We start from the raw sequence: 57,671 nt of genomic DNA on the forward strand, positions 1-57,671 counted from the left end.
GAACGCCCTTTACACGTTCACAGGAGCCGGCGTTTCAGAGAAGCGATGAACATGAGGTGAACGGAACCCTCCGCCGGGAGCCGGGATTGTAAAGGGCGTGGCGGAGAACGCCCTTTACACGTTCACAGGAGCCGGCGTTTCAGAGAAGCGATGAACATGAGGTGAACGGAACCCTTTCTCTGAGAGTGCATATTCATAACTTCTACCCTCACAGGCGATACTTTCTGAAACTGAGGCGTTAACTGAACAGCATTACCCTGAACGGGGCCGTTTCTCTGTATCGCTAAGTCAGAACTGATACTCAACCCCGGCCCAGTAATTGCGACCTTCTTCGATAAACCCTTCGCTGTAGACGTACTGTGTATCAAACAGGTTGTTGACCGACGCGTTAACGCTAAAGCCATGTCCGATGGTGTAATCTGCCCGGAGGTGGGTAATGGCGAACCCGGACGCTTTTTGTGAGCCATCAGAATTGCTATAGCTTGAAGAGCGGGCCTCTTCGGACAGCGTAATGCTGAGTGGGTCCCACGGCTTCAGCGTCATCCAGGCGGTCAGGGTTTGCGTTGGCAGATCGGTAATTTTACCGATGTCGCTGCGTTTAACGTCAGCATGGATCAGACCGTAGCTTAGCCCCACATCCAGCATGTCAAAGACCTTACCTTTGACGCCTGCATCCAGGCCGGTGTAATCCACCCGACCACTGTTTTGGTTCTGAATCGTGTCGGCATCAATATTGTGGGACAGAATCGCATCGGTAATGCGGTTGTAATACACGCTGGCTTCGAATCCCCAGTTCTGGGTGAACGAACCGTTCCACGTAAGATCGACGCTGCGGGCGCGTTCCGGTTTTAGCTGCGGGTTGACCAGCGCTATCTGGTTATAAGCCGGTTTTGACGTGGTGTAGCGCTCTTTCAGCGTGGGGAAGCGCGTTCTGTCAGAGTAGGACAGCGCTAACGTGTCAGAATTTTCAAAGTGGTATTTGGTCATTACCTGCCAGTTAAAGGCGGACTGGTCGTTGTCATCATAATGGGTAACGCTGCCGTTTTTCTCGTGCTTCATCCCCTCTACGCTGTCACGCCAGTCGTAGCTGATACCTGCCACCACATCGACATTATCCGCAGCCGCCCATTGATATTCACTGGCGACAGACCAGGTACGATCTTCGTAGCGGTCATAAGCGGCATTCGGAGCCCCTTTTTCGCGATGAACATCGTCTTTCCAGTTCACGGCGAAAGAGAGCAGGTCGTTTTCCCGCATATCAGCGGAAAGCTGCAGACCTGCGCCGTCGCTGTAGTCAGAATAATGGCTGTAGCTGCCTTTCTTATTTTTCAGATCGGCAAGGGAATTGTACATCATCAGCGTATTTTCAAAGGTGTCGCGATACAGGCGGCTTTTCAATGTAAAGCGATCGCCCAAATGCGTGGTACCCTGATAGTAGTAACTTTCTTTATCATATTGCGGCCATTGCCAATAACGCGATTTCTGGCTGCTGGTTCCGGCATACGGCGGGTTATCTTTTTCGCCGTCCTGATTAATGTAGGTCAGAACATACTCATCATCGCCGCGTGGCGTGAACCCCAGTTTCACGATGCCGCGTTTATCATCGGCTGATGAGTTAATCATCTTGCCATTGCTGCCCGCTACCGGGTTATCAACACCATGAGGTAATCCGAGGAAATCCTGTTTTAGCTGGCTACCACTGAGCTGGATATAGCCGAGATCGTTGCTGGCACCGAACGACGCGTGCATATCATGGGCATTGTCTTTACTACGGCTCCAGCCCTGACGATACCCCAGAGAGCCCTCAATTGGCTTGGTGGGCTTTTTGGTCGTGATGTTGATAGCGCCACCCATCTGGTTCGGCCCCTGTAGCAAAGATGAGTAGCCTTTAGAGACTTCGACAGAAGCGATATCGGATGTCAGAAAACGGCCTAAATCAAGGTTGCCATCGTAGGGGATGTACACCGGAACACCGTCGAAAAAGACCGGGACCTGACGGCTGTCAAAACCGCGGACCTTCACTTGTTGCTCATTACGGTTACCGGATTTTTGCAGCACGACGCCGGGAACGACGCTTAGCGCCTGCGCCACGTTTTGTTTATCCAGTTGCTGCATCGTTTCCTGGCCGAGAACCGTCGTGGTTGCGGCGGAGGCCGGACTCGACCAGACGGTCATGGTTTCGCTTTCCTGCCCAGCAAAAGCACCTTGCGCGAAAGCAAACGACAGGGCTGTGTAAAGACAACTTTTGTTGAAATTCATTATTTATAGTCCATTTATAAATGTTATATGCCACGTGCGTCCGGGCTCAGGCTAACTTTGATATCCGCCGGTGGGGCGTAGTAAGGCGCGGAGGTGATAAAGAGCCTGATGCCACAGTCGAGATAACTCGCCAGTGAGGCGAGGGTAATGCCGCCAGTCAGCGCTAGCGTGCAATGGGGGGCCAGAGAAGGAGCCTGGCGAGCGATGTCTGCTGCCTGCTCAGGGGTAAACTTATCGAGTTGCAGCACATCAGGGGCTGCATGTAGCGCGGCCAGTGCCTCATCGGGGGTATCGGCTTCGACGACAATCTTTTTTTCTGGCGCATGGGCGCGGAGTTGCGCGATTGCTGCAGCCCAGTCGTGCGGATCGGCAAGAAAACGGCGATGATTCGCAAACAGCAGCACGGTTTCGGCGCATCCTCCGCGATGGATAATGCCTCCGGCGGCAAGGATCGCCTGGGTCGCCAGCATACGCGTGCCGGGGATGGCTTTGCGGGTACAGGCAATCTGCCCATCGGGATAGCGTTGGCGTAGCACGTTCAGCATCTCGTCGAGATAGCGCGATACGCCGCAGCTCCATTCCAGTACGTTCTGTACCGCTTTCCAGCCCTGGTGCAGCGCCGCCGCGTTACCGTGCGCGCGCAGAAGTAACTGTCCGGTGTTCGCCCGTTCGCCATCGGGCACAAGGTCGGTAACGGTCAAACCCAGTGATGTCAGCATTTGTCTGGCCACAGCGGTTCCGCTCACGCACCCGCCCTGGCGGTGATAAAAATCCATATTCCCCGGCTGTTCGCCGATACCTAACGCCCGGGTTGTTAAATCGCCGCCCTGAATATCTTCCAGCAGCAGCGCATCGACTTGCGCCTGTGAGCAGTAGATCATTGCAGCGCCTCCCGCGGTACGCTGTCCCACCAGATAAGCGCCCAGTCGCGACTGGCGGGCGCGATGGTGCGAGGGTCCTGCTGATGGTACCAGTGCTCCAGACGCTCAATTTCGTCTGTGCTCAGTTCCCCCATGCTCCAGCGCACGTTTTCCAGAAAACGTGTCCAGGTGCTGTTGTCCTGCTGACAGTTGGGTCCACGGATAAAATCAACATGTGCGTGAATGCCCATCTGATACAAAACATTCAGTGCATAGATATAGTTGGGAAGCTCAATCACCTCGCGCCCCAACGCACGCTGAATCGTGGGTGATACAAATGAGGAACTGACGAGATGGGTGGTGTAAACCCGTAGCCGGGCCTGATTATTCAGTTTGGTCATGGCCTGGCGCATATCGGCAACCAGCGTCGAACGTGAGGCGACGGCAATATCACATTGGGGCAGGTCGTCCCAGTGCGCTTCCCATGCGCGCTGCACCCACTGTACGTGGCGCGCGCCCATCTGCCCGGCACGGCGAGCGGCAACGCTCAGCATTCCCTGGCTGTAGTCAACGCCGTAAACGATCGGCATTTTTTTGGCCAGCGCCAGCGCAACCGTTCCGGGTCCGCAACCCATATCAAACAGTGATTCAGCACCTTTCAGGTCAATCTTGCTCAATAACTGGAGCAGGTAGCTGTCGGTTAATGAGGCGCAATTCTCTGCCATTTTTTCCGCACGTTTGTCCCAGTGCTCTGGTTTTTTCTCGGTTCGCTTCGCCAGAAGTAACTGTTTGCGGTACAGGTCAGCAAAATCAATGTCGTCAATGAGCATCGTGATTCCTTAATCGTGTGAGCCAAAGAGGTGATGGGCTATTTGTGAGGGGGTGACCCGATACAGGGTGGCCAGACGTTCAGCTGCCAGTTGGTGTTCAGGCTCCCCCTGTGACACCAGACCGTCTGGCTCGACGCGCACCACGCTGTCGGCAATGGCGCGCGCATGCAACGGATGGTGGGTCGACATCAGCAGCGCCATGCCAGAATCTTTTAGCGTGACCAGTGTGTCGAGCAGTCGGATCTGGTGACCAAAATCGAGGCTGGAAGCGGGTTCATCCAGCAGTAAAAGACGTGGACGTTGTGCCAGCGCACGGGCAATCAACACCAGTTGGCGTTCACCTCCGCTGAGTGTGTTCCAGCGCCGGGGCGCGAGATGCGGGATCGCCAGCACGTCCAGTTGTTCAAGGGCGATATCGCGCTCTTTGACGCCGGGAACGGCAAATGCCGCCATTTGCGGGGCCAGTCCCATCATCACCATATCCAGAGCCGTGAAGGCAAACGCACCGTCATGTGCCTGAGGAACCCAGGCGATGAAGGCGGCGCGTTCACGGTCGCTGAGATGATTCACCGCGATACCATCAAGCATAATCTGGCCAGCAATCGGTTGAAGAACGCCAAGAATGGTACGCATCAGGGTGGTTTTCCCGCTGCCATTGGCGCCAATCAGGCAACAGATTGACCCTGGCGCGACGCTAAACGAGACATCGCGCAAGACAGGGTGCCGGGAATGGTAGCCGAGAGACGCATGTTGTACGGTCAGCAACGTCATGGTCGGCCTCCCCGGAGCAGAAGTAACAGGAAGAAGGGGGCACCAATAAATGCGGTCAGGATCCCCAGCGGGATTTCCGTGCTGCTCAGGGTGCGGGCAAGGGTGTCTGTCAGCAGCAGTAAAATAGCGCCGATCCCCATTGAAACGGGCAGTAGCCGTTGGTGGTTGTTCCCACAAAGCAGTCTGCCAATGTGTGGCACCACCAGCCCAATCCAGCCAATAATTCCGGCAATCGCCACAGTACAGGCGGTGATAAGCGTGGCGCAGATAATCAGCCAGAGCCGTAGCCGGGATACGTTGATGCCCAGAGAACGGGCTTCATCATCCGAGAGGGTGAGCAAATTCATGCGCCAGCGTAGCAGCAACAGCGGCACCAAACCGGCCACGATCAGCGGTGCGGACAACCACAGGTCGTGGGCGGTGATGGTCGACAGACCACCGAGTAGCCAGAAGGTAATCGACGGTAGCTGGGTATACGGGTCAGCCAGCGTTTTGATGAGCGAAATCCCTGCGCCGCACACCGTACCCAGCGCAATGCCGACCAGTACAAGGGTGAGTACCGGATCGTGGCGTTTTACCCGCTGGGTGATGAGCCACACGCCCGCCACCACGAACAGGCCGCCGACAAATGCATACAGTTGAATACACAGGATCGGTAAACCCAGCAGGATGGCGGTACAGGCCCCTAAACCCGCCCCGGCCGCCACGCCGAGAATATCCGGCGACACCAGTGGGTTACGGAACATACCCTGATAAGTGGTCCCTGCGCCCGCCAGTGCCGCGCCCAGCAGCAATGCAGCCAGAATGCGCGGCAATCGAATCTGCCAGAAGACGATTTTGTCCTGTGTCGGCACGCCTGGATGGCCAGCAATGAGGTTCATCACCTGCTGGGCATCCAGGCGGTATGCACCTGAAACCGTTGCGACGATGACACACGCGGCAATGGCTGCGATCATCAGGATACTCAGCGTTGTCATTCTCATCACAGTGTCACCAGCTTCTGAAACTGTGCATCGCTTAATGAGGTGTGCCAGAACAACTCTGCGTAGCGCTGCATATCGGTCTTAAAGTGGGTTTCAATTTGGGGGGCAAGCCAGGCGTGCAGGCGACGCAATCCCAGCAACCGGTTGATGCCCGGCGGAGCGTCCAGCCAGCCAAACGGCAGTCCGCTGAGAAACAGAATACGTTGCTCAGCAACGGCTTTGACCCCTTGCCAGACGGGATCTTCTCGCAGGTACTTTGCGGTGACTGCATCCTGAACCAGAATAATATCGGGCTGCCAGCCCAACAGATTTTCCATGGATACCTGGGTCAATCCATGTCGTCCCGGGATTTGCGCGACATTGTGTAATCCCAGTAACTCTGGTGCTTCGGTATGCAGTGAACCCTGCAAACCGGTTTCCAGCCCTCTGGCACCGCGTGCGGCATAAAAGCGCAGTTTTGCTGCGGGGGAGTGCGAAAACGCATCTGCGTCATCAATAAATCGACGGGCCAGTGCGGCCTGTGCAGAGGCCCGTGCTGCCATACCCAGCGCGGCCCCTGCGGCTTGCAGTTGCGCCGGGGTTTGTCGGAGCTCGCCGTTAATTAGCAGCCACGGAACGTGCGTTTGCGCGTTGACCTGCCGGGCTTGAGAAAGCCAGGTTTCATCAGCATTGCCGCAGTCCACCACCAGGTCGGGTTTCAGCGCTAACAAGGCCTCCAGTGACAGGGTGCTGGCGCGTCCTGCCAGTCTTCCCAGCTTCGGTAACGCCAAAATGTCATGATGGAATGGCACTGCGGCCTGGTGAGAAAAATCAAAGGATGAAAATCCCACCAGTTTTTCCGGTGCGACAGCCAGCAATAGCATATCGGCAGGTGCTCCGGCACTGACGACGCGCTGGATTGTGTCGGGTGATGGCGGCGAACCGACAGCGACGGTAAGCGGTGTTTGGGCAAGGGCCGGAAAATGGCGTAACAGCAGCGCAGATGCCACGAGCTGGGCAAACATCCTTCTTGTCAGTGGCATTATGTTGATCCTGAACAGTGATAAAATCGCTATATATTTACATATACAGCGAATAAAAACATGTTCAGAATCAATTTCACACGGATGAAAACAGGGGATACCCCATAAGGGCTAGATGCAATGGATACACCTGAAATGGAGATTTATGGCACCAAAAAATCCGCGACCAGGCGCGGATTTAGAGGACGCTTAAGACACCAGAGAAGATTAGGACGTCGGTTGAGTCTGCTTTTTGGCCTCGGAAGGCGTGTGACTGGCGGGGGCGGGGCGCGTTGCCGGTACGTTGTCGCAGGGTTTATCTTTAGCACATATCAGATCGAGCATTTTTAGCGTTACGCCGTTAGTCCAGCCGAAACCATCCTGTAGCGGGTATTCGCCACCACCGCCACCGGTTCCTGTGCTGCTCACGTCATACTTCTCAACCAGTTTTTTCTCACGATCGTAGGTGTGCTGCACATTGGTGAGGAATCGCCAGGTGACATCCATAGCGACATCATTTTGGCCATAGTTCTGTAATCCCGATGCAGCGACCCACTGTAACGGCGCCCAGCCGTTGGGGGCATCCCACTGCTGGCCGCTTTTCACCGACGTGGTGGCAAGGCCGCCTGGTTGCAACAGATGCGCCTGAGTTGCTGCTGCCACCTTGCTGGCACGATCTTTCGCTGCCGCATTTACAAATAAGGGGAACAGCGCGGCGGCAGTTAACTGATTACGGACTTTGTGGCTCTTCAGATCATAGTCGGCATACCAGCCTTCTTTGTCATTTCACAACCAGGTTTCAATCCCTTTTTGGCGGGCATTGGCAAAGCCCTCGTACTGCGCTGCTTTGGCATCGTCACCTGCGGCTTTGCTGGCGAGAGCGATCATTTTCTCCATCTTGTATAACAACGCATTGAGATCGACAGGCACGATGCTGGTGGTGCGCAGGGTACTTAGCTGGTTGGGGTTATCCATCCAGCGCGAACTAAAGTCCCAGCCGGATGCGGCGGCTGAGCGCAGGTCGCGATAAATTTCAGTGGCAGGGCGGTTCGGGTTGCTTTTCGCGGTGGCAATATCTTCAACCCAGGATTCAGGTCTTGGCGTATCGCGGTCATCCCAGTAGCGGTTTAAAAGGGTGCCATCAGCCAGTTTGACCACCCGTTTATGCTGTTGACCGGGCTGAAGCGCTTCGCCTCCTTCCATCCAGTAGCTGTACTCTTTTTGCATCTGCGGGAGATATTTTTTCAGCGCGTCGTTACCGTCATGCTGCGCCAGCAGTTCAACCATAAAGGCAAAGAACGGCGGCTGCGAACGGCTCAGGTAGTAGCTTCGGTTGCCGTTAGGAATGTGCCCCCACGAATCAATCTCATAAGCGAAGTTGGCCACCATATCAGAGACCTTGTCCCAGCGATTGCTCTCGGCCAGCCCCAGCATGGTAAAATAGCTATCCCAGTAATAAATCTCACGAAAACGCCCGCCCGGCACTACATAGGGTTCTGGTAGCGGCAGCAGAGAGTCCCATTTTTCGACATCGGTGGTTGAGCGAGTGAGTACCGGCCACAGTCCGTCAATGTGCTCGCGGAGTGATTGCCCGGCCGGGGGGACGTATTTCTCACCCTCTTTTGGCAACGTGAAATTCACTTCCACAAAATGGCGTAAATCAAAGCCGGACTGATTTTTCTGCATCCGATAATCGGCAAGGATCATCAGCGGATCGCTGTTGGGCACTGCGTCGGCAAAGGTTTTCTGATCGGGAAATAGCTTTGCTGTCTGTACATCATTGAACAACGGACCAAGCAGAATATCAGGAGGAGAGGGCGTAGCGGCAGGTGAATCCTCGGCGTGCGCAGTAAAAGAAGCCAGAGCAAAAAAGGTGCTTGCGAGCGTCAGTTTTATCGCCACTGACAGCAGGCCTGGATGGCGAATGGCGGGCGTTATCATTGGTTAATCTCCTTAGCGGCGTGCCGAAGCTGCGGCATTTACCATGAGAAAACCTTAGTTCAGGATCGACCGTTGCGCGTGATCCGCCCCCCATTTTGCGATTAAACAGACATTTCCTGACGGAGGAAGTGAAATAGCCCACCTTTTACAGATAACGGGTGGGCTGTGGGTATCAGACTGCGAGGATCACCCGATTTGCTGCACCGTCCAGAGTCAGAGCGTCACCCATCTTGATAGCATCGAGGGTTTCGCCTTGTTGGCATACCCAGCACAAGCCCATCTCGCGGGCGATAATCGCCGAGTGGGAGGCTTCACTACCGGCTCGCAGGCAGATCCCTTTAATCGTGAGCGGGTCGAGTTGCAGCACGGTAGACGGATAGATGACATCGGCGACCAGAATGGTCGGTCGAATAAACGCGGGGATATGTGCACTTTCGCCGGTTAAATGTTGCAGCGTACGGGACAGCAAATCCTCAATATCAATGTATCGTGCCTGTAAATAAGGATCGTCGAGTTGCAGATACTGCTGACTCAGATCGCTCAGTACGTTATGCCAGGCGTAGGCTGCGCTACACTGCTTTTCGCGCATCAAATCACAGGCCATATCGAAAAGCTCAGGATCGTCGAGCAGCGTGTGATGACCAGAGAAAATGGCGGCGATATCAGCGGAATATTTCTCCTCTGCCAGCGCGGTTAAATCACTCAGGTCGTCGAGTGTGCGTAGAATGGCCGCTTTTAGCCGCTGCTGCTCGTCCTGCGCATCCGCGGCGGGGCGATGGGTGACTTCCGGTGAGAACGGCGTATAGCAAAAGGCCGTACCCGTTGCCAGCGCAGGCACCGGTACTGCGACACTTGCAGCGCGTGCTTCTTCGACGGACTCGCCAAAATTCTCAGCCGCCAGCTGTTTAAACGCAGCCAGCGCCGCGTCTGCCTGTTCACCTTTGGCAATCAGGCGCAGCGTGTCATTACAGCGCACCTGCAGCAGTGCTATCTGATTCAGGCTGTCAGGAACGACGCACTTGCCGTTTTTTTCCAGCCACATGTCGGCATTAAAGCCAGACAATGTGGAGACCAGCCGTGATGCCGGGCGAACATGTATACCGTTGGGGTTTTTTACGGTCACGGCAACCGAACGGGCATCCGCGTCGGGTGACAATTCAGCTGGTCTGGTCTTCGCGACAGACGACGAAGGTAAACCCAGTTGCTCACGCTTGGCGTCGAGGGCATTCATGGCATCATTGATGACCCGATCGATATCCGCGCCCGCCGCAGCACTGACGGTTGCCGCCAGCGTACCTTCAACCAGCGGGGCGGCGCACAGACGCACCTTGGCGGCGATCGCCGGGTCGAGCAGATCCAACGCGGTTTCCGCACTCAGTAGTGCGCTGCCAATATCCATCATCACCAGCACGTGATCCGTGTCTGCCACTGACTCAATGGCCTCCATCACTTTGATGGGGTCGGTGCCAATGGGGTTCTCAGGATCGTCAATGCCTGCGGCAATAGCGAGTTTACAACCATCACCCATTAACATCTGTCGGGCTAACGCACCGACGCCTTCGCCCAGTTGGGCGCTGTGAGACACAATAACCAGGTTTACCATCGTTTTATCCTTACTCTCTGGAAGCCTGCGCCAGCATTTGCATCATAAACATAACGGACGTTGCGCCGGGGTCCTGATGCCCAATGCTGCGCTCACCGAGGTAGCTGGTACGGCCTTTGCGCGCCTGCATGGTGATGGTACTTTGCGCCGCGGTTTCTGCCTGGGCGCTTGCCGCCTCCAGTGCGGCCTGTACGCTCAGCTTTTGCTCGCTGGACTGGCGCAAAGATTCGACGACGGGTACCCAAACGTCGCACATGGTTTTGTCACCCGGTTCGGCTTTACCACGACTAATGACACCTTCCGCGCCATCACGCATCATCTGATACAACTCGTCAACCGTCAGGCTTTGATGGGCCTGAGTGACCTGCGCGGCGCGGATGAAAAAGGTGCCGAACAGCGGGCCACTGGCGCCACCGACGCTTGAGAGCAGTACCATCCCGGTATTTTTCAAAATAAAACCGATGTCTTTATCCGCAATGGACGGGAGCTTTTCGACCACTTTACTGAAGCCGCGGTGCATATTCAGACCGTGGTCGGCATCGCCGATTTCCCGGTCAAGGCCGGTAAGAAAATCGCTTTCGGTGGTGAATATTTCGCCGCAGCGATAGAGCCAGTTAACAATTTGTGTTCTGGTGAGGGACATCATGAATCTCCTTATTTACCCCAGTTGAGTGCAGGGGTGTGAACCGGTGCATCCCATAAGCTCAGCGTTTCGTCATCCACTTGTAGCAGGGTGATTGAGAAACCGGTCATATCCAGAGAGGTGCAGTAAGAGCCAATCAGGTTACGCTCGATGACAATACCGGCATCCTGACAACGGCTTTCAAGGCGGTTATACACGCCGAAGAGTTCAGACAGCGGTGTCGCACCGAGATTATTGACCAGCGCAATCACGCGATCGCCGCTCTGTAGCGCGCGTTTGCTTTCTTTCCCTTCCTGCCAGGCGCCCTGAAGGTGATCCCAGTGACGCAGCGTACGACTGTAGTGGCCGTTTTCCAGCAGGGTGTCAAACATTTCATCCACCGTTTGATCAAGCGAAGAGAATGGACGGCGGTCAATGCCGGGTTCGCCGTGGATACCGACGCCAAACTCCATTTCGTTGTCCTGTAGGGTGAATGACGGTTGACCGGCCGCCGGCACGGTACAGGCGCCAATGGCAATCCCGATGGAATGACCCTGGTTGTTCAACTGGCGTCCCAGCGCTGCGCAGGCATCCAGTGAGTCTCCACGTTCTGCGGCCGCACCGACCAGTTTTTCAATCAATACCGTATTTGCCACACCGCGACGACCGGCGGTGTACAGACTGTCTTTCACCGCCACGTCATCATCCACGACCATCGTGGTGACTTTGACGCCGCTTTCATGCAACAACTCGGTTGCCGTTTCGAAGTTAAGAATGTCGCCGGTGTAATTTTTGATTATCAGCAGTACGCCTTCGCCGCCGTCAATTTGCATGGCACATTCAAACATTTTATCCGGCGTTGGCGAGGTGAAAATTTCACCCGGACAGGCACCAGAAAGCATACCCTGGCCAATGTAGCCGCAGTGCATTGGCTCATGGCCGCTACCCCCACCGGAAAGCAGCGCCACTTTGCCCATCACTGGCGCATCCGCGCGAGTAACGTACACCGGGTCCTGATGCAGTGCCAGAGAGGGGTAGGCTTTTGCCAGCCCGGCGAGTTGTTCGTTCAGTACGTCTTCAACACGGTTGATCAATTTTTTCATTGTTTATGCTCCGCAGACAGTCCTGAGATGGCTGCACATATCAGGCAGACATCTGATGTAGGGTATCGGTTTGTACAACGCCACGGCGACCTCTCGCTGCCGATAAGGTAATTTTGCACACGGGTAGTCAAAAGAAAATTGATGTGATTGGCGTTTCAATACGGAACATTAGCATCTGGTAATGTTCCGTATTGAAACGTATTGGTGCATAAAACAGCGGAAGTGAGAGATGCGGCAAGGTTTATGCTGACGGCATCGTGAATAAAACGTTATTTCTTACTCCTCCTTGCCATTAAAATCGAAAAACCAGAACAAGATAAAACCAATGAAACCAAAAATGAGCAGAATAGCCAGGGTATAGACTTCATATCGTGCGGCATCTGCAGCAATCGCCTGTAACGTATCGATTGCCGGGGCTGGCTGCTCTTTGAATAGCATGAGTTGCCATTCATAAAGGTTTGTCGTTTTTATCTCTTTAATCGGTTCCCAAATATGGTTAGCCGCCGCGCCGAGTGCTAAAGCGGAAAACAGTGCGCCGTATATGCGTTGACGTTTTTCCTGACGCTGACTAATCGCTTGGCGCATGAGCTGATCCAATTGCTCTATCTGCGCCATGAGCTCCTGGCGTTGTTCAGACAATCCCCACTGCCGAGAGAGATCGTCACTCAGTTGGTTATGTAGGGCATCGTTGCCGACCAAAGCACCTTTATTCATGGCTTTTAGCGCCCGGGCCTTGGTTTCCAGCATCATTTCGGACCAGTCAGATAGACGACGAATTTTGCCCTTTCGGTTGTGAATTTGCTGCGATTCGAGCAGATCCTTGAGCCACTGTTCAATCTGTTGGCCAGAGTTTGCCAGAAAATTTTCATACTCATGGCTGACATCCGCGACGGAACTGGCCGCTTTAATCAGTATCGCCAGATGTTTATCCTCTTCTTCGCGACAGAAGAATGTGACGCCATGACGGTGAGCGACGACCAGAATATTGCTGTACCACTGGCTACTGTACTCGCTGGCGGGGGGCAGATCCGCAGGACTCCGGACGACGCGCGTGCTATCGCTCTGTGCTGCCAGCCAGGCATGGAAGGTGGGGGTGTCGATCATACGCATCAGCGGCACTATCGTAATATCACCGCCCTCCGGGATGCGATGCTGATAGACACGAATGCATTTACCCTTTGTGCGGCAATCCAGTTCGGGTAAAACTATTGGCACAATGGCGTTATCAAGGTAACGGGTAAAATAATTCTCCCAGATTGCGGGCAAAACGTCTTGTTGCCAGGTCAGTTTCGAGCCGGGCTCTCCGGGCGCAAGCTGCTTCGGTGCCGCAATGAGCGTCATTCTGCCTTGATCATCGTACCAGGGTTGGTTCGGTGCTCCTGGGATTAATTTATCGCTTCCGGCCAGGCGATAGCTTTCAAGAAAACGCGGCGTATCGTGCGGGCGTACCCCTTGCCAGGCCGCATCTTCACGTTGTTCCAGAGCGGACCACAGGGCATCAAGGCGCGTCCCCTGAATGGGGTTGAGTGAAATAACGATATCATTGCCCGTGCCCACTTCTCGCGGGCGATAAATGGCCAGCAACCCAAATCCATTGTGCGTCCAACTGCGTTCTTTGTCGCAGCGGGCGAGAATTTTCAGCATCCCGGAAGGGAGCGTTTCGGTGATAAACAGTGCATCAACCACCGTTTGCCGCCGGCCTGTGCCGAGGTCCAGCAGGAGTTGGCAGGTCACCGAGCGCTTGATAACGTGTTGGTAAATCTGTTGCTCATACGCCAGACTTGCGACCGCACTTGCATAACATTGCGTGTGCATGGGCATAATGCCTGCGGTAGGGTCGGGGTTGGCTATTATCATATCGCTCAACAGGCGCAGGCAGGCCAACATGTTGTGGCGAACAACGGCAGTATCATCCAGGGATTGCTCGCACAGGCTGCTATGCGCGAGTGCGGATAACAAGCACGCGGCAGAACGCGCCGTATCATCACCGTCCAGATAAATACCGCTTTCCCATGCGGTGACGTATTCCAGCCACGGATGTGTTGATAGCGACAGCGAACCAACGGCATTGAGATGGTTCAAAAACAGCAACAGCGTGAAACAGGTATCCAGAGAGAAATCTTCAATAACGATTCGCTGTATTCCCTGGACACTTGAGAGTTTGCTGCGCCATATAGTCCATTGACGATCGTCGGCATTTGCCACCAGTTCACTCACCGAATGGTAGTGACCTGCACGGTATCCTTTGTTATTGAGCGCGACACCCTTTTGGCTTTCCGTATCATTGCCGTCGCCCAATCCGATCAGCAGGCTGCCAGCCGGTGCATCACGCTGCGACGGATTGAACTCGAAAGTAAACTGCGGCCATGCATTGTTGAATGCGAACATATAATTCTCTGTCGATGAATGTGTTGGTGTATCGCTCATTATTTGACTACGTTATAAATGACCCGTTGTGAGCGACTCCAGTTATCGTCAATCGCAATATTGGGTTCATGGTTTTCTTGTTTTACGCAGTAGTTCTTAACCAGGCTTTTTAACTCAGCCCCGTTGAGCGTGCCGAACATCAGACGCGTATTCAGTTCTTTCAATAACACATCGTGGAGTGAATAGGTGGTAGGTCTTTGCAGTGAAAACTGCGCCGCGTCAGCCAGTAAGTCACGCGCATTATCGGCCATCAAACGGCGTTCACAGCGACCCGCAGGTTCATTTTTGGCCATTTCTTCATCGTAAGCTTTCTTCTGGGCTTTCTCAAAATTAAGCGCTCTGTCGAGTTCCGCTTTAATACCCTGAACATCCCTGGCAGAAGAACAGAATGTTTTTAAATAACGAATCTGTATGGGGGTCAGCGTGCCATTACGGTTCGCTTGCTGACGTAATTTACCGGCCATTCTGAGACAACCGTTTTTTTCATCCATCAACGATGCTGATTGTAATAGGGCATTCAACGTTTCCTGGCGATCTTCCTGTAATGCGGCTTCGGCATAATACAGTTTCCAGCGCATGCCTCCGGCAAGAAACAAATTGACAACCTGGGTATCACCGCGGTCGATAGCGGCGCGAAGATTTTTTTCATCCCAGGCAATGCCAATATTCGCCAGTTCTTTACGCGGATCGTTACTGGTTTCTTTTTTCGCACCGGCAACCGTTTTACCCACTTCCCCGAGATCGCTACGGATGGACTCCGTATTCACCAGCGTCTTGGTTGAAGTTCCAAAAGTCAGTACCGAGCCAACAATAAGGACGGCGATACCGCCCAACACCCAGACTACATACTTGCGAATGATGTCCGTACGCGTTTTGATTACCTCAAGATCTTGAGCCTGAGCCACCAGATTATCTTTTATTTCCTGAACGTCGCCGCCGAGATCTTCAATCTTTTGGCTGGTCCGTTCGAAATAGCGAGCAACCTCAGCATTGCTGTCATCAAAAAAGCGATCAGGGTTAACTTTTACGCGGCCTTCATCGAAGGCCTCCTGTACCGGCTCAGTAATTTCTCGGTAATAGTAATTCACCAATGTTGTTTGGACGGAGGTTACCCGCTTGTGATGCGCCAGACGGTTGCGAATTACGCGAATATCGTCAAGAAAGGTGTTCAGTGTTGTACGTTTATCGTTAACAAAGCTGAGCAACGGGGTATATTGATAAAGCGGAGAATAGTGGATGGGATATTCGTTTTTATCAATAAACAGTGAGGCGAGTTCACTGAAAAGGGTCCCACTCAATACGTCATCACGATCGGCAACGTTCAGCCATTTTTTCACACGTTCCTGACCAAATAATTTGTTTAGGTGCTCAAGTAGGGCTTGTTGGTTATTGTACGCTTCATTAATTAAACTACGAATGGTCAACTCTAATGCCCGTACCTGCTGCAAACTACGTAACTGCTTTTCTTCGCCTTCGTTATGCAGCGTCGTTGAATAAGTTAATTGAGGTTGTTTTTCTCGCAAATATTCGAGCTGCCACAAAAGACGCAACGCGGCAATGGTCAGATTTCTGTCCGCAGGCTGGCCATCTGTATTTCTGACGAGCCATTTTTTCAAGGTTCTAAGTGCCGCAAGAAAGCTCGCCATTTCCTGCTCGTTATAGTTAAATCGAGCCGCTACACTGTTCCAGTTGCCCAATTTCTCTCGGGCTTTATCAAGTGAATAATAAAACGTATCAGGCGAGAGCTGCGTGGGGACTGGCATACCCAGCAGGGATAAGATTTGTGGAAATGCGCTGTCGAAAAGAGACAGGCAACGAGTAAAATCGTTGTGCTCAGAAGCAGATGAATGATCGACCATTATATTCTCACGTGGTTATTCGCTGAGTTTTCCCGGCCCGATCTAATCGCACTGTGTCAGGCAACTTTCCCTGCAGCCAGAATGCCATAATTCGACGATTATTCGGGATTTTTAATCAGTTCGTCAATATATATGCGGGGCGTAATATTGGTAGTAGACATTGCGGCCAATAATGCATCGCTATGCGTTCTTAACGCAAATTATGGTTGCTGCGACGGAATTTAATGTTTATTGGCTAACAAAATACGCAGATATTGGGTAAGTAAAACGCAGAAAGCGGGGCGGGTGAATCAGGCGACTACACGCCAATAATGCCACAAATAATGCCGCATTATTGGCGTAACTCACGACTGGCGTTTATCGTCGGTCAAAAACGTTGGCGTATTGGCCTTCGTATTATCCCGGATAAATACCACGGTCTTTACGTGCCAGCAGGATACGCTCGCAGGCCACAATATAGGCGGCAGTGCGCAATGAGCAGGATTTCTCCGCCGCTTTCTCCCACACATGAACCATCGCATCGGTCATGATTTTATCCATGCGATTGTTGATCTCTTCTTCGCTCCAGAAGAAGCTGGCCATGTCCTGAACCCATTCGAAGTAGCTGACGGTGACGCCGCCTGCGTTACATACGACGTCAGGTACCACGATGATACCGCGGCTTGCCAGCATATCATCGGCATCCGGGTAAGTTGGGCCGTTAGCGCCCTCAAGCACCAGTTTGCAGGTCAGTATTTCTGCACGCTGACGGGTAATCTGTCCTTCCAGCGCGGCAGGGATCAGGATATCCATCTCCACGCTCCAGAAGGCTTCGCTGGCGATCGTTTCCGCCCCCGGGAAACCGGCAATCTGTTTGTGCTCCAACTGCCAGGCGGTCAACGCGGTCATGTCGATCCCGGTGGTGTTAAACAGGGTGGCAGTGTGATCCTGAATGGCAACGACGCGTGCGCCAGCACTGGCGAACAGGCGAGCCGCTTCACTGCCGACATTACCAAAGCCTTGTACCGCTACGCGTGCGCCTTCGACGTCGATGTTGGCACGACGAGCCACTTCCAGACCGCTGACGAACACGCCACGACCCGTTGCTTTATCACGACCCAACGAACCGCCAAGGTGGATAGGTTTACCGGTGACCACGCTGGTTACGGTGGTGCCGTGGTTCATGGAGTAGGTATCCATCATCCATGCCATCACTTTGCCGTTGGTGCCGACATCCGGCGCAGGAATATCTTTTTGCGGCCCAATGATAATGCCGATTTCGCTGGTATAGCGGCGGGTTAAACGCTCCAGTTCACCTTCGGACAGCGAGAATGGGTCGACGCGAACGCCACCTTTGGCACCGCCGTACGGCAGGTTCAGTGCGGCACATTTGATGGTCATCCAGGCGGAAAGGGCCATCACTTCATTAAGATCAACATCAGGATGATAACGCACGCCGCCTTTCCCCGGGCCGCGGGAGAGGTTGTGCTGTACACGATATCCTTCGAAATGGCGAATAGTGCCGTCATCCATCTGCACCGGAATATCGACAATTAGCGCGCGTTTCGGGTGGCGCAGGGTATCCACCCAATGGGAAAGTTCGCCCAGGTAAGGGGCCACACGCTCGATTTGTTGCAGGTAGGTATTCCAGGCAGATGTGCTGCTATCTGAAGCGTAAGATAACTTATCCATGATAAACCTTAGTTATAAAAGTAATATGTTCTTAATTTGGCCGTGGTATACAGTGGATCTCACCATATAAACTTAAATTTAACATTTTTTTCAAGAAACGGCCTGCCCTCCAGCCCCTCAATAGCCATAATAAAAACGCGTGAATTAAGCGTTAAGTGAATAATTATCTATTGATTTTGCGAATGTTTGCGATCAAGTCGCGATTCAGACATTTAATATGCATGGTGCATGAGAATGACTATTTGTCAGATTTATGATGTACCTCTAAAAGTAAACAATATGATAATTATTTGTGTTTTCTTGATTGCATTTTAGCGGCGCGTCAGTAAGTCACTGAGATGGTGACGGTGTCCGCATAGTTGTCGGGCGTATAGTTTGCGCTGGGAACGGTGGCATACACTGAATACGGCGTAGCTGAACCGGTGCCAGTGCCTGTAACGGTATTGAGCGAGGTGTTGCCCCACACGGTACCGGAAGGCCCCGGTGTTGAGCTGAGCTGATAAGGGACTTTATCGCTGTTTGCCCCTGTTCCGCTCATCACACCGCTGCCTGCAGTATTGCCGTTGGAGGGTTGTAGTCCAATGGTGTAAGGGGTGTTATTGGTGCATGCCACCCCGATGGTATTTGATGCTGTCGCATTGCGCTGAGTTGCCTTCACCGGGGTGAAACTAATGTTAGTGGCCGAGGTGATATTGCACTGTTTGCTGACAGTGGCTGATACGGTGAAGGGGAGTCTGGCGGCAACGGTATCACCACACGTGGTGGGCGGAATAACTAATCCAGGGTTGAGGGTGATAAGCGCCGTGGCTGCCGTATAGCTGTCCTGATAGCTTCCGGGGACTGCAGAGGTTTGCGGAGTGACGAGCTGAGCGGATACGGTCAGTGAACCGGTCACCGGGAGCAAATTGAGCAAGTTAAGTTGTACCATGGGAACTGAGGTTCCGCTCTGATACTGACTCCCCCAGATTTTACTGTGCCCGGCGTCCTGATATAGCTGGTAGCTCAACGTTCTGGCAGGTGTTCCGCTTAACGACATATTCCGTGTTGCCACCTGACCGCTGACGGCCGATGCGCCAATATTAAAACAGAGGTTAATCCCCGCCAGTACGTCGGTCACTTCTTTTGCACAAGTCCAGGTAAAGGTCATTGAGGTCGTTGCACCTGATGATGACAACGGGTCCACTGTACCAAAACTGATGGGTTGGACGTTACTTACGGAGCAGGTTACCGCATGGCTTATCCCTGGACAGGCGAGGAGTGCAGCGATAAACAGCAACTGTCTTAATCTCATGAATGAACTCCTGCTATTGTGACCGACATTCCAGCGGGCCTATTTGTACGATCCCCTTTGCATTGGCGGGATAATCGAATTGTGCGTTACAGCTACCGGTATCGGTGTCAACGCGTAATCTGTTGTGCTGTTCCAGGGTGTCGAACCAGGCCATACCATCGAATCCAACCACGGATGACTGGCCCGTGCCGTTAGTGATAGATGCCATGCTGCCCTCGGAAATGGCCTTACCCTGTTCATTAACGAGAGTAACCTGCGCGGCGCGTACGGGAGTGATGCCAAAACTGACCAGGGTTCCGGAGCGATCCGCCGGCGTTGCATTGGCTTCAACGCGGGCGATCCTCGTATTGGCGGGGAGATCCATGGGGTCAATACTGATTTGATTGTTTTGATAGCTGTTGAGTGACGTGACCAGCAGCAGACCCTGATCGTCGCTGTGACCGACAAGGTTATTTTGCAGCTTGACGGGTACGTCCGGAATGCCGTCTGTAGATACGACGGCAAAACCATTGTTGATTTCCCGAGCCGCGAACAAACCTCCCCCCATCGCAACCAGGGAGCCGGTCGCGCCCGCATAACCGTAGTGGTTGTCGGGCAGGCGGCTAAATCCGGTGTAGGCTTTTCCGAAACGGCCCAAATACCCGACTTCCCCCTGGCCGCTTTGCCGGGAGGCTTGCTGGCTGGCAGCGACGTTCCATCCCCAGCCGCCGTCACCCGGTGGCGTTTGGCTGGCATTGATCTGGTAGCCGGTTTCATTATTGGTACGTTGTACGGTACTGCTGGCGCTCAGATTACCGCTGGTGGTGACCGTCACCATCAGGTAAACGCTGCGATCGCGGGTGTCGTCAATATTCTGGTTAAAGCCGGCATTGAGTGAAACGTTATCGGTGACGGATTTGAACCAACTGGCGTTGGCGTAGCGCACCGCGCTATCGTGCGGATAGCGAAACTGCAGGTAGCTCAGGCTGACATTGCCGGCAGACGGCATTGCATAACCTATCACCGTATTGCTGCTCAGCGAGGGCGGCGGCTCACCATAATGGGTCGCGACATCACGGTAGTCACCCGACGTCGCCGTTGTGCTGGTGCTGAAATTAAACTGTTCACCTGACCAACGGTAACCCACACTGTACAAAAATCCGCTTTTCCCTGCGTCCGTACTGGCTGCCAATGCGGTGGATACTGTGCCGCTGCGTGGGCCGGGAACCCAGTCATTGCTGAAACCTGCGTTGATCAGCCCATCGCTGGTTTCCGCGTGCGTACCCGCAGTAAAGGTATTACTGAATCCCCGACGCCAGGTCCCGCTAAATACAGGGGCGCTGGCATAATCAAATGAGGCGTAACCGTAATTCTCTCTTACTGCGCCTAATTCCGCTGACCAGGCTGTTAGCCCCTCTCGCAGGAGTTGCTGATCGTTGTAAAACGAGAAGTTTTGTACTGTCGTTCTGCCCAGCGCGTCGGTCATCATCACCTGGCCGGTCCCTGCGCCACTGATATTCGGCATGGTGTTGATTTGAAAACTTCCGGCCGGCACCTCCCCGTTGTAGTACTTAACCCCATTGACGTACAACTCAACGTTTGAAGGAAGCGTGGCAGAACCAAGATAGGAGGGAAGCGGGGTGGTTGGCATATACGGCTGTAAACCAAAATCGGTTCCTATCTGGATGCCGCCAATGCGGGTCGGTCGGGACCAGGTGAGCGAGCTTGTCAGGGTATCGCCAACGTTTACCGCCAACATATTTTCCGGAAATGACGTGCGCCATTGGGTGTCCATGCGGTAGAAGGCATTATCTGCGTTGGGCGCGGTGGAAAATTGAGTCAGTTGGGTTGTGCTTAACACCCCTAAGCCATTAAACGCGCGCAACTCGCTAAATGTGTTGGCGCTGGTTTCATCTCCCTGCTGAGCATAGACATCGTAATTGAGTAACGCCCCACGTGAATTTGATGCTATTGGTGTCGCTTCGCCGGTCGGGTTCACCTGCGTGGTGACAAGATCAAGGGAACTGAGCGGCACAGTGAGCGCCAGGGTTTGTTGTTCGACGTTGTAGTCAATGCTCAGTTGGGCAATATCGTTCAGACTGACGGTGGCTGCCGTATTTTGCGGTAAGCGAAAGCCCAACTGGCGTAGGGTATTTGCGCCAACATAGAGTTTTTCCTTCTGATAGCCAAAATGAACCAATCCGACAGGGTTTCCATTCAGGGTCACGTCGAGATATAAATCGATGCCCGCAAGAGGTGTTGCGTCACCAATAATTCCACTGTTTGTCTGGTTATTATTGTCCGCGTGAGCTGAAACCATTCCAGATAATAATGCTCCATTGAGTAAGCAACATTTCACCAGAAACCAGGATCTCTTAGAGATCTTGTACTGTTTTTTTGCCATTAATTGTTACTTCAACTTTACCGCCATAATGGGTATCACTGGCGGACGGGGATAATATCCACCGCATTGTTGAGCCCGGAAGAACGTAGCCTAATAGCCCCGGTGTAATGACCTTTTTCGCGCCATTATGGTTTATAAAGGTTGCCGCTGATAATTGTGCATGACCATTTCCCTGATTACTGACTTCAAGAAATTTTTTGCCGTCAAGTTGCTGTAATTTCCATTGCAATTTGGCCTGAGTTTCAGCCTGCGCCGTGGGTTGAATAAACACAGGTACGGAATAATGCAGCACAAACTGAAGTTTATTTTTTTGTAACTTTGCTGGCGGTAATTCGTCAATTGATAACCGATATGCATCTTCGGTATGTGTCGAGGGCGGGCCGGTGCGAATAACACGAATCAGCTGGCGTTCACCAGGGGCTAGCGCCAGCATCGGCGGGCTGATAACCAGTCCCTGAGAGGGAGACAGCTTGTCGCCGTAAGCGCTTTGGCTCCAGCGAAAGACCCGAACCTGGGCATTCAGCACGTTCTCTCCGGCATTGCTTAACCAGATCCCATCGGCATTTTGCGATGCTTGCAGCGTTAATGTGACTGGGGCAACCTGCAATCCGCTGGCTGTCGCCGGATTTACGCTCACAGCCGCTCCTAACAGGCATGCGCAGGCATACTGCGGTACAGGCAGTTTTACTGTCATCTGTGTTCCTGAATTTAGTAGTTAACGTTTACCGTTACAGTGTCGGCATAGTCGTCAGGTGTGAAGTTCGCGCTTGGCGCGGTGGCATAAACGGTAAAACTCTGCAGAAGTCCAGTTCCCTGGGATGCAACGCCATTTCCTACCGTGGTGGCGGTGGCCGTATTCCCCCAGACCGGTCCTGTTGCTGATGTTTGGTTCAGTTGGTAAGGCACTTTATCGGTATTGTTTGCTGCATTTGCGACAGAGGACATGGCGCCGGACCCCGTGGGTGTCCCGCCGTTGGCCGCTGAGGGTGCCAGACCAATAAAGTAGGGGGTGGTTTTTGAACAATTAATTGAAATTGTGTTGCTTGCGCTGGTATTTGTCGCAGTGGTATTCACGGGACCGAGAGTAATATTTGAAGCCGACCCCGCAGTGACGGTACACGCTTTTTGTATCGTCATCAGGACCTGAAATGTCCCGCTGGTGGACGCTGCATTTGCCGCCGGAATTATGGAAAAGGCGTAGCAAAAAAGAATTAAGCGTTTGTCGAAGACTAGAGCCATATCCTTCACCTTTTTCAAATAACCACATTTTTTGCTTTAAAAAAACAATAATGTGACACAAGAAGACATGATTTAACCCTAGAATAAGTATTAGACGTACGCCAGTTGATCTCATGAATTTTACTTAGAGAAAAGGTGATGCCGTCGACAAAAAAATAATACCAACGGGTGAGTATGTCGTTTCTTTTTTGTGCTACTCAAAAGTATGCCCAGGGGCTTCAGGACGGAATTAAAAACGACGTGGGCTATACAGTGTGCATAACTCTCTCTAAGATTGAGGGTAAGTCGCTCTCTTTTTGCCAGATAAAGGAAATTCAGGTAATGACGTTGATGTCGCATAAACTTGCAGTTGAGCACTCCGTTCCGCTGCCACTGTATGCCAAAGTCAAGGCGATGGTCGCGGATAGAATCAACAGCGGTGAGTGGCGGCCCAATGATCGTGTTCCTTCGGAATCTGAACTGGTTCAATTGCTCGGCTTTAGCCGAATGACGATTAATCGCGCCCTGCGGGAACTGACAGCAGAAGGGTTATTGGTCAGACTGCAGGGGGTCGGAACATTTGTGGCTGAACCGAAAAGGCAGTCAGCGCTGTTCGAGATCCAGAATATTGCTGATGAGATACAGGCGAGAAATCATCAGCATCGTAGCTCTGTGATGCTGTTGCAGACGGTGAGTGCCACGAGAGAGCAGGCGATGGCACTGAATATGCAGCCCGGAAGTGAAATCTTTCACTCTTCGATCATTCACTATGAAAATGATGTCCCTATTCAGATTGAAGATCGTTTTGTTAATCCCGACGTAGCGCCGGAGTACCTTCAGCAGGATTTCACGCAGTTAACACCGAATATTTACCTGAACAGGCTGGCACCGCTTACTGAAGGGGAGCATGTTGTTGAAGCTGTTTCGGCCACTGCGCTGCAAAGCAAGTGGCTTCAGCTGGCGCCTCATGAGCCGTGCCTGCTTATTTGCCGCCGGACCTGGTCACAACAGGTTAATGTCAGCTATGCCCGACTGCTGTATCCGGGAACTCGCCATCGTTTAAAAGGACATTTCACGTCATGAATGGATGGCACGTGCTGCGTTACGACGATTACAGGCTGATGCCGTGGAAAAACGGGGCCGGAATGACCCGGGAAATTCAGCGTTTTCCGCCAGAAGATGACAATTTTCAGTGGCGACTTTCAATGGCTGAGGTGGCACAGGCCGGTGAGTTTTCACGCTATCAGGGATACCAGCGGCTGCTGTCGGTACTGCGTGGCAGTGGGATGACATTGCGCATTGATGCGGCTTCCGGCGTGACGCTTTATGCTTTCGACACCGGGGCATTCTCCGGTAATAGCCGCGTGGACAGCGAACTGGTGGATGGACCGATTCTGGATTTTAATCTTATTTATCAGCCAGAACGTTTTGATGCAACGCTAAGTTGGCAGATGGTCGACACGCAAGCGCAATACCGGCTCCGTCCCGGCGTTACGACTCTCATTTTCTGTGCCGCGCCGAATTTGATCCTCTCTTCAAGCGCAATGCAGCCATTACAACTGCATTGTTATGATTGCGCAGTGCTTCCACCTCAATCTCAACACTCTGACGTTCTGGACCTTGGCATTCATGGTTCCGGTTACTGGGCATTCATCGAGTTGCGCAGTATCGAAGAGTGAGCCTCATCCTGCTTCCCCCCCCCTGAAAATGTTAATTAATTGTGTTTTTTGTTTGTGACTGATACCGCAAATTTAATCAGTAGTTTGTGGCTATTTTGTGAACAAGATCAATGTCATTCATCTCCCCATTCTTTTTGTCTTTAACTTAACATATTGTATCTGTTGATTTAAAACTCACTTTTGTTGTTTTTCGTTTTGCAAATCCATCTTGTTTTTGTGAATAAATATTTTATTGAGTGTACATGTATATACAAGTATATATTGATTACATGTTACTCATGTTGCGGAAATGTTGAGCGATATGGGTTGGGCCAACCAGATGTTGATGACCTTATTCATCCGAACACTTAAGGATATCGCTATGACCGCTGAAAACCGTATTCGTCATGTTGATGTACGCGCCCCCCGGGGGACTAAACTCACGGCAAAGAGCTGGCTAACCGAGGCTCCGCTACGGATGCTGATGAATAACCTCGACCCGGAGGTGGCTGAAAATCCTCATGAACTTGTGGTTTATGGCGGAATTGGGCGTGCGGCACGTAACTGGGCGTGCTATGACAAAATCGTAGAAACCCTGACTCAGCTAAACGATGATGAGACGCTGCTGATCCAGTCCGGCAAGCCTGTGGGCGTGTTTAAAACCCACAGCCATGCGCCACGGGTCCTGATCGCCAACTCCAACATTGTTCCGCATTGGGCGAACTGGGAATACTTTAACGAACTTGATGCGAAGGGCCTGGCGATGTACGGCCAGATGACTGCGGGTAGTTGGATCTACATCGGTAGTCAGGGCATCGTTCAGGGCACCTATGAAACCTTCGTTGAAGCCGCTCGCCAGCATTACAACGGTAGCCTTAAGGGGCGCTGGGTCCTCACCGCGGGCCTGGGGGGGATGGGGGGAGCGCAACCGCTGGCGGCAACGCTTGCGGGTGCTTGTTCTCTGAACATTGAGTGCCAGCAAAGCCGCATCGATTTCCGCCTTAAGACACGCTATGTCGATGAACAGGCGACCTCACTTGACGATGCGTTGGCACGCATCAAACGTTACACCGAACAGGGCAAAGCAATTTCTATCGCGCTGTGTGCTAACGCCGCCGACATTCTTCCTGAACTGGTTCGTCGTAACGTGCGTCCGGATTTAGTCACCGACCAGACCAGCGCACATGACCCTTTGAATGGCTATTTACCACAGGGTTGGCAGTGGTCCGATTATGTCGCACGTGCGAAAACTGAACCTTCCGTTGTTGTTCAGGCAGCCAAACGCTCAATGGCCGAACATGTCAATGCGATGCTGGCGTTCCAGAAACAAGGGATTCCTGTTTTTGACTATGGCAACAACATCCGCCAGATGGCGCTGGAGATGGGGGTGAGTAACGCGTTTGATTTCCCTGGATTTGTCCCTGCCTATATTCGTCCGCTGTTCTGCCGCGGAATTGGTCCCTTCCGCTGGGTGGCGCTCTCCGGCGACCCGGAAGACATTTACAAAACCGACGCCATGGTCAAAGAACTCATCCCGGATGACGAGCATCTGCACCGGTGGCTGGATATGGCTCGCGAACGTATCAGCTTCCAGGGCTTACCGTCACGTATCTGCTGGGTTGGCCTCGGACAGCGCGCCAAATTAGGTCTGGCATTCAATGAAATGGTCCGCAGCGGTGCGCTTTCTGCGCCTATCGTCATCGGCCGCGATCACCTGGACTCAGGTTCCGTTGCCAGCCCAAACCGTGAAACGGAAGCCATGAAGGATGGTTCTGATGCGGTATCTGACTGGCCGCTACTCAACGCGCTGTTGAATACAGCCAGTGGCGCGACCTGGGTTTCTTTGCATCACGGCGGCGGCGTCGGCATGGGCTTCTCGCAACATTCAGGCATGGTGATTGTGTGTGACGGCACTGATGAAGCTGCTGAGCGTATTGCGCGGGTTCTGCACAACGATCCGGCTACGGGCGTGATGCGCCATGCTGATGCCGGCTACGAAATAGCGCAACGCTGCGCCCGTGAGCAGGGGCTGAACCTGCCAATGGAAAAATAGTGACGTATTTCCCGGTCAGGGCGGAAGTATAGAACGTCCGTTGGAAGCCTCTAACCCACAGGATGCACAGTGATATGAGCAAACAAACACATTATCAGCCGTTATGCGGTGTTCGTGTTCTCGACCTGAGTCGGGTACTGGCTGGCCCTTATTGTACGGCGATGCTGGCCGATCTCGGCGCTGAGGTGATTAAAATTGAAGCGCCTGGACACGGTGACGATAGCCGCCACCTTGGCCCCTTTGTGAAGGGTGAAAGCGTCTACTACGGCTTGATTAACCGCGGCAAGCGCAGTATTGAGCTGGATTTTAAATGTCCGGAGCACCGGCAGCATTTCTATCAACTGGTCGAAGAAGCGGACGTGGTGGTGGAGAACTTTCGCCCAAGCGTGACGCAGCGCCTTGGGATCGATTTTGACACGCTCAAAAAGTATAACGACCGGCTGATCTACGCCAGTATTTCAGGTTTTGGCCAGCACAGCCCGTTGGCCAAACATCCTGCTTACGACATTGTTGCTCAGGCGATGTCCGGCTTAATGAGCGTGACGGGGTTTGCGCAAAGCGGCCCCACACGCAGTGGTGAATCTCTCGGTGATGTCTGTGCCGGGATCTACGCCGCATGGGCTGTCAGCAGCGCGTTATTTGCCCGCGAGCGGCATCATCCCGAGGCGCAATACATCGATGTTGCCATGCTGGACGTGTTGGTCAGCATGCAGGTAACAGGGCTATCGAATTTGTTTGCCCACGGGAAAGCGCCGGGATTGATTGGCAATCGCCATCCTGTTTCCACGCCGTTTGATACCTATCGGGCAGCAGATGGGCTGGTGGTGATCGCGGTAGCCAGTCAGCGTCTTTATGCGCGGTTGTGCGAATGCATGGGGCAACCCGCGTTGGCAACGGATAGCCGCTTCATTGATGACATGAGCCGTACGCGAAATGAGCAGCAATTAAAAGCAGCCATTGAGCGCTGGAGCATGACGTTTAGCGTAGACGAACTTTGCGATCTCCTGCTGGAGGCCGGTGTTCCGGCTTCGCCGATTCATAACCTGGAGCAGGCGACACAAAGCGAACATGCACAGGTTCGCCAGTTACTGATACAGCCATCTGATGAGAGCAACCCTTTAGTTGTGCAACCGGTGTTCTTCAATGGCCATAAACCCCATGCGATCGATAGGGCTCCGGCATTAGGAGAAGCCAACGCGCTCTATGGCGTAGATACCCACTCATTACCAACAGGAGCAGTGCATGAGCTTTGAAATTAATGAAACTGAGCGCGCGATTGTCGACGCGGTGACAAGCGTCGCCCGGGATGTCCTGCAACCACGCGCCCAGCACTATGATGAAACGGAGACTTTCTGCCAGGAGAGTCTTACTGCGCTGGGCGAACTCGGCTGCATGGGCATTAACTTACCCGAAGCCTATGGCGGCTTCGGGGTGGGTAGCGTCGCCATGAGTCAGGCGGTAGAAGCGATTGCTGGCGCCTGTGCTTCCACCGCTTCTGCGCTGACCGCCCATTTCCTGGCCACCGACTCTATTCTGATTGGCGGAACCGAAGAACAAAAGCTGCACTGGCTCCCGCGGGCAGCCAGTGGGGAATTGTTGGGGGCGTTTGCGCTAACGGAACCTGCCGCTGGCTCAAACCCCGCGGATATGCGAACGGTTGCAAAGCGTGAGGCTGATGGATGGCGAATCCAGGGCAATAAACACTACATCACGAATGCCCGGGAAGCAGACTTCATTGTGCTGTATGCGAAAACGGCTCCGGCAGAGGGGCATAACGGTATCAGCGCGTTCATTATCCCGAAAGACACCGGCGGCGTCGTGTTCTCCAGCCCGGAAAAAACCATGGGGCTACGTGGCAGTACTATTTATGAACTGTCTTTAGATTGCTGGCTTCCTCAGTCCGCGCTGCTGGGTAAAGAAGGTCAGGGATTCGCAACGGCGATGGAAGTGCTTGATCGTGGTCGTGTTGAAGTCGCTGCAATGTCACTGGGTATTGCCAGCGCGGCAATGGAGAGTTGTTTGCAGTGGGTGCATGACCGACAGATTGGTCCAAAACCATTGATGGCCTATCAGGGAACGCAATGGCGACTGGCGGATATGCATACTCAGTTACAGGCCGCACGGCTGCTGACCTGGCAAGCGGCGGAAAAGCGCGATAGCGGGCAACGTTTTAGCCTTGATTCAGCGACCGCCAAATTGTTTGCCGCTGAATGCGCCGGTTTTGTCACGGATGCCGCACTGCAGTTACACGGTGGCTATGGCTACATCCGCGATCTTCCCCTGGAACGTTATGTCCGGGATGCCCGCATCCTGCGCATCTTCGAAGGCACGTCGGAAATACAAAAAATCATTATCTCAAGAAGCTTGCTGAACAACCGTTAGGCATGACCAAACGGTAGAGCAAAGTGCGTGCGGGATTGCATGCTCCAGGCTGTTCCCGGCCTGGAAATTCGATGGGTAAAAGCACCATTTCCAGGTTCGTTCTATAACGTGAGGAAGCATGCATCATGAACATTGACGACAGTACACAACAACATGTAAAGCCTGCAGCCGTGGCTCCGTTAATTGAGTCACGCTCTATTGACTACATTCCTGAGGCTGAACGACACGGCAGTTTGTTCAGTCAGTTTACGCTGTGGTTTGGCGCCAACCTGCAAATTACAGCAATTGTTACTGGCGCATTGGCCGTGGTGTTGGGCGGTGATGTGTTCTGGTCGCTGATTGGATTATTCGTCGGACAGGTACTCGGTGGCGCAGTGATGGCGCTCCATGCTGCGCAGGGACCGAAACTGGGTCTTCCACAGATGATATCGAGCCGGGTGCAGTTTGGCGTATACGGTGCAGTACTGCCGATAATCCTGGTCTGCATGATGTACGTGGGTTTTTCCGCGGGGGGGACGGTACTCGCCGGCCAGGCCATTGCGCAGCTCGTCAACGTGAGTGACTGGTTTGGTATTCTGATTTTTGGTGTCGTGATTATCACCATTACGGTTTGTGGTTACCGCGTGATCCACGGGCTGGGTAAACTGGCGAGTGTGGTGGGTATCGTCATCTTCTTTTACCTCTTTTTTAAAATTCTCTATGGCTATGATGTTCAGACATTGCTGGAAAATCGCCACTTTACGCTGACCAATTTCTTGCTGGCTATGTCCCTTTCAGCATCATGGCAGATAGCATTTGGCCCCTATGTTGCCGACTATTCGCGCTATTTACCGAGCAACACGTCTACCGCAAAAGCATTTTTCGCTGTCGGACTGGGTAGCGTCGTGGGGACTCAGGCATCCATGGTGCTGGGGGTTTTTGCTGCCGCGATCGCAGGGAAACAGTTTGCGGGTCATGAAGTTGCCTACATCGTCGGCCTTGGCAGTACAGGGGTTATTGCCGGTCTGTTATTCCTCGGCATCTTCTTTGGTAAGGTCACCATTACTGCACTGAATGCCTATGGCAGCTTTATGTCACTCGCCACTATTGTCAGCGGCTTCCGTGGAAAACATAGCGTATCACCCGGTATGCGTCTGTTTTTCATCATTCTCATGGTGGGGTTCTCTACGCTGATCGGTTTATTAGGACAGCATGAATTCCTGAAGTTATTTACCGCATTCTTGTTATTTTTGTTGGCCTTCTTCACCCCGTGGAGTGCGATTAACCTGGTGGATTACTACCTCGTCACCAAAGGGCGTTATGACTTGCCCGCACTCTCTGATCCTAACGGACGCTATGGTCGCTGGAACATGACCGGCATCCTCACTTATCTGTTCGGTATTGTCGTCCAGTTACCGTTTATCGCGACCAGCTTTTATACCGGCTCACTCGTTGAAAGCCTGGGCGGGACTGATATCTCCTGGATTGTTGGCCTGCTGGCAACCGGGGTGGTCTATTTTGTGGCTACGCGGTTCTGGCCGCCCTCTATCGCACCGGCGCTGATTTTGCCTGAAGAGCGTTAGTTTTCTCGTTCATACAAAACAGAAGGAATACGAAATGAAAATCTTAGTGGGCGTGAAACGTGTTATCGACCATAACGTCAAAATACGTATCAAAGCTGATGGAACCGGTGCTGAGCTGGAAAACGTCAAAATGTCGATGAACCCTTTTGACGAAATTGCGCTGGAGGAGGCGGTGCGTCTGAAAGAAGCCGGCGTGGCAAGTGAAGTTGTTGTTGTTTCAGTCGGGGATAATTCCTCTCAGGAAACGCTACGCAATGCGCTGGCCCGCGGCGCTGACAAGGCGCTGTTGGTGGAAACCGAACAGGGGGCAACATTCGGTTCATTGGACATCGCGAAAATACTCCAGCGACTTGTCGCCCAGCTAGAACCTCAGCTCATCCTGCTGGGCAAGCAAGCGATTGATAATGACGCCAACCAGACCGGGCAAATGCTGGCCGGATTGCTGGCGTGCAGTCAGGCAACCTTTGCATCGGCGCTGGATGTGACCGATGACGGTCGTATTACGGTTACCCGGGAAATTGACGGCGGTTTAGAGGTGCTCTCCCTGGCATTACCTGCGGTGGTAACTGCCGATCTACGCCTGAATCAACCTCGTTACCCGAGCCTGCCGAATATTATGAAAGCGAAGAATAAACCTCTGGAGATTATCTCATTGGCATCTATGGGTTTTCTACCCTCGAAGCAGTTAACCACCCTCAATATCACCGAGCCGAAAAAACGCAATACCCGCTGTCAGTGGCTGGAAAATGCGGCCCAACTGGTTGCGGTGCTGAAAGAACACAAAGCCATTTAATTCTCAGAGGATGCCGAAATGAGTCAGACATCAATTCTTGTTATTGCCGAACACGATAATCAGACGCTGAAAAGCAGTACCCTGACTACCCTCACTGCGGCACTGCACATTGCTGCCGGCGGCGAGGGGAGGGTTCACTTGCTGATTGTGGGCCATCAGTGCCAAAACGTTGTGGATGCCGCGCGAGATCTCAGTGGAATCGCGGAAATTCTGGTTTGTGACGCTCCTCATTACGCCAGCCTTCTGGCGGAAGAGGTGTGCGCAGCGGTTGTTCCCCTGGTGACTGATTTCACCCATATACTTTTACCGGCGACCGGATACGGCAAAAATATCGCACCGCGGTTGGCGGCAATGCTGGATGTCGCACAAATTTCTGATATCACCGAAGTCTGTGATGCAAATACGTTTGTGCGTCCAATTTATGCAGGTAATGCCCTGGAAACGGTGCGCAATAATGGCGGACAACTGGTGATTACTGTGCGCGGTTCAGCCTTCACGCCATCACAACATGCCGGGAATGACGTACGAGTAACGCCGGTTCAACCAACCGCCGCGCTGGCATTGTCACGCCATGTGAGCCAATCACTTACGCCGTTTTCTCGTCCGGAACTGAGTACCTCAAAAATCGTCATTTCGGGGGGGCGCGGACTGAGTGCGAAAGAGAATTTTCAACTTATTGAGACCATTGCCGACAAGCTTGGCGCAGCAATTGGCGCATCCCGTGCAGCCGTTGACGCCGGTTTTGTGCCTAATGATTATCAGGTTGGGCAGACCGGTAAAATTATTGCCCCCGACCTCTATATCGCCGTAGGTATTTCCGGTGCGATACAACATTTGGCGGGGATGAAAGAAAGCAAATTGATTGTCGCCATTAATAAAGATAAAGAGGCGCCGATTTTCCAGATTGCAGATTACGGTATCGAAGGCGATCTGTTCCAGATTTTACCCGAGCTGGAGAAAGCGCTGGCGTAACCCGCCAGACCCTATAACGTTTTTTCTTTCTCAGGAGGACATATGCATCCAGACAGGTCAGCGCTCGACACCCAAAAGAACCGTGAGGCAATGGAGTTTGATGTCCTGATTGTGGGGGGCGGTCCATCGGGGCTGGCGGCGGCGATTCATCTGCAGCAACTGGCGGGACAGCGCCAGCAAACGCTTTCCGTTTGCCTGATCGACAAAGGAGCCAGCATTGGTGCACATATATTGTCCGGAGCGGTCATTGATCCTGTTGGATTGAATGAACTGCTGCCGGGCTGGCAACAAAAACTGTCATTACCGCTAACGCCAGTGACGGAAGATCGTTTTTTGTTTTTGGGTGCCCAAAAGCAGATTCGTGTACCGCAAGCATTGTTACCTGAATGCTTTAAAAATCATGGCAATGTGATTGGGAGCCTTGGCCTGGTGTGCCAGACACTTGCCCAGCAGGCGGAACAACTGGGCGTCGAAGTCTTTGCCGGATTTACGGGGACTGAGGTGCTTTATGATGAACAGGGGGCAGTAATCGGTGTCGCTACCGGTGATATGGGACTGGACAAATCAGGTCAGCCAACCGGGCAGTATCAGCAAGGGATCAACCTGCTCGCCAGGACCACGCTTTTTGCTGAAGGATGCCGCGGACAGCTAGGAAAAACAGTAATTGAGACGTTCGCACTAGACCGGGATAGCGCCCCCCAGACCTACGGACTGGGGTTGAAAGAAGTGTGGCAAGTTCCCCCGGAACAGCATCAACCGGGGCTGGTGGTGCATTGTGCCGGTTGGCCGTTGGGTGCAGCAACCTACGGCGGTGGCTTTGTCTACCATTATGGCGAGAACCTGGTCGCGGTGGGATTGGTTGTTGGGCTGAATTACAGTAATCCGTGGTTGTCACCGTTTGAAGAGTTTCAACGTTTGAAAACACATCCGGCGATTTCTGCGCATCTGCAACAGGGGAAGCGCCTCAGCTATGGCGCCAGAACGATGGTTGCGGGAGGATTGTCTTCGCTGCCGATACTGAGCTTTAAAGGAGGGGCGCTTCTTGGTGATAACGCTGGATTTTTAAACGCCGCACGAATCAAAGGCAGCCACTGCGCGATTAAAAGTGGAATGCTGGCTGCCCGAGCGACTCTCGAGGCTTTAGACATCGCACAGGCTCAGGGGCAATATCTGGCAGATGAGGCGACTCTGGCCGCGGTTTATCAGCAGGGCTTCCAGGACAGTTGGCTGTACCGCGAACTATACCAAACGCGTAACTTTAAACCCTATATGAAGAAGGGGCTGTATACAGGCTCTCTCTTATTTGGTGCGGAACAACTGTTATTGAAAGGCCATACACCGTGGACGTTAACACTGAAACAAAGCGATCATCAGGCACTCAAACCCGCCTCCAGCGAGGCGAAGATTAACTATCCAAAGCCTGACGGCGTGCTGACATTCGACCGCTCTTCATCGGTGTTTTTGTCGAATACTAACCATGAAGAAGATCAGCCCTGTCATTTGAGGTTGAAAGATGAGCGTATCCCGCTCACGGTCAATCTGCCGTTGTACGCGGCCCCGGAGACACGTTACTGTCCGGCGGGTGTCTATGAAATAGTTGAGCTGGAGCGGCAACCTCATCTGCAAATTAATGCGCAGAACTGCCTGCACTGTAAGGCCTGTGATATTAAAGACCCAACGCAAAATATCACCTGGACGGCTCCTCAGGGAGGCGAAGGTCCACTGTATCAGGGGATGTAATACGGCTGCTGTGAGTAAACCAGAGACACAAAAAACCACGCAATCGCGTGGTTTTTTTGTGCCTCTGGACTGATGAGGTCTTCTATGGAGCCTCATCAGACAGCAGAAATGATTAGACGTTGAACAGGAAGTTCATCACATCGCCATCTTTAACGATGTAATCTTTACCTTCTGCACGCATCTTGCCGGCTTCTTTCGCGCCTTGCTCACCTTTATAGGTGATGAAGTCTTCAAACGCGATAGTTTGTGCACGGATAAAGCCTTTCTCGAAGTCGGTGTGGATCTTACCGGCTGCCTGCGGAGCGGTTGCGCCGACAGGGATGGTCCACGCACGGACTTCTTTCACGCCCGCGGTGAAGTAGGTCTGCAGGTTCAGCAGTTCGTAGCCTGCGCGGATAACGCGGTTCAGGCCAGGCTCTTCCAGGCCCAGTTCAGCCATAAATTCGTCACGGTCAGCATCGTCGAGTTCAGCGATGTCCGCTTCAACAGCGGCACAAACGGCAACCACGACAGAACCTTCAGCGTCGGCGATTTCGCGAACTTTATCGAGGTACGGGTTGTTTTCAAAACCGTCTTCGTTCACGTTGGCAATATACATGGTTGGCTTCAGCGTCAGGAAGCTCAGGTATTTGATGGCTGCCTTGTCTTCGTCAGTCAGGTTTTTCAGCGCACGCAGCATACCGGCGTTTTCCAACTGCGGCAGGCATTTTTCCAGCGCAGCCAGTTCTGCTTTAGCGTCTTTATCACCGCCTTTGGCTTTCTTCTGTACGCGGTGGATAGCACGCTCGCAGGTGTCGAGGTCGGACAGTGCCAGTTCGGTGTTGATAACATCGATATCGTCAGCCGGATCCACTTTGTTGTTAACGTGGATAATGTTGTCGTTTTCGAAGCAGCGAACAACGTGACCGATAGCTTCTGTTTCACGAATGTTGGTCAGGAACTGGTTACCCAGGCCTTCACCTTTGGATGCGCCTTTTACCAGGCCCGCGATATCCACGAATTCCATTGTGGTTGGCAGGATACGCTGCGGTTTGACGATTTCGGCCAGTTGATCCAGACGAGGATCGGGCATCGGGACAACACCCGTGTTCGGCTCGATAGTACAGAACGGGAAGTTTGCCGCTTCAATACCCGCTTTTGTGAGCGCGTTGAACAGGGTGGATTTGCCTACGTTTGGCAAACCGACGATACCGCATTTGAATCCCATGTTTAAATCACCTTAATCTTTTGATATTCAACCTGTTATGGAAAACAGATTGTAGAAATGGAAACAACTCCGCCTATTATACACAGCACGCGAGAAAAATGCCGCACATCGCTGCTTATTGCGCTTTAAAGGTGTGTAACCGGCTCGTTGCTTTGGTCAGTCCATCTTTGAATAAAATCTCGGTACAACGTGCCGCTTCGTCAATGGCGTCATCAATTAACTTCTGTTCTGAAACAGGCGGTTTGCCTAAAACAAAACCGACAACTTTATTTTTATCGCCCGGATGGCCGATTCCAATGCGTAAACGATGAAAGTTAGGGTTATTACCTAACTTGCTGATGATGTCTTTCAGGCCGTTATGTCCGCCATGACCGCCGCCGAGCTTAAATTTGGCGACGCCGGGCGGCAGATCTAATTCATCGTGGGCGACCAGAATTTCATCAGGGTTAATGCGATAAAAGCTGGCCATCGCGCCAACGGCTTTGCCGCTCAGATTCATAAATGTGGTCGGTACCAGCAGGCGGACATCTTCACCTTCGAGCGTGACTCTGGAGGTGTAGCCGAAGAATTTCGGCTCATCGCGCAGGGGCGCACGGAGTCTCTCTGCCAGTAAATCGACGTACCATGCGCCTGCATTATGTCGCGTTGCCGCATACTCTGCGCCGGGATTCGCCAGGCCGACAATCAATTTAATCGCCACGTAATTTGTCCTGAGTGTGTCTATAACCGGCGTGTAGTTTACTGTTTGCCGACGCGCTTGACAAAAAACTGCGAGGGTCGCACCGAAAACAGAATAATTGCGGGAATGGACTATTAGAAATTGAGGGTGTTCAGTAGCTTATTTGTAAAGTTTTGTTGCGTTGGTGTTTGTATTTGTGATCACAGGCGCACTTGCGAATGGCAGTGTTGTCTATACTTTACACATAAGGATTAGGGGTATTCCCTGTAACAACCCAAAGTTCCGGAGGTGACACATGAAACGCAAAAACGCTTCGTTACTCGGTAACGTGCTCATGGCTTTAGGGTTGGTGGTGATGGTCGGTGGTGTTGGTTACTCTATTTTAAACCAGTTACCGCAATTTAATCTGCCACAGTTTTTCGCACATGGTGCCGTGCTCAGTATTTTTGTTGGCGGCGTCCTCTGGCTGGCGGGTGCCCGCGTCGGTGGACATGAGCAAATCAGTGACCGCTACTGGTGGGTTCGCCATTACGACAAACGCTGCCGTCGTAATGATAGCCAACGCCACAGCTAAGAGCTGACATAACCTGCAGACCAGCCAGCGTCTCGCTGACTGGTCGTTAGTATTTCTCGTTGCTGCGCGAGCGGGATCGCATGTGCTGTAACAGTGCTAATAACGCCAGCATACCCGCCAGATATCCCATAACGACCGCTCCCTGATGTTTTCTACTCTCAAGCTGCGGGTCAGCAGCCCACGCCAGAAACGCGGTGACATCGCGTGCGTACTGTTCTTCCGTTTGGGGAACATGCGTTTGCATAGCCCAGGTGATGTCATTGTCAGCCAGCGGTTTGGGCATATTAACCATCCCGCCAGGGAAAAAACGGTTGGTTTTCATCTCCGGGTCATCGGTTGCATACCCGGTCAGCAGCGCATAAACGTAATCAGCGCCTTGCTCGGTGTAGGGGGTGAACGCATCCAGTAAAAATCGCGGGAACCCGCGGTCGTAGGTTCGTGCTCGAACGATATAGCTCAGGTCAACCGGCAGCGCGCCATTATTAAGGTATTTTGCTTCCTGTTCATTCAGATAAGGTGACGCGAAAACATCGTTCAGATTGCCTTCCCGTTCGCCGGGTTGACCGTCGTCTTCAATTGTCGCGAAGACGTAGCCGCTGGCCAGTGCTTTGGCCTCCGCCTCACTGAGTTGTGGCCCTCCAGCTTTAGTTAACGTTTTGAAAGTGAGATATTTCATACCGTGGCAGGCCCGGCATTTCTCTTCATAGACCTGCAGCCCGCGTCGCAGTTGTTCGCTATCGTGTTTACCGTTCATGCCGCTAAACGACCATGTCTGCGCGGTGGGTAGCTGTGCGTAAATCGCATTGCTCAAGAAAAGAGCCAGAGTCAGAGTTACAGTAGTTAGAAGTCGCGCCATGATGTCAGTCCTGTCGTTCCAGTAAACGTCGGCACGGCAGCACAAGCAGAAACCATGCAAAATAAATAACTGTTGAAAGCTGAGACGCCGCGCGTGTCCAGCCATCGTCATCGCTAAAACCCCCAATTAAGTCCGGCCCAACCAATGCTTTTGAGCCCAACCAACCCAAAAAGAGCGCATTGGCGACCCAAAGCCAAAAAAAGGTTTTAACCAGCCGACTGTTATTGCGAAACCGTGCGTGTGACGTATCCAGCCAGGGGAGAAAATAGAAAATCAGTACCGCAGCGCACATCGCAGTGATGCCTGCCAGTTCATTGGGGAAGCAGCGCAAAATGGAGAAGAAAGGCAGGAAGTACCATTCAGGTGCGACGATAGCCGGTGTGAGTGTCGGGTCTGCTGGAATAAAGTTATCGGCGCTGCTGAGATAGTGCGGCGCGAAAAACAGAAACCAGGCGAACAGCATTAAAAAGAGGGTGAGTTTGATAGCATCGCTTTCGGTGATGCGAAAATCGAACAACAAACGCTGAGACTCTTTGGGCGAAAATGTTTTCTTCCGCGCGTGGGCAAACGCCGACTGGACGGTACGGATGTGCCATATCGTGACCACGACAATGGCGAAGGGAATGATAAAGTGAAGGACATAAAAACGGCCTAATGTCGGCGTGCCGGGCATATAGCCACCGACTAAAAAGGTATATAGCGTATCGCCAATAAACGGTATCGCCCGGGCGAAACTGGTGATGACCGTAGCGGCCCAGTAGCTTTTTTGCCCCCAAATCAGGCTATAGCCGAGAAACGCAGTGATCATCAACAGCACATACAGCGTCACGCTGATTGTCCACATCTTCAGATAGGGTTTGCGATAGACGTTGTAATACATTGCCCGGAAAATATGCAGATAACAGGCGAAGAAAAAAAGCGACGCGCCAATAGCATGCAGATTGCGCACCAGCTCACCGTGTCTGACCGCGCGCAGAATATGAACAATAGAGTCAAAAGCGGATCCCGCTGTAGGCACATAGAACATAGCCAGTACGAGCCCGGACAGCATTTGCACGCCCAGCATGACCAGCAATATGAGACCGATAGCAAAGATCCACACGCCAGCGACCGAGCGGGGGACAGGAAGCCGAAACTGCAGGTGATACCAGGGGGGGGACGGATAAGCGGATTTCATCTCAGGCATCCTTCGTACCAATACGCAGACTCAGGCCGTCAGCCGACACGCTAAAGTCAGGGATGGCCAGATTCGCCGTCGCCGGGCCTCGCGTTACACGCCCGGAGGTATCGAACTCGGAACCATGACACGGGCAGACCCAGCCTTGACCGTTGGGGTTGGCATTGGGTACACAACCAGCGTGGGGGCAGTAACCTTGTACTACCAGCCACTGGGGATGTGCCGCTGCTACCCGCTCGCTATCCGCCTGTGGATCGACCAGTAGACGCAGGTCAGCTTGCCGCGCCGCGGCGATCTCCTCCGCCGTGCGGTGGCGAATCAGGATCAGTTTTCCCTGCCAGATACGCTTCACCGTCTGGCCTGCTGTTACGCCAGCGAGGGAGACATCAACAGGTTCATTTTCCGCCACCGTTTTATCATCCGGACCCAGCGCGGAAATGAGTGGCCAGACGGCGGCGGTTACGCCCGCTGCGCCGACAAATTTCGTCAGCTTGCACAGGCAATCGCGTCGCTGAGTTTGGATTGTTTCGCTAAGCGTTTTTTTATCCACCACCGTTATTCTCCCTTTATGACCGCGTTACTGTTTATCGAGGCGGGTATAAATTTCCTGAAAACGCTTATCGGCAAGACCTGGGGCTTTGAACGCGCGGTAGTTGTCGGGTAACACGGCGTCGCCGACTTTAATCAGCATGATCATGCCCTGCGCGTAGTGCGGTGAACATTTGATGCCGTAGAAACCAGCGTTGTCGTATTTCACTTCAATCTCTTCATCGATTTTGCCGATAAAACCGGGGTATCCGGCGGGAGAGAGTTCGGCAATCGACGCGGCATTGTGGCTCTTATGTTTGCGGATAAACTTCACGCTATCACCAGGCTGGATCGCCAGATAGTCCGGCTCATAAACCATCGGGCCGCCTGTACCGCGGTTTTTCATCAGCACTTGGTAGGTTTGTGCAAAAGCCGTCGAGGTGAAGGCTAACAGGCATAAGATTTGCAAACTTTGCTTAACACGTTTCATTGCGGTTCCTTTCAGTGTTTACGCGGGGCGTTGGTAACGGATAAAACAGCTTGCGTCGTCGGGCGCGTGTTCGACAATCGCGTCGATGCCAAACCAGCTGTTAAGATTTTCACGGGTAAAAATGGCGGCAGGACGCCCCTGCATCGCCAGTTGTCCAGCCTTCATCACCATGATGCGGTCGCAGAACATCGCCGCATGATTCAGGTCGTGTAGGGCGGCGATGACGGTGAGTTTTTCACGTTTAACCAGATTGAGCAGACCAATCTGATGCTGGATATCAAGATGGTTTGTCGGCTCATCCATCAGCAGTACCTGCGGCTGCTGTGCCAGCGCTCTGGCGATGTGCAGACGTTGACGCTCTCCGCCGGAGAAGGTATGCCAGCAGCGATGCTGCATGTTTTGTAGGGAGACTTTTTCCAGCATCGTCTGCACAATATCGTCGTCTTTCCTCGACCACGGCGACAGCAGGCTCAGCCATGGCGTTCGACCAAGCGAAACCGCCTGAATAGCGGTAAGACGCTCGCTGGTTTCAGCCTGTTGTTCAACCAGTGCCACCTTTTGCGCCAGATGGCGGCGTGAATAGCGACGAATATCCTGGTGATTTAGCGTAACGTGCCCGGAAGACGGTTTCAGTAAACCCGCCAGGAGCGAAATCAGCGACGTTTTCCCGGAACCATTGGGGCCGATAATACCGACAAACTCACCGTGCGAGACCTGAAAAGAGACATCATTGACGATGGCTTTGCCTTTGACCTCCCAGTACAGATGCTGGGCGTTTACCACAGGATTAGCGGTCATTTCCCCGGATTCCCTCGTATCAAAATGATGGCAAATGCAGGTGCGCCGACCAGTGCGGTAATCACGCCGATCGGCAAGACCTGTCCTGGAAGCAAGGTGCGTGAAATAACATCCGCGACGATAAGGAAAATGGCGCCAGTAAGAGCGCTGACGGGCAATAGGCGATGGTGCTGATTTCCCACCAGTAACCGCGCAGCATGGGGAATGACCAGTCCGACAAAGCCAATGGCGCCGACGATTGACACCATGATGGCCGTCATCCCTGTCACGGCGGCAATCAGTACGCCACGGGTGCGTTTAACGGGAATGCCCAGCGATGCCGCCGATTCCGCGCCAAATGAGAATGCATCCAGATGGCGGGCGTAGCAAAAGCAAACGACGATGCCAATCAGCGCAGTAGGGATGGCCAGCACGACATCCGGCCAGCGTACCCCGCTGAGATTGCCCAGCAGCCAGAACATGATGCCACGAGCCTGTTCGGCATTGGCTGAACGCGTAATGATGAGTGAGGTAATGGCATTGAACAGCTGCGAACTGGCAATCCCGGCGAGAATGATTTGCGTGGTGGCCGAGCCGCTTTTGCCCCTTGCCGCCATGGCTAATAGCGCGACAAACAAAAATGCCGTCAGCGCGCCAATAAACGCGCCAAGCGACATGGAAATGATCCCTGCACCAAGTCCGGTCAGGGCAATGAGCACCGCGCCCGTTGAGGCTCCGGCAGAAATCCCCAGCAGGTAAGGTTCGGCCAGCGCATTGCGCAGCAGCGACTGGAGAACCACGCCTGAGACCGCCAGACAGGCTCCGCAGCAGGCGGAAACCAGCGCACGGGTCAGGCGGTAGTTCCAGATAATCCCGGCATCAAGCGCATCCACCGTATACTGTGTATCAAACAAGCGGTTTGCCAGCGTATGGCTGACATGCCGCCACGGGATAACCGTCTCACCGATTGAAATGCCCGCCAGAAGGACGCCGCACATCACCATGCTGACCCACAGCGCGTGGAACAGCGTCCGGCTGGCAAGCTGGCTCATGGCATGACGCGTCCTGCGTAATTCGCTCATTGTTTACGACTTCCCGGAATACGAAAGGGCGCTATGCCCGCATAAGGCATAGCGCGCGACGAGTGCTAGTGAGTCGTCTGAGGGTGCGCCAGGCCATATTGCACCAGCGCATCAGAGAGTTTTTCCAGCCCGTCAATGGTTCTGATACCCGCGTTCATGGTCTGCACGTCGATCACCGGCAGGTGGTTTTCTTTCACTGCCGGGATCAGCCGGGTAACAGGATCGGATGTGAGGTATTCCATTTTGACTTTCCAGTCATCGGCCGGGAAGCGGCGACGGCCCATCTCGCCGAGGACGATGACCGATGGGTTGGCTTTGGCAATGGTTTCCCAACCTACCGTTGGCCACTCCTCAGCGGAATCAATGACATTTTTCACCCCAAGAGATTGCGCTATCCACGCCGCGGGGCCAAATTTCCCGGCGACATAGGGGTCAAGCTGCAGGTCGGCGCTGGAGAACCAAAAGACGGCAGATACGTGGTTGTCCATACCGGCAATCTTCGCTTTCGCGGCGGCTTCACGTGCTTTCAGGCTGGCAATCAGCTCATCGCCTTTATCCTGGACATCAAAAATTTTCGCCAGATCGGCAATTTCCTGATAGACCATGGCGATATCAAACATGCTCTTACGCACGCCGTCACCGCCGTCTTCGTTGTCTTTGGCGCAATCGGCTGGAGCGGTATAAACCGGAACGTGTAATTCGCTAAATTGTTCGTAAGAGGCAACTGTGCCCGCAGGGCCAATCTGCCATTCAAACTGACTGGCGACCAGATCCGGTTTTTTCGCAATAATCCCTTCGAAACTCGGGATGTTTTGTGCAATGACCGCAATCTTGTCATTCGCCGCTTTGTACTGTTCAGGTACCGGACTAAACCACAGTGATGTCCCAACAACACGATCGGCCAGACCCAGGGAATAGAGGATTTCAGTACTGTTTTGTCCAACGGTAGTCACGCGTTTTGGCGCATGATTAAACGTAATATCCCTACCACAGTTTTTGATCGTCAGTGGATATTCTGTTTTAGCCGCAGAAGCCATATTGCTGGTCAGGAAGAGTGCTGCGCCAGTCAGTGCCAGAAGTGAAAGTTTGCAATAAGCAGAAGTTATTTTTGCGTGCATTAGCGTTGTCCCGTTCATGCCAGAATCTGAACGTCTGGTCATGGTTCATTTCGTTCCATAAATTCGGGACAGGCACATGACGATAGATGACATCTAATCGTGAACTGCGGGCAAGATAATATGAAAATAAAACATATTGTTGCCAATTTGTTCATAAATTATATTATACATTCGTCAAATAAATCACCCCATGGACCATCCCGTCCACTCAATGTATACAACCTTGACAGCAGGTCTCCTGGCTCGCGGCAATCTGAATATCGGCCTTCCCATAAATGCGTTCTTTACAGTGACCTGTCGTGGATAATCCACGACACAGTGATATTCAGTTTCCGCTTACAGTTGCGGGGGCAGCTATGGCATAAGATTAAAATAATCCGCACCATATTCCGTTTCAAAATGATCAATAGATTCTGAAATACTGTCGGAGGGGACTTTATCGGTATCGAATAGCCCCGTCAACCGCTTGAATAAGTAGGGTTGATACCACTTTTGGTTTTTAATTCAATAAAATCAACTCGTTGCTTTTATGCTTGTGACATTAATTATGTGGAAAGCACAAATGTCGATAAACTAAATGAGAATTGTTTGATGTTGATCAATTAATGTTTTCTTTGCCGAGAAGACTACGATTAATAACGAAATTAATTTTTGTATTTAATTATTTGCGCGGCGTCACATTTTTATTGGTATTTTTCCATGTGCACGATTTGCTGTTCGCCACCTTCATCAAAATAGACGGTAAAGTGATTTCGTAACCAAAATTGATAGCCGCCAGGTAAAAAATGATGGGTGTGCAGGTAGCGTGTTTTATATTGTTGTTGGTCGCAAAATTGTTCCGCCAGCAGGACAAGTTGGCTGCCTATGCCTTGCCGACGATATTCCTGTGCGACATAGCAGCGACAAATTTCAGCAGTTGAGGATAATTGATAACGTCCACGCAGTGCCGGTATTCGATCATCGTACTGGCAGACCGCCAGCGTAGCGATAAGTTGTTGTCGGTTATTCCATGCGCCAAGCAACAGATTTCGCGGTTGATGGAGGTAGTGTGAGCGCAGATTTAATACATCTGTATGCGGTTCAGGTGCCGGTCGGTTGGCGTTAAAATAGAGATTTAAATGGTGGATAATAAACGACTGAACGGCCGAAATATCAGCCTCAGTTATTTCACGGAATATAAATGCAGTATCAGCGTTCATCGTTGCAGATATCATCAGAACCAGGGAAACTGGATAATAGCAACTCAGTCGCGTTTACAGAAGGGAAGTGTTACCGGCAAGCCTGCGCAAGCCGGTAACATAGTATGATTAAATATCAGCCAGCGCGGCATCTCGGTTCGGGAAGAACGTCAGACGACCAGGGATGGGTTGGATACCCGCACGCGCCATGGTGCGTAGCGGCTGGAACTCCAGGTTGCTGATACGCAGCTCACAACCTTCCGGCAGGCGTTTAACAAAACGCTGGAAGGCGTCCAGACCACCGGCATCCAGCACCGGTACCGCGTCCCACTTCAGCACCACAATGCGTTTGCCTGCAATACGCGACTCGAGATCGGTAAATAATCCTTCTGCAGCGGCAAAGAACAGCGGGCCAATAACGCGTAGTACCAGGACATCGTCTGGTACGTCTACGTTGACCGGAGCCAGACGCGTCATGCGCGCAATACGACGCATAAACAGCAGCGAAGCGAGAACAATACCGACGCTGATGGCGATAACCATATCGAACAGCACCGTCAAAGACATACACATCAGCATGACGATGATGTCGTCTTTTGGCGCGTGGCGCAGCAGATCCACCACTTTATGCGCTTCACTCATGTTCCATGCCACCATCAGCAGCAGAGCGGCCATGGCGGAAAGCGGTAACCAGGAAAGTAGCGGCGCAAGCACCAGCAGGGCAAGGATCACCAGAATCGCGTGGATAACCGCAGAGATTGGCGAGGTCGCCCCGGCGCGGACGTTTGCCGCAGAACGGGCAATTGCCGCCGTGGCGGTGATACCACCGAAGAACGGCGCGACGATGTTACCCAGCCCCTGACCAATCAGTTCGCTGTTAGCTTTATGTTTGGTGCCGGTCATCCCATCGAGTACGACGGCGCACAGCAGGGATTCAATTGCCCCCAGCATCGCCATCGAGAAGGCGGCAGGTAGCAGCGCCTGCAATGAACTCCAGCTCAGCGTAAAGTTTGATTCCGGCATATTCCACGGCAATACCAGTTGGGGTAGCAACTGCGGAATACCGTTGCCTTGCGAACCATCAGCCAGAATGTAGTGGAACTGGGAACCGATAGTGGCGACATGCCCACCGCTCAGGTTCACGATCCCCATTACCGCACAGCCTGCCAGCAGCGCCGGAAGGTGGCCCGGCAGACGGATCCCCAGCCGCGGCCAGAAAATCAGGATCCCCAGCGTCACCACGCCAATGGCGGCATCGCCAAAGTTAATGGTTGGCAGAGCCATAAACAGCGCGCCGACCTTCTGCAGGTAGTGCTCCGGGACATGAGCCATCTGCAGGCCAAGAAAATCTTTAATCTGCATGGTACCGATGGTGATACCAATACCCGATGTAAAGCCTAACGTAACGGACACCGGGATATATTCGATCAGGCGGCCAAAGCGAGCGAGGCCGAAAAGGATCAGGAATATCCCCGACATTAGCGTGGCGACCAGCAGGCCTGCCAGCCCAAACTGTTGCGACACCGGATACAAAATCACCACGAAGGCGGCGGTAGGGCCTGATACGCTAAAGCGTGAGCCCCCGGTGAGGGCGATAACAATCCCAGCCACGGCCGAGGTGTACAGGCCGTACTGTGGTGCAACGCCACTGCCGATTGCCAGCGCCATTGCCAGCGGAATCGCAATGATCCCAACGGTTATCCCGGCTATCAGGTCACGTGTAAAACGTGAGGCGGTATACTTTTCTTTCCAACAAGCGTCGATGAGGGCGCGGAAAGGCATCACATGTGAGGAAAATAGTCTGTTCACAATAATGTTTCATCCATGAGCGCATCATCTATCTAAAAAACGATAGTTGAAGTTGGCATAAATCATACAAATAAATAAAACGGATAAAAAAACCCGCCGCAGCGGGTTTTTGAGCCGGGCTCGATTAATGCTCGAACATAGCAGAGATGGATTCTTCGTTGCTGATACGACGAATCGCTTCGGCCAGCATACCCGACAGAGTCAACGTACGCACGTTTGGCAGTGCTTTGATTTCGTCGGTCAGTGGAATGGTGTCACAGACAACGACTTCATCAATTACTGAGTTGCGCAGGTTGTTTGCCGCATTACCTGAGAAGATCGGGTGCGTTGCATAAGCAAATACGCGTTTGGCACCACGTTCTTTCAGCGCTTCAGCTGCTTTACACAGCGTACCGCCAGTATCGATCATGTCATCAACCAGCACGCAGTCACGGCCCGCAACGTCACCAATGATGTGCATCACCTGAGAAACGTTCGCACGTGGGCGACGTTTATCGATGATAGCCATATCGGTATCGTTCAGCAGTTTAGCGATAGCGCGGGCACGCACGACGCCACCGATATCCGGAGAAACCACAATCGGGTTATCCAGGTTCAGCTGCAGCATGTCTTCTAACAGAATCGGGCTACCGAATACGTTATCAACCGGCACATCAAAGAAGCCCTGGATCTGTTCAGCATGCAGGTCAACGGTGAGGACGCGGTCAACGCCAACGCTGGACAGGAAGTCCGCGACGACTTTAGCGGTAATCGGAACACGAGCAGAACGTACGCGACGATCCTGACGTGCATAGCCGAAGTAAGGGATAACGGCGGTGATACGGCCTGCGGAAGCACGGCGCAGCGCATCAACCATAACGACCAATTCCATCAGGTTGTCGTTAGTCGGGGCACAAGTGGACTGGATGATGAAAATATCACCACCGCGTACATTTTCATTAATTTGTACGCTGACTTCGCCGTCGCTAAAGCGACCTACAGCGGCGTCGCCGAGTGAAGTGTACAGGCGGTTGGCAATACGTTGTGCTAGTTCCGGGGTGGCGTTACCAGCAAAAAGCTTCATATCAGGCACGAGAAGAACCTCAGGCATGCGTCCATTGGTGGAAAGAATCTGCCGAAAACTGTGCGGGCCAGGCAGTATCCTCTCCAGGCGGTGTATTAAAGAGCGCGATGCAACGTCTGGAACAGGGTGACGTTGTCACCGCAACTCAGCTTGCCCGGCTTACTCGTCATCATTCACGTTTCATGTGTGCTGGCATCAATTTCTCACCCCAGTCACATACTTTTGTATGTGTCTGGCGATTCGTCATCTCGCCATCTTCCTGAAACCCAAATGATTTAGAGTAGCGCTCTGTGCAATGGGGAGAGGTTTACACCTTTCGCCACAAAGCCTTTGAGCCAATCCGGGGCTTGCTCAAGCACCTGGCGAGCACGGGACTCTGTGTCAAATTCAGCAAAGACACAAGCCCCTGTACCAGTCAGGCGCGACGGCGCGTATTCTAACAGCCAGGAAAGCGCTGCATCAACCTCGCGAAAACGTTTTCTTGCGATAACCTCGCAATCATTGCCGAATTCACATTTTAGTAACGTTTCTATTGACCTTTTTGGCGTGTTACGCGGGAGGTCAGGATCGTTAAAAATCACCGGCGTTGGAATACTGACTCCCGGATGGGCGACCAGGTACCACTTTTCTGCTGGATTGACCGGCGTCAGGATTTCTCCTACTCCTTCAGCAAAGGCTGCGTGACCGCGTACGAACACCGGTACGTCGGCGCCCAGCGTTAAGCCCATTATTGCCAGTTCATCTACAGAAAACCCACACTGCCACAGATGATTCAGTGCCACTAAAACGGTGGCGGCATTCGATGAGCCACCGCCCAGACCACCGCCCATCGGCAGACGCTTGAGAATGCTGATGTCTGCGCCACTGCCGGCTGGCAGGCGACCGCGTTCCGCGGCGGTTTTCATAAGCAGACGGGCGGCGCGCACAATCAGGTTGTCTTCATGCTCAACGCCATCAACGGGCGTTAACAGGTGAATTTCACCGTCGCTGCGAACGTTGATACTCATCTCGTCGCCATAATCGAGAAACTGGAACAGCGTTTGTAGCGTGTGATAACCATCCGCACGTTGTCCGGTGATGTATAAAAACAGATTCAGTTTCGCCGGAGAGGGCCAGTGGGTCATCATTTCACAATCCAGTTATCCATTTTCAGCTTAATGCGCTGGTCGCCGTCGGACAGCTCCATATTTGCCGGCATCGCTGGCTGCGTTTTGCTGTCGTAGGCGCTGTACACGACTTTCCAGCTTTTACCGTCTTTACTGTAATTCACTTCGCTCAGGCGGTATTGATCGTCGAGTTTGTAATCTGTTGCATCGCCTGGCAAGCCAAGGATCCACTGGCGCAGGCTGTTCAGCGGGATAGGCATCCCGGTCAGTTTGCCGATCATTTCTTCAGCGTCGTCAGCGGTGTAGTGCTTGCCTTTGTTGTCGACGAGTTCCACGTTGCCCGGTTGCGCGTTCAGTTCCAGTTCGGTACTACCCAACGGATTGGTCAGCAGAAGACGATAGCGATCCTGGCCAGTTTGCTGCCAGAAAAAGCGGGCATACACTTTCTGCTGGTCGGAAATATAGGCAAACGCACCGCGTGTCTGATATTGGTTCAGTGCGCGCACTTCTTGCTGGTGCTGGCGCCACTGCGGCGAGTCGGGGCTTTTGCCGGGACCTTTCGGCGCGTTGAGCGTACAGGCGGTAAGAACCAGGGCCGCCAGCGGCAGCAGGCGAATCAGGCGAAATTCAGGCAGGGTCATAATGATGACAAGTCCTTGAGATACGTTGCAGTTATAACCCTTAATGCTAGCGCCGACCGTGAATATCGTCTACGGTCACGTTATCTTAATTTAAACCGTAAGCTATTACTCCAAAAGGGGGCAGTCTCTTTTATTGGCCGCACGCATCCTGTATGATGCACGCAGTCTAACCTTATCAACGCTGGTACTATTCCCGCACACATGACCCTTTTAGCGCTTGGTATTAACCATAAAACGGCACCTGTATCGCTGCGAGAACGCGTAACGTTTTCGCCGGACACGCTCGATCAGGCGCTGGACAGCCTGCTCGCGCAGCCAATGGTGCAGGGCGGGGTGGTGCTGTCGACGTGTAACCGCACAGAGCTGTATCTCAGCGTAGAAGAGCAGGATAACCTGCAGGAAGCGCTGATTCGCTGGCTGTGTGAGTACCACAATCTGAACGAAGAAGATCTGCGCAGTAGCCTCTATTGGCACCAGGACAACGACGCCGTCAGCCATCTGATGCGCGTTGCCAGTGGTCTGGATTCACTGGTGCTCGGTGAACCACAAATTCTGGGGCAGGTGAAAAAAGCGTTTGCGGATTCGCAAAAAGGTCACCTGAACGCCAGTGCGCTGGAACGTATGTTCCAGAAATCATTCTCCGTTGCGAAACGTGTCCGCACAGAAACGGATATCGGCGCCAGCGCGGTGTCCGTCGCCTTTGCTGCCTGTACGCTGGCGCGTCAGATCTTTGAATCCCTTTCCACGGTAACCGTGCTGTTAGTGGGTGCCGGCGAGACCATCGAGCTGGTGGCTCGACATCTGCGTGAACACAAAGTGAAGAAGATGATCATCGCTAACCGCACACGTGAGCGTGCGCAGGTGTTGGCCGATGAAGTCGGCGCCGAGGTGATTTCTCTGAGCGATATTGATGCCCGCTTACAGGATGCCGATATTATTATCAGTTCTACCGCCAGCCCGCTGCCTATTATTGGCAAGGGGATGGTAGAACGTGCGCTAAAAAATCGCCGTAATCAGCCTATGCTGCTGGTCGATATTGCGGTACCACGCGACGTTGAACCGGAAGTGGGCAAACTGTCCAACGCCTATTTGTACAGCGTTGACGACCTGCAAAGCATCATTTCTCATAACCTGGCACAGCGCAAAGCGGCCGCTGTGGAAGCGGAAACCATCGTTGCGCAGGAAACCAGCGAGTTTATGGCCTGGCTGCGAGCACAAAGCGCAAGCGAGACCATCCGCGATTATCGTAGTCAGTCTGAACAAATCCGTGATGAACTGACCGCCAAAGCGTTGGCTGCTCTGGAACAGGGCGGTGATGCGCAAGCCATTATGCAGGACCTGGCGTGGAAGCTGACTAACCGCCTGATCCACGCACCAACCAAATCACTTCAACAGGCCGCCCGTGACGGGGACAGTGAACGCCTGAATATTCTGCGCGACAGCCTCGGGCTGGAGTAGCAGTACACCAATCTCATTTTTTACAGGGTGCATTTACGCCTATGAAGCCTTCTATCGTTGCCAAACTGGAAGCCCTGCATGAACGCCATGAAGAAGTTCAGGCGCTGCTCGGTGATGCGGGAACTATCGCAGACCAGGAACGCTTTCGTGCATTGTCGCGCGAATATGCGCAATTAAGTGATGTTTCCCGTTGTTTTACGGACTGGCAACAGGTTCAGGAAGATATCGAAACGGCACAGATGATGCTCGACGATCCTGAAATGCGTGAAATGGCGCAGGATGAACTGCGCGAAGCAAAAGAAAAATGTGAACAACTGGAACAGCATCTGCAGGTTCTGCTGCTGCCAACCGATCCTGATGATGAACGTAACGCCTTCCTCGAAGTGCGTGCGGGAACCGGTGGTGATGAAGCTGCCCTGTTTGCGGGCGATTTGTTCCGCATGTACAGCCGTTACGCTGAATCGCGTCGCTGGCGGGTAGAGATCATGAGCGCCAACGAAGGCGAACATGGTGGCTACAAAGAAATTATTGCCAAAGTCAGCGGTGATGGCGTGTATGGTCGACTGAAATTCGAGTCCGGCGGTCATCGCGTACAGCGCGTTCCGGCGACCGAATCTCAGGGACGTATCCATACTTCTGCCTGTACGGTCGCGGTGATGCCGGAATTGCCGGAAGCAGAACTGCCGGATATCAACCCAGCCGATCTGCGTATTGATACTTTCCGATCATCGGGGGCAGGGGGTCAGCACGTTAACACCACCGACTCCGCAATCCGTATCACCCACTTGCCAACCGGTATCGTGGTGGAGTGTCAGGACGAACGTTCGCAGCATAAAAACAAAGCGAAAGCGATGTCGGTGCTGGGCGCGCGTATTCGTGCCGCCGAAGTGGCCAGACGTCAACAGGCGGAAGCCTCTGAGCGTCGCAACCTGTTGGGCAGCGGCGATCGTAGCGATCGCAACCGTACCTATAACTTCCCGCAGGGGCGTGTGACCGATCACCGCATCAACCTGACGCTTTACCGTCTGGATGAAGCGATGGAAGGTAAACTGGATATGCTTATTGAGCCGATTGTCCAGGAATACCAGGCCGACCAGTTGGCGGCGTTGTCCGAGCAAGATTAATGGACTATCAGCACTGGCTGCGTGAAGCAATAAGCCAATTACAGGCAAGCGAAAGCCCGCGCCGTGACGCAGAGATCATACTTGAGTTTGTCACAGGCAAAGGGCGAACCTATATTCTGGCTTTTGGCGAAACGCAATTAACCGACGCGCAGTGTGAACAGCTGAACTCGCTGGTGGCGCGCCGTCAGCGGGGGGAGCCCGTCGCGCACTTAACCGGTGTTCGTGAATTCTGGTCGCTGCCGCTGTTTGTTTCACCCGCCACGCTTATTCCGCGTCCGGATACCGAGTGCCTGGTTGAACAGGCACTGGCGCGTTTGCCTGCTTCGCCGTGCCGTATTCTTGACCTGGGCACTGGTACTGGCGCCATCGCGCTGGCGCTGGCGTCTGAGCGTCCGGATTGCACGGTGACAGCAGTTGACCGCATGCCGGATGCTGTCGACCTGGCAAACCGCAATCGACTGAATCTGGCCATCGACAATGTGCGTGTGTTGCAAAGCAACTGGTTCAGCGCCTTGTCGGGGCAACAGTTTGAGATGATCGTCAGTAACCCGCCGTACATCGATGAGCAGGATCCGCATCTGGCGCAGGGCGATGTGCGCTTTGAGCCACTGTCGGCGCTGGTCGCGGGCGAGAGCGGTCTGGCGGATATTATGCTTATCATCGACCAGTCCCGTCGTGTGTTGAGTGCGGGCGGTTATCTGTTGCTGGAACATGGCTGGCAGCAGGGAGAGGCGGTACGCGATGCGTTTACCCGCGCAGGTTACCAGGCGGTTGAAACCTGTCGTGACTATGGCGGCAACGAGCGGGTTACGCTCGGGCGCATCCCATCATGAATACGTTCAGCACGCTACTCACTGTTCATCTCGTTAGCATCGTGCTTTCTGTCGGGCTATTCACGTTGCGTTTTTGGTGGCGTTCTACCAATGCACGCCTTGCATCAGCGCGCTGGACGCGTATTCTGCCACCGATCATTGATACCGTTTTACTGCTCAGCGGCGTGGCGTTGATCGCTAAAACGCACATCCTGCCATTCACCGAACAGGGGACATGGCTGACTGAAAAGCTGTTTGGGGTTATCATTTACATCGTTTTGGGTTTTATTGCGCTCGATTACCGTCGGGCGCGCAGCCAGCAGGCGCGACTAATCGCATTTCCGCTGGCGCTGGTGGTGCTGTACATCATCATTAAACTCGCCACCACAAAAATACCGTTACTGGGGTAAGTCATGAGGTCGTTAGCTGATTTCGAATTTAATAAAGCGCCGTTGTGTGATGGGATGATCCTGGCGTCGGAGTCAATCCGTCTGGATTTTCCAACACAAACTGTCTATGACGAACTGGAACGTCTGGTGAGTCAGGCGCAAGAAGAAATTAGCCAGCTCCTGTCTCAGGATGAGCAACTGGATAAACTGCTGGCACTTTTTTATGGCGAATGGGGGTTTACGGACACCCACGGCGTCTATCGTCTTTCTGATGCACTATGGCTCGACCAGGTTCTGAAAAATCGTCAGGGCAGTGCGGTTTCACTCGGTGCCATCTTATTGTGGATTGCTAACCGACTGGATCTGCCGTTGGTTCCGGTGATTTTCCCGACACAACTCATCCTGCGTATTGAATCGCTCGATGGCGAAATGTGGCTAATCAATCCGTTCAATGGCGAAACGTTAAATGAACACACGCTGGAAGTATGGCTGAAGGGGAATATCAGCCCGGTTGCGGAGTTGTTTAACGAAGACCTGGATGAGGCGGATAATGCAGAAGTAATCCGCAAGCTGCTCGACACGCTGAAATCATCGCTGATGGAAGAGCGGCAAATGGAGCTGGCGCTGCGAGCCAGCGAAGCACTATTACAGTTTAATCCTGAGGATCCGTATGAAATACGCGATCGCGGATTAATATACGCGCAGCTGGAGTGTGAACATGTTGCGCTGACTGATTTAAGTTATTTCGTTGAGCAATGTCCGGAAGACCCGATCAGCGAAATGATCCGTGCGCAGATTAATACTATTTCGCACAAGCAAATTGTATTGCATTGATTAATAACAATTTACCTACCGTTTAAGGCGATCCTATGAAACAAAAAGTGGTTAGCATTGGCGACATCAACGTGGCAAATGACCTGCCGTTCGTGCTGTTTGGCGGAATGAACGTGCTGGAATCCCGCGATCTGGCGATGCGCATTTGTGAGCACTACGTAACCGTTACTCAAAAGCTGGGTATCCCTTACGTGTTCAAAGCCTCCTTTGATAAAGCCAACCGTTCTTCCATCCACTCTTACCGTGGACCGGGCCTTGAAGAAGGGATGAAAATCTTCCAGGAACTGAAGCAGACGTTTGGCGTAAAAGTGATCACCGACGTTCATGAAGCCAGCCAGGCACAGCCTGTTGCTGACGTGGTGGATGTGATTCAGCTTCCGGCATTCCTTGCGCGTCAGACCGATCTGGTCGAAGCGATGGCGAAAACGGGCGCTGTTATTAACGTGAAAAAACCGCAATTCGTGAGCCCGGGCCAGATGGGCAATATCGTGGATAAATTCCATGAAGGCGGTAACGACAAGGTTATCCTGTGCGACCGTGGTGCGAACTTTGGTTATGACAACCTGGTTGTCGATATGCTGGGCTTTAGCGTGATGAAGAAAGTTTCCGGTAACTCTCCGGTGATTTTTGACGTCACCCACGCGCTGCAGTGCCGCGATCCGTTTGGCGCAGCAAGCGGCGGTCGTCGTGCACAGGTTACCGAACTGGCTCGCGCCGGTATGGCGGTTGGCCTGGCGGGTCTGTTTATTGAAGCGCACCCGGATCCAGCCCATGCCAAATGCGATGGTCCGTCCGCGCTGCCGTTGGCGAAACTGGAACAATTCCTCACGCAGATTAAAGCAATCGACGATCTGGTGAAAAGCTTCGATGAGCTGGACACTGAAAACTAAGAGCGTTGAACAGGCCGGGGGATATTCCTCCGGCCTGTTATTCCCATCAGGCGCCAAACGCGCCGTCAATAGTATGCATTGCGCCTGTCACAAACCCTGCTTCAGGACCAGCAAGCCAGGCAACCATTCCGGCAACTTCTTCCGGTCGCCCATGTCGTTTTAGCGCCATAAAGCTGTGCATCAGCTCTTTCAACGGACCTTCTGCCGGATTGGCATCGGTATCAATCGGGCCAGGTTGCACAACGTTCACCGTAATACCACGTGGACCAAAATCACGAGCCAACCCTCTTGCCATTCCTTGTAGTGCCGACTTGCTTAACGCATAAGAAGCCATACCGGCGATGGGCATACGGTCACCGTTTACTGAACCGATAATGATGATTCGTCCACCCTCAGGCATCTGGCGTGCAGCCTCCACCGCGGCGTAGTAGGGGGCGTGAATATTAATGCGGAAAAGACGTTCAACTTCATCAGGATCCTGATCCAGCGCGTCGCCGAACAGGATAATTCCAGCGTTAACGACCAGTACATCTAACGGGCCACTTTCCCGCACCCGTGCGATAACGTCCTCGCGTCTGGCGCTGTCGGTTTGCGCCGTGCGGGTGCCAGTCTCATCGGCCAGCGCTTTGGCGGCGTCAGGAGAGCCGGAATACGTGAAGGTGACGGATGCCCCCTCCGCGGCAAAGCGGCGTACAATTGCCGCGCCGATCCCACGACTACCACCAAGAACCAGCACCGATTTACCCTTGAATGAAGACATCAGATACTCCTTGAACAATTATGTAGTGATCGATATATAATAGCCGCATGGTTTTCTGTCAATGGATTTATAATGATCACTACAAAATGTTCGCGTGCGCCGGGGCGACCGCGTAATTTTGACCCGGAACAGGCGGTTGCGACGGTACAACGATTATTTCACGCCCACGGCTACGATACCGTTAGCGTGGCGGATGTCACTCAGGTTCTGGGTATCAAACCTCCCAGTTTCTACGCTGCTTTTGGGAATAAGCTCGGTCTCTATCAGCGAGTATTGAGCCGTTACGTGCAAACCGATGCGATCCCTTTTGACGATATTTTACGTGCCGACAGGCCCGTTGCTAACTGTCTGGCAACGCTGCTTGAGGAGGCGGCACGTCATTACGCTGCCGATCCCGATGCGGCAGGATGTTTAGTGCTGGAAGGAACACATTGCAATGATCCACAGGCACGCAATGCCGCCCGCGCGTTCTACTCGATTGCTGAAAATAAGATCCATAACTTTATTGCCCAGCGTTACCCCGCAGAGGCGAAAAGTATGACCGATTACGTCTGTACCACGATGCTGGGTTTGTCAGGAAAAGCGCGTTGCGGACACTCGCTTGAACGACTGGTATCCAGCGCGCAACTTGCCAGCCTTGCGTTTCGGCACAGGTTTCCTGATTAGCTTTGCACACAAAAGGAAGATAAACATGATGAGTAAAATGGGCCTTTGCTACAAAACGCCCCCTCCTGCGATGCGTAATATGGCACTGGCTGTAATGCTGATGGGGACATCCTCTTTGGCTTCTGCACAGGATAAGGCTGATGTTGTTTTGTATAACGGCCAGCTTATTACCATGGACGAACAACAGCCAAATGCGCAGGCTCTGGCGGTAAAAGGGCAACACATTATTGCTGTCGGAAATAATGAAGAGATTAAAAAATGGTCAGGGCAAAATACGCGAGAAATTAATCTTGCGGGTAAAACGGTGATCCCAGGATTAATTGATGCGCATCTGCATGGTATTCGCGCAGGAAGGACGTTCTCATTCGAAACCTACTGGTTTGATGCCAAAACGTTACCTGATGCCCTGAGCAAACTGTCGCAATCAGCAGAAGAGAAAAACGCGGCGCAGTGGGTGGCCGTGGTGGGATCATGGATACCTGAACAATTTGCCGAAAAGCGAGATCCAACCCTACAGGAACTTAATCAGGCGCTGCCTGCAAACCCTGCATATGTTCAGAGCCTTTATGACTATGCGTTGTTAAATCAACATGCTATTGATGCTCTCAAGCTGAACAGCCCTACGCCAGCTATCCCCGCCGGGATAGTTATAGAGCGTAACGATAAAGGTTTTGCCACGGGGAAATTACGCGGCACCATTGGCAGTTTTAACCAACTTTTCGCTCAGATCAGTCAGGATAATAATGTAGGAGAAAACCTCAACGCCTTTATTCACTATTTAAATAAACGGGGCGTCGTGGGTTTTATTGACCCTTCAGCTGGGCAAGAACAGGCCTATCGCGATTTCTTTAAATTACAGCAACAGCAGCCAATGAGGATGCGTGTCGGGTATCGCTTATCTGCACCGCCCGGTAATGAGGCCGAGTGGTTTAAACAGCGTCTGGCGTTTCGTCCGGCAGTGCATGATGATGGGAAAATATCCTTCTTAGGTTTTGGTGAAAGCCTGGTGCTGGAAATGAATGATGGCGTGCGGATGTCATCCGGATTTAGTTCATCGCCAGATGCCAAAAATGAACAATATAAGGTGTTACAGCTGGCGGCGCAGGAAGGTGTCCCCGTTGAAATACATGCTTATACCGATAATAGCGCAGACGCGATTTTGGATGTCATTAGCGAGGTGGCGAAATCGCATGATATTACCCAGCTTCGCTGGTCAATTGCCCATTTAAATACCGGTACGGCAGAGACGATAGCCCGGATGAAGCAATTAGGTTTAGCCTATTCCGTGCAGATGGGGCCGTATTTTGAATCTCCCGCCATTGAACGCGCTAATGGTAAAACCGTTGCAGCGCAGTCATCCCCCATTCAACCCGCACTGGAGCAAGGCGTGATCGTTGCCGGGGGGACGGATGCGACAAGAATAGGCGTTGCGGGTGTGTGGCATGCCATTGAATACCATGTGACGGGGAAAGCGCTCGACGGCTCTGTGCGTGATGAGCAACGCCGGGTCAGCCGGGAAGATGCGTTAAAAATGTATACGCTAAATGCCGCCTGGCTGGCATTTGCCGAACAGCAGAGAGGGAGTTTACGCGCTGGCAAGCTCGCTGATTTTGCCGTTCTGGATCAGGATATTCTGGCCGTTGCGGCAGATAAACTGCACCAGACACAAGCGCTATTAACGTTCGTGGATGGCCAACAGGTCTACCCAGAACAATAAGCATGGATAAAAAAACGGCCCTGCAAAGGGCCGTGGGTTGCACCTGAGTTGATTATCAGGCGAATATCGTCATCAGGTAGGCGATAAACAGTGCCAGATGCGCTGCACCGTTGAGCACATTGGTGCGTCCGGTGGAGAAGGAGATATGGCACAGCACCAGCGAAGAAACCATGACAATCATCTCTGGTGCGCCCAGCGCGAATACCAGGTCATTCCCTGTTGCCCACGCAATCAGTGTGACGACGGGTACGGTCAGTGAGATGGTGGCAAGTACGGAGCCGAAGAATAAATTCATCGCTCGCTGCACCTGATTGTTCAGTACCGCTTTCAATGCACCTAAACCCTCTGGGGAGAGAATAAGCAACGCCACCAGGAAACCGGTAAATGCCACGGGTGCATTCAGCTCAGTGAGTAACGTCTCCAGCGGATTGGCGTTCATTTTGGTGACGGCAATAACGGCAATCAAATGGATGACAAGCCAGGCGGCGTGCCACAGATTGCTGTGCGCTGAAGGTTTACCGTGATGTGGGTCGTCGCCGTCCCCCTCATCTTCATGCTCGTAAATGAACAGGCTCTGGTGTGTTTTGGTCTGGATCAGCAAAAATACACCGTACATTGCTGCTGAAATTAAGGCTACCAGCAGTGCCTGCGCGGTGGTGAAATTCGCTCCCGGTAATGCCATCGGGAATACCAGCACGATAATGGCCAGCGGGAATAGCGCAATTAAATACTGCTTAATACCGAACAGGTTCAT

At 52.9% G+C, this 57,671-nt stretch carries 50 protein-coding genes, 1 pseudogene and 1 riboswitch (1 of these 52 running past the window's edge); of the genes and pseudogenes, 18 read left to right on the forward strand and 33 right to left on the reverse strand.

Features of this window, described 5'->3' with window-relative positions:
- Positions 1-288 precede the first annotated feature (288 nt).
- From FDX19_RS03775 to FDX19_RS03855, 17 genes and pseudogenes are all read right to left on the reverse strand, one after another.
- Positions 289-2,259 (reverse strand): TonB-dependent siderophore receptor, encoded by a 1,971-nt coding sequence (locus FDX19_RS03775; RefSeq protein WP_137381653.1) that lies wholly within the window; start codon positions 2,257-2,259, stop codon positions 289-291.
- A 23-nt stretch (positions 2,260-2,282) separates the two neighbouring features.
- Positions 2,283-3,140 carry a ModD protein gene (gene modD, locus FDX19_RS03780; RefSeq protein ID WP_137381654.1) on the reverse strand — a complete coding sequence of 286 codons (858 nt, stop codon included), beginning with the start codon at positions 3,138-3,140 and terminating at the stop codon, positions 2,283-2,285.
- The gene (locus tag FDX19_RS03785) at positions 3,137-3,949 is read right to left on the reverse strand and encodes a class I SAM-dependent methyltransferase (RefSeq protein WP_137381655.1); all 813 of its coding nucleotides are present in this window, start codon (positions 3,947-3,949) and stop codon (positions 3,137-3,139) included. The genes modD and FDX19_RS03785 overlap by 4 nt, the downstream gene beginning before the upstream one ends.
- Positions 3,950-3,958: 9 nt before the next feature.
- Positions 3,959-4,720, reverse strand: coding sequence for an ABC transporter ATP-binding protein (locus tag FDX19_RS03790; protein ID WP_137381656.1), 762 nt, complete (start codon positions 4,718-4,720; stop codon positions 3,959-3,961).
- Positions 4,717-5,703, reverse strand: coding sequence for an iron ABC transporter permease (locus FDX19_RS03795; RefSeq protein ID WP_137381867.1), 987 nt, complete (start codon positions 5,701-5,703; stop codon positions 4,717-4,719). The genes FDX19_RS03790 and FDX19_RS03795 overlap by 4 nt, the downstream gene beginning before the upstream one ends.
- Entirely contained in the window at positions 5,703-6,725 is a 1,023-nt protein-coding gene (locus tag FDX19_RS03800) for an ABC transporter substrate-binding protein (protein ID WP_137381657.1), read from the reverse strand. The genes FDX19_RS03795 and FDX19_RS03800 overlap by 1 nt, the downstream gene beginning before the upstream one ends.
- Positions 6,726-6,932: 207 nt before the next feature.
- A pseudogene (locus tag FDX19_RS03805) lies at positions 6,933-8,645 on the reverse strand (alpha,alpha-trehalase).
- A 172-nt stretch (positions 8,646-8,817) separates the two neighbouring features.
- Positions 8,818-10,248, reverse strand: coding sequence for a dihydroxyacetone kinase phosphoryl donor subunit DhaM (gene dhaM / locus FDX19_RS03810; RefSeq protein ID WP_137381658.1), 1,431 nt, complete (start codon positions 10,246-10,248; stop codon positions 8,818-8,820).
- 10 nt (positions 10,249-10,258) lie between these two features.
- Complete coding sequence (gene dhaL / locus FDX19_RS03815; RefSeq protein ID WP_137381868.1) at positions 10,259-10,891, reverse strand: dihydroxyacetone kinase subunit DhaL; 633 nt, start codon at positions 10,889-10,891, stop codon at positions 10,259-10,261.
- Positions 10,892-10,902: 11 nt separating this feature from the next.
- A complete protein-coding gene (gene dhaK / locus FDX19_RS03820) occupies positions 10,903-11,973 on the reverse strand; it encodes a dihydroxyacetone kinase subunit DhaK (RefSeq protein ID WP_137381659.1) in 1,071 nt (356 codons plus the stop codon).
- A 276-nt stretch (positions 11,974-12,249) separates the two neighbouring features.
- A complete protein-coding gene (locus FDX19_RS03825) occupies positions 12,250-14,361 on the reverse strand; it encodes a hypothetical protein (protein WP_137381660.1) in 2,112 nt (703 codons plus the stop codon).
- 38 nt (positions 14,362-14,399) lie between these two features.
- Complete coding sequence (locus FDX19_RS03830; RefSeq protein WP_137381661.1) at positions 14,400-16,259, reverse strand: STY4199 family HEPN domain-containing protein; 1,860 nt, start codon at positions 16,257-16,259, stop codon at positions 14,400-14,402.
- 396 nt (positions 16,260-16,655) lie between these two features.
- Positions 16,656-17,930 (reverse strand): Glu/Leu/Phe/Val dehydrogenase, encoded by a 1,275-nt coding sequence (locus tag FDX19_RS03835; protein WP_005122303.1) that lies wholly within the window; start codon positions 17,928-17,930, stop codon positions 16,656-16,658.
- Positions 17,931-18,252: 322 nt separating this feature from the next.
- The gene (locus tag FDX19_RS03840) at positions 18,253-19,221 is read right to left on the reverse strand and encodes a spore coat protein U domain-containing protein (protein ID WP_137381662.1); all 969 of its coding nucleotides are present in this window, start codon (positions 19,219-19,221) and stop codon (positions 18,253-18,255) included.
- Positions 19,222-19,234: 13 nt separating this feature from the next.
- Positions 19,235-21,520, reverse strand: coding sequence for a fimbria/pilus outer membrane usher protein (locus tag FDX19_RS03845; protein WP_137381663.1), 2,286 nt, complete (start codon positions 21,518-21,520; stop codon positions 19,235-19,237).
- Positions 21,521-21,575: 55 nt separating this feature from the next.
- Positions 21,576-22,298, reverse strand: a complete 723-nt coding sequence (locus tag FDX19_RS03850) for a molecular chaperone (protein WP_137381664.1) — start codon at positions 22,296-22,298, stop codon at positions 21,576-21,578.
- Positions 22,299-22,312: 14 nt separating this feature from the next.
- Complete coding sequence (locus FDX19_RS03855) at positions 22,313-22,843, reverse strand: spore coat protein U domain-containing protein (RefSeq protein WP_137381665.1); 531 nt, start codon at positions 22,841-22,843, stop codon at positions 22,313-22,315.
- Positions 22,844-23,164: 321 nt separating this feature from the next.
- Between FDX19_RS03855 and hutC the strand changes: the two genes are divergently transcribed.
- From hutC to FDX19_RS03900, 9 genes are all read left to right on the forward strand, one after another.
- Complete coding sequence (hutC, locus tag FDX19_RS03860) at positions 23,165-23,905, forward strand: histidine utilization repressor (RefSeq protein WP_137381666.1); 741 nt, start codon at positions 23,165-23,167, stop codon at positions 23,903-23,905.
- Positions 23,902-24,501: a HutD family protein gene (locus FDX19_RS03865; protein ID WP_137381667.1), complete on the forward strand. Its 600-nt coding sequence runs from the start codon at positions 23,902-23,904 to the stop codon at positions 24,499-24,501. Before hutC ends, FDX19_RS03865 begins: the two co-directional genes overlap by 4 nt.
- Positions 24,502-24,862: 361 nt before the next feature.
- The gene (hutU, locus tag FDX19_RS03870) at positions 24,863-26,533 is read left to right on the forward strand and encodes a urocanate hydratase (RefSeq protein WP_137381668.1); all 1,671 of its coding nucleotides are present in this window, start codon (positions 24,863-24,865) and stop codon (positions 26,531-26,533) included.
- Positions 26,534-26,607: 74 nt separating this feature from the next.
- Positions 26,608-27,786 carry a CaiB/BaiF CoA-transferase family protein gene (locus tag FDX19_RS03875; protein ID WP_249357516.1) on the forward strand — a complete coding sequence of 393 codons (1,179 nt, stop codon included), beginning with the start codon at positions 26,608-26,610 and terminating at the stop codon, positions 27,784-27,786.
- The gene (locus FDX19_RS03880; protein WP_137381670.1) at positions 27,776-28,915 is read left to right on the forward strand and encodes an acyl-CoA dehydrogenase family protein; all 1,140 of its coding nucleotides are present in this window, start codon (positions 27,776-27,778) and stop codon (positions 28,913-28,915) included. Before FDX19_RS03875 ends, FDX19_RS03880 begins: the two co-directional genes overlap by 11 nt.
- Before the next feature lie 125 nt (positions 28,916-29,040).
- Positions 29,041-30,477 (forward strand): cytosine permease, encoded by a 1,437-nt coding sequence (locus FDX19_RS03885; protein WP_137381671.1) that lies wholly within the window; start codon positions 29,041-29,043, stop codon positions 30,475-30,477.
- 34 nt (positions 30,478-30,511) lie between these two features.
- Entirely contained in the window at positions 30,512-31,270 is a 759-nt protein-coding gene (locus tag FDX19_RS03890) for an electron transfer flavoprotein subunit beta/FixA family protein (protein WP_137381672.1), read from the forward strand.
- An 18-nt stretch (positions 31,271-31,288) separates the two neighbouring features.
- Complete coding sequence (locus FDX19_RS03895; protein ID WP_137381673.1) at positions 31,289-32,242, forward strand: electron transfer flavoprotein subunit alpha/FixB family protein; 954 nt, start codon at positions 31,289-31,291, stop codon at positions 32,240-32,242.
- A gap of 42 nt (positions 32,243-32,284) precedes the next feature.
- A complete protein-coding gene (locus FDX19_RS03900) occupies positions 32,285-33,982 on the forward strand; it encodes an electron transfer flavoprotein-ubiquinone oxidoreductase (RefSeq protein ID WP_249357517.1) in 1,698 nt (565 codons plus the stop codon).
- A gap of 112 nt (positions 33,983-34,094) precedes the next feature.
- Here FDX19_RS03900 and ychF read toward each other — a convergent pair whose 3' ends face one another.
- Together ychF and pth are read right to left on the reverse strand one after the other, a co-directional pair.
- Positions 34,095-35,189: a redox-regulated ATPase YchF gene (gene ychF, locus FDX19_RS03905; protein WP_005122324.1), complete on the reverse strand. Its 1,095-nt coding sequence runs from the start codon at positions 35,187-35,189 to the stop codon at positions 34,095-34,097.
- 115 nt (positions 35,190-35,304) lie between these two features.
- Positions 35,305-35,889 (reverse strand): aminoacyl-tRNA hydrolase, encoded by a 585-nt coding sequence (gene pth, locus FDX19_RS03910; protein ID WP_137381674.1) that lies wholly within the window; start codon positions 35,887-35,889, stop codon positions 35,305-35,307.
- A 274-nt stretch (positions 35,890-36,163) separates the two neighbouring features.
- Between pth and ychH the strand changes: the two genes are divergently transcribed.
- Positions 36,164-36,442 carry a stress-induced protein YchH gene (gene ychH / locus FDX19_RS03915; RefSeq protein ID WP_048211449.1) on the forward strand — a complete coding sequence of 93 codons (279 nt, stop codon included), beginning with the start codon at positions 36,164-36,166 and terminating at the stop codon, positions 36,440-36,442.
- A 46-nt stretch (positions 36,443-36,488) separates the two neighbouring features.
- On the opposite strand, the gene FDX19_RS03920 is transcribed toward ychH, so the two are convergent.
- The 12 genes from FDX19_RS03920 to lolB all read right to left on the reverse strand — a co-directional run bounded on the left by FDX19_RS03920 (position 36,489) and on the right by lolB (position 48,267).
- Positions 36,489-37,298, reverse strand: a complete 810-nt coding sequence (locus FDX19_RS03920; protein ID WP_137381675.1) for a cytochrome c1 — start codon at positions 37,296-37,298, stop codon at positions 36,489-36,491.
- 4 nt (positions 37,299-37,302) lie between these two features.
- Positions 37,303-38,475, reverse strand: a complete 1,173-nt coding sequence (locus tag FDX19_RS03925) for a cytochrome b N-terminal domain-containing protein (protein WP_137381676.1) — start codon at positions 38,473-38,475, stop codon at positions 37,303-37,305.
- 1 nt (position 38,476) lies between these two features.
- Positions 38,477-39,028, reverse strand: a complete 552-nt coding sequence (petA, locus tag FDX19_RS03930; RefSeq protein WP_137381677.1) for a ubiquinol-cytochrome c reductase iron-sulfur subunit — start codon at positions 39,026-39,028, stop codon at positions 38,477-38,479.
- 24 nt (positions 39,029-39,052) lie between these two features.
- A complete protein-coding gene (locus FDX19_RS03935; RefSeq protein WP_137381678.1) occupies positions 39,053-39,493 on the reverse strand; it encodes a pseudoazurin in 441 nt (146 codons plus the stop codon).
- 18 nt (positions 39,494-39,511) lie between these two features.
- Complete coding sequence (locus FDX19_RS03940; protein WP_137381679.1) at positions 39,512-40,291, reverse strand: ABC transporter ATP-binding protein; 780 nt, start codon at positions 40,289-40,291, stop codon at positions 39,512-39,514.
- On the reverse strand, positions 40,288-41,352 hold the full coding sequence (locus FDX19_RS03945) for an iron ABC transporter permease (RefSeq protein WP_137381680.1): 1,065 nt from the start codon (positions 41,350-41,352) through the stop codon (positions 40,288-40,290). Before FDX19_RS03945 ends, FDX19_RS03940 begins: the two co-directional genes overlap by 4 nt.
- 65 nt (positions 41,353-41,417) lie before the next feature.
- Positions 41,418-42,470 (reverse strand): ABC transporter substrate-binding protein, encoded by a 1,053-nt coding sequence (locus FDX19_RS03950; RefSeq protein ID WP_137381870.1) that lies wholly within the window; start codon positions 42,468-42,470, stop codon positions 41,418-41,420.
- Positions 42,471-42,680: 210 nt separating this feature from the next.
- Positions 42,681-42,911: riboswitch (cobalamin riboswitch) on the reverse strand.
- 242 nt (positions 42,912-43,153) lie between these two features.
- Complete coding sequence (locus tag FDX19_RS03955) at positions 43,154-43,669, reverse strand: GNAT family N-acetyltransferase (protein WP_137381681.1); 516 nt, start codon at positions 43,667-43,669, stop codon at positions 43,154-43,156.
- Between the two features lie 108 nt (positions 43,670-43,777).
- A complete protein-coding gene (gene dauA / locus FDX19_RS03960; RefSeq protein WP_137381682.1) occupies positions 43,778-45,457 on the reverse strand; it encodes a C4-dicarboxylic acid transporter DauA in 1,680 nt (559 codons plus the stop codon).
- A 124-nt stretch (positions 45,458-45,581) separates the two neighbouring features.
- Complete coding sequence (gene prs, locus FDX19_RS03965; protein WP_001518537.1) at positions 45,582-46,529, reverse strand: ribose-phosphate diphosphokinase; 948 nt, start codon at positions 46,527-46,529, stop codon at positions 45,582-45,584.
- Between the two features lie 266 nt (positions 46,530-46,795).
- Positions 46,796-47,647, reverse strand: a complete 852-nt coding sequence (ispE, locus tag FDX19_RS03970) for a 4-(cytidine 5'-diphospho)-2-C-methyl-D-erythritol kinase (protein ID WP_137381683.1) — start codon at positions 47,645-47,647, stop codon at positions 46,796-46,798.
- Positions 47,644-48,267, reverse strand: a complete 624-nt coding sequence (gene lolB / locus FDX19_RS03975; RefSeq protein WP_137381684.1) for a lipoprotein insertase outer membrane protein LolB — start codon at positions 48,265-48,267, stop codon at positions 47,644-47,646. Before lolB ends, ispE begins: the two co-directional genes overlap by 4 nt.
- Positions 48,268-48,468: 201 nt before the next feature.
- On the opposite strand from lolB, the gene hemA reads away from it, so the two are divergent.
- The 6 genes from hemA to kdsA are packed head-to-tail and all read left to right on the forward strand — an operon-like array spanning position 48,469 to position 53,774.
- Positions 48,469-49,725 carry a glutamyl-tRNA reductase gene (gene hemA, locus FDX19_RS03980; protein ID WP_040233235.1) on the forward strand — a complete coding sequence of 419 codons (1,257 nt, stop codon included), beginning with the start codon at positions 48,469-48,471 and terminating at the stop codon, positions 49,723-49,725.
- Between the two features lie 41 nt (positions 49,726-49,766).
- Entirely contained in the window at positions 49,767-50,849 is a 1,083-nt protein-coding gene (gene prfA, locus FDX19_RS03985) for a peptide chain release factor 1 (RefSeq protein ID WP_061068026.1), read from the forward strand.
- Complete coding sequence (gene prmC / locus FDX19_RS03990; protein ID WP_137381685.1) at positions 50,849-51,682, forward strand: peptide chain release factor N(5)-glutamine methyltransferase; 834 nt, start codon at positions 50,849-50,851, stop codon at positions 51,680-51,682. The genes prfA and prmC overlap by 1 nt, the downstream gene beginning before the upstream one ends.
- Positions 51,679-52,071, forward strand: coding sequence for an invasion regulator SirB2 (sirB2, locus tag FDX19_RS03995; protein WP_137381686.1), 393 nt, complete (start codon positions 51,679-51,681; stop codon positions 52,069-52,071). Before prmC ends, sirB2 begins: the two co-directional genes overlap by 4 nt.
- A 3-nt stretch (positions 52,072-52,074) precedes the next feature.
- Positions 52,075-52,884 carry an invasion regulator SirB1 gene (gene sirB1 / locus FDX19_RS04000; protein WP_137381687.1) on the forward strand — a complete coding sequence of 270 codons (810 nt, stop codon included), beginning with the start codon at positions 52,075-52,077 and terminating at the stop codon, positions 52,882-52,884.
- Between the two features lie 35 nt (positions 52,885-52,919).
- Entirely contained in the window at positions 52,920-53,774 is an 855-nt protein-coding gene (gene kdsA, locus FDX19_RS04005; protein ID WP_048211463.1) for a 3-deoxy-8-phosphooctulonate synthase, read from the forward strand.
- A 46-nt stretch (positions 53,775-53,820) separates the two neighbouring features.
- On the opposite strand, the gene bdcA is transcribed toward kdsA, so the two are convergent.
- Positions 53,821-54,534, reverse strand: a complete 714-nt coding sequence (gene bdcA / locus FDX19_RS04010) for an SDR family oxidoreductase (RefSeq protein ID WP_137381688.1) — start codon at positions 54,532-54,534, stop codon at positions 53,821-53,823.
- Between the two features lie 72 nt (positions 54,535-54,606).
- Between bdcA and FDX19_RS04015 the strand changes: the two genes are divergently transcribed.
- Both FDX19_RS04015 and FDX19_RS04020 read left to right on the forward strand, forming a co-directional pair.
- Positions 54,607-55,200 carry a TetR/AcrR family transcriptional regulator gene (locus tag FDX19_RS04015; protein ID WP_137381689.1) on the forward strand — a complete coding sequence of 198 codons (594 nt, stop codon included), beginning with the start codon at positions 54,607-54,609 and terminating at the stop codon, positions 55,198-55,200.
- A gap of 25 nt (positions 55,201-55,225) precedes the next feature.
- Entirely contained in the window at positions 55,226-56,917 is a 1,692-nt protein-coding gene (locus FDX19_RS04020; RefSeq protein WP_137381690.1) for an amidohydrolase, read from the forward strand.
- 55 nt (positions 56,918-56,972) lie between these two features.
- On the opposite strand, the gene chaA is transcribed toward FDX19_RS04020, so the two are convergent.
- Positions 56,973-57,671: the 3' portion of a sodium-potassium/proton antiporter ChaA gene (gene chaA, locus FDX19_RS04025; RefSeq protein WP_061068020.1), read on the reverse strand. The gene runs 402 nt beyond the window's last position; 699 of the gene's 1,101 nt are visible here — the last part of the coding sequence; the start codon falls outside the window, past its right edge; it ends in the stop codon at positions 56,973-56,975.

The sequence above is a fragment of the Citrobacter sp. wls619 genome (assembly GCF_005281345.1).
GTDB lineage: Bacteria > Pseudomonadota > Gammaproteobacteria > Enterobacterales > Enterobacteriaceae > Citrobacter.

Excerpts from the sequence above, each read along its gene's own strand:
- FDX19_RS03775 (WP_137381653.1), bottom strand. The coding sequence starts at position 2,259 with ATGAATTTCAACAAAAGTTGTCTTTACACAGCCCTGTCGTTTGCTTTC.
- modD (WP_137381654.1), bottom strand. The coding sequence starts at position 3,140 with ATGATCTACTGCTCACAGGCGCAAGTCGATGCGCTGCTGCTGGAAGAT.
- FDX19_RS03785 (WP_137381655.1), bottom strand. The coding sequence starts at position 3,949 with ATGCTCATTGACGACATTGATTTTGCTGACCTGTACCGCAAACAGTTA.
- FDX19_RS03790 (WP_137381656.1), bottom strand. The coding sequence starts at position 4,720 with ATGACGTTGCTGACCGTACAACATGCGTCTCTCGGCTACCATTCCCGG.
- FDX19_RS03795 (WP_137381867.1), bottom strand. The coding sequence starts at position 5,703 with ATGAGAATGACAACGCTGAGTATCCTGATGATCGCAGCCATTGCCGCG.
- FDX19_RS03800 (WP_137381657.1), bottom strand. The coding sequence starts at position 6,725 with ATGCCACTGACAAGAAGGATGTTTGCCCAGCTCGTGGCATCTGCGCTG.
- dhaM (WP_137381658.1), bottom strand. The coding sequence starts at position 10,248 with ATGGTAAACCTGGTTATTGTGTCTCACAGCGCCCAACTGGGCGAAGGC.
- dhaL (WP_137381868.1), bottom strand. The coding sequence starts at position 10,891 with ATGTCCCTCACCAGAACACAAATTGTTAACTGGCTCTATCGCTGCGGC.
- dhaK (WP_137381659.1), bottom strand. The coding sequence starts at position 11,973 with ATGAAAAAATTGATCAACCGTGTTGAAGACGTACTGAACGAACAACTC.
- FDX19_RS03825 (WP_137381660.1), bottom strand. The coding sequence starts at position 14,361 with ATGTTCGCATTCAACAATGCATGGCCGCAGTTTACTTTCGAGTTCAAT.
- FDX19_RS03830 (WP_137381661.1), bottom strand. The coding sequence starts at position 16,259 with ATGGTCGATCATTCATCTGCTTCTGAGCACAACGATTTTACTCGTTGC.
- FDX19_RS03835 (WP_005122303.1), bottom strand. The coding sequence starts at position 17,930 with ATGGATAAGTTATCTTACGCTTCAGATAGCAGCACATCTGCCTGGAAT.
- FDX19_RS03840 (WP_137381662.1), bottom strand. The coding sequence starts at position 19,221 with ATGAGATTAAGACAGTTGCTGTTTATCGCTGCACTCCTCGCCTGTCCA.
- FDX19_RS03845 (WP_137381663.1), bottom strand. The coding sequence starts at position 21,520 with ATGGTTTCAGCTCACGCGGACAATAATAACCAGACAAACAGTGGAATT.
- FDX19_RS03850 (WP_137381664.1), bottom strand. The coding sequence starts at position 22,298 with ATGACAGTAAAACTGCCTGTACCGCAGTATGCCTGCGCATGCCTGTTA.
- FDX19_RS03855 (WP_137381665.1), bottom strand. The coding sequence starts at position 22,843 with ATGGCTCTAGTCTTCGACAAACGCTTAATTCTTTTTTGCTACGCCTTT.
- hutC (WP_137381666.1), top strand. The coding sequence starts at position 23,165 with ATGACGTTGATGTCGCATAAACTTGCAGTTGAGCACTCCGTTCCGCTG.
- FDX19_RS03865 (WP_137381667.1), top strand. The coding sequence starts at position 23,902 with ATGAATGGATGGCACGTGCTGCGTTACGACGATTACAGGCTGATGCCG.
- hutU (WP_137381668.1), top strand. The coding sequence starts at position 24,863 with ATGACCGCTGAAAACCGTATTCGTCATGTTGATGTACGCGCCCCCCGG.
- FDX19_RS03875 (WP_249357516.1), top strand. The coding sequence starts at position 26,608 with ATGAGCAAACAAACACATTATCAGCCGTTATGCGGTGTTCGTGTTCTC.
- FDX19_RS03880 (WP_137381670.1), top strand. The coding sequence starts at position 27,776 with ATGAGCTTTGAAATTAATGAAACTGAGCGCGCGATTGTCGACGCGGTG.
- FDX19_RS03885 (WP_137381671.1), top strand. The coding sequence starts at position 29,041 with ATGAACATTGACGACAGTACACAACAACATGTAAAGCCTGCAGCCGTG.
- FDX19_RS03890 (WP_137381672.1), top strand. The coding sequence starts at position 30,512 with ATGAAAATCTTAGTGGGCGTGAAACGTGTTATCGACCATAACGTCAAA.
- FDX19_RS03895 (WP_137381673.1), top strand. The coding sequence starts at position 31,289 with ATGAGTCAGACATCAATTCTTGTTATTGCCGAACACGATAATCAGACG.
- FDX19_RS03900 (WP_249357517.1), top strand. The coding sequence starts at position 32,285 with ATGCATCCAGACAGGTCAGCGCTCGACACCCAAAAGAACCGTGAGGCA.
- ychF (WP_005122324.1), bottom strand. The coding sequence starts at position 35,189 with ATGGGATTCAAATGCGGTATCGTCGGTTTGCCAAACGTAGGCAAATCC.
- ychH (WP_048211449.1), top strand. The coding sequence starts at position 36,164 with ATGAAACGCAAAAACGCTTCGTTACTCGGTAACGTGCTCATGGCTTTA.
- FDX19_RS03920 (WP_137381675.1), bottom strand. The coding sequence starts at position 37,298 with ATGGCGCGACTTCTAACTACTGTAACTCTGACTCTGGCTCTTTTCTTG.
- FDX19_RS03925 (WP_137381676.1), bottom strand. The coding sequence starts at position 38,475 with ATGAAATCCGCTTATCCGTCCCCCCCCTGGTATCACCTGCAGTTTCGG.
- FDX19_RS03935 (WP_137381678.1), bottom strand. The coding sequence starts at position 39,493 with ATGAAACGTGTTAAGCAAAGTTTGCAAATCTTATGCCTGTTAGCCTTC.
- FDX19_RS03940 (WP_137381679.1), bottom strand. The coding sequence starts at position 40,291 with ATGACCGCTAATCCTGTGGTAAACGCCCAGCATCTGTACTGGGAGGTC.
- FDX19_RS03945 (WP_137381680.1), bottom strand. The coding sequence starts at position 41,352 with ATGAGCGAATTACGCAGGACGCGTCATGCCATGAGCCAGCTTGCCAGC.
- FDX19_RS03950 (WP_137381870.1), bottom strand. The coding sequence starts at position 42,470 with ATGCACGCAAAAATAACTTCTGCTTATTGCAAACTTTCACTTCTGGCA.
- FDX19_RS03955 (WP_137381681.1), bottom strand. The coding sequence starts at position 43,669 with ATGAACGCTGATACTGCATTTATATTCCGTGAAATAACTGAGGCTGAT.
- ispE (WP_137381683.1), bottom strand. The coding sequence starts at position 47,647 with ATGATGACCCACTGGCCCTCTCCGGCGAAACTGAATCTGTTTTTATAC.
- lolB (WP_137381684.1), bottom strand. The coding sequence starts at position 48,267 with ATGACCCTGCCTGAATTTCGCCTGATTCGCCTGCTGCCGCTGGCGGCC.
- hemA (WP_040233235.1), top strand. The coding sequence starts at position 48,469 with ATGACCCTTTTAGCGCTTGGTATTAACCATAAAACGGCACCTGTATCG.
- prfA (WP_061068026.1), top strand. The coding sequence starts at position 49,767 with ATGAAGCCTTCTATCGTTGCCAAACTGGAAGCCCTGCATGAACGCCAT.
- prmC (WP_137381685.1), top strand. The coding sequence starts at position 50,849 with ATGGACTATCAGCACTGGCTGCGTGAAGCAATAAGCCAATTACAGGCA.
- sirB2 (WP_137381686.1), top strand. The coding sequence starts at position 51,679 with ATGAATACGTTCAGCACGCTACTCACTGTTCATCTCGTTAGCATCGTG.
- sirB1 (WP_137381687.1), top strand. The coding sequence starts at position 52,075 with ATGAGGTCGTTAGCTGATTTCGAATTTAATAAAGCGCCGTTGTGTGAT.
- kdsA (WP_048211463.1), top strand. The coding sequence starts at position 52,920 with ATGAAACAAAAAGTGGTTAGCATTGGCGACATCAACGTGGCAAATGAC.
- bdcA (WP_137381688.1), bottom strand. The coding sequence starts at position 54,534 with ATGTCTTCATTCAAGGGTAAATCGGTGCTGGTTCTTGGTGGTAGTCGT.
- FDX19_RS04015 (WP_137381689.1), top strand. The coding sequence starts at position 54,607 with ATGATCACTACAAAATGTTCGCGTGCGCCGGGGCGACCGCGTAATTTT.
- FDX19_RS04020 (WP_137381690.1), top strand. The coding sequence starts at position 55,226 with ATGATGAGTAAAATGGGCCTTTGCTACAAAACGCCCCCTCCTGCGATG.